General features: G+C 60.2%; 55 protein-coding genes (1 of these 55 running past the window's edge). 21 read left to right on the top strand and 34 right to left on the bottom strand.

What is annotated here, in order from left to right:
• The 3 genes in view from rph to hemW are tightly spaced (each overlapping or abutting the next) and all read left to right on the top strand, a layout consistent with a single transcriptional unit that may run on beyond the window.
• A protein-coding gene (gene rph, locus DSM107133_RS00275) for a ribonuclease PH (protein ID WP_114291845.1) crosses the window boundary here: on the top strand, positions 1-526 show its 3' portion. Its footprint begins 188 nt before the window's first position; only the last 526 of its 714 coding nucleotides appear in the window; its start codon lies beyond the left edge, outside the window; its stop codon occupies positions 524-526.
• Positions 523-1,134 carry an RdgB/HAM1 family non-canonical purine NTP pyrophosphatase gene (rdgB, locus tag DSM107133_RS00270; RefSeq protein WP_114291844.1) on the top strand — a complete coding sequence of 204 codons (612 nt, stop codon included), beginning with the start codon at positions 523-525 and terminating at the stop codon, positions 1,132-1,134. The genes rph and rdgB overlap by 4 nt, the downstream gene beginning before the upstream one ends.
• Entirely contained in the window at positions 1,127-2,272 is a 1,146-nt protein-coding gene (gene hemW / locus DSM107133_RS00265; protein ID WP_114291843.1) for a radical SAM family heme chaperone HemW, read from the top strand. Before rdgB ends, hemW begins: the two co-directional genes overlap by 8 nt.
• On the opposite strand, the gene DSM107133_RS00260 is transcribed toward hemW, so the two are convergent.
• The 7 genes from DSM107133_RS00260 to DSM107133_RS00230 form a co-directional block, all read right to left on the bottom strand.
• The gene (locus DSM107133_RS00260; protein ID WP_114291842.1) at positions 2,269-3,162 is read right to left on the bottom strand and encodes a ParB/RepB/Spo0J family partition protein; all 894 of its coding nucleotides are present in this window, start codon (positions 3,160-3,162) and stop codon (positions 2,269-2,271) included. The two genes, hemW and DSM107133_RS00260, sit on opposite strands and share 4 nt — an antisense overlap.
• A gap of 1 nt (position 3,163) precedes the next feature.
• Complete coding sequence (locus tag DSM107133_RS00255) at positions 3,164-3,979, bottom strand: AAA family ATPase (protein WP_114291841.1); 816 nt, start codon at positions 3,977-3,979, stop codon at positions 3,164-3,166.
• Positions 3,972-4,589 (bottom strand): 16S rRNA (guanine(527)-N(7))-methyltransferase RsmG, encoded by a 618-nt coding sequence (rsmG, locus tag DSM107133_RS00250; protein WP_114291840.1) that lies wholly within the window; start codon positions 4,587-4,589, stop codon positions 3,972-3,974. Before rsmG ends, DSM107133_RS00255 begins: the two co-directional genes overlap by 8 nt.
• Complete coding sequence (gene mnmG / locus DSM107133_RS00245) at positions 4,586-6,445, bottom strand: tRNA uridine-5-carboxymethylaminomethyl(34) synthesis enzyme MnmG (RefSeq protein WP_114291862.1); 1,860 nt, start codon at positions 6,443-6,445, stop codon at positions 4,586-4,588. The genes rsmG and mnmG overlap by 4 nt, the downstream gene beginning before the upstream one ends.
• A 14-nt stretch (positions 6,446-6,459) precedes the next feature.
• The gene (gene mnmE / locus DSM107133_RS00240) at positions 6,460-7,740 is read right to left on the bottom strand and encodes a tRNA uridine-5-carboxymethylaminomethyl(34) synthesis GTPase MnmE (RefSeq protein WP_114291839.1); all 1,281 of its coding nucleotides are present in this window, start codon (positions 7,738-7,740) and stop codon (positions 6,460-6,462) included.
• Between the two features lie 18 nt (positions 7,741-7,758).
• Complete coding sequence (gene rho, locus DSM107133_RS00235) at positions 7,759-9,057, bottom strand: transcription termination factor Rho (RefSeq protein WP_114291838.1); 1,299 nt, start codon at positions 9,055-9,057, stop codon at positions 7,759-7,761.
• 121 nt (positions 9,058-9,178) lie between these two features.
• Entirely contained in the window at positions 9,179-9,628 is a 450-nt protein-coding gene (locus DSM107133_RS00230) for a CopD family protein (RefSeq protein ID WP_114291837.1), read from the bottom strand.
• Between the two features lie 401 nt (positions 9,629-10,029).
• On the opposite strand from DSM107133_RS00230, the gene DSM107133_RS00225 reads away from it, so the two are divergent.
• From DSM107133_RS00225 to dnaQ, 4 genes are read left to right on the top strand one after another with little or no spacing between them, the layout of a single operon-like run.
• The gene (locus DSM107133_RS00225) at positions 10,030-10,629 is read left to right on the top strand and encodes a nucleoside triphosphate pyrophosphatase (RefSeq protein ID WP_114291836.1); all 600 of its coding nucleotides are present in this window, start codon (positions 10,030-10,032) and stop codon (positions 10,627-10,629) included.
• The gene (locus DSM107133_RS00220; RefSeq protein WP_114291835.1) at positions 10,626-11,459 is read left to right on the top strand and encodes a shikimate dehydrogenase; all 834 of its coding nucleotides are present in this window, start codon (positions 10,626-10,628) and stop codon (positions 11,457-11,459) included. The genes DSM107133_RS00225 and DSM107133_RS00220 overlap by 4 nt, the downstream gene beginning before the upstream one ends.
• Positions 11,456-12,049 (top strand): dephospho-CoA kinase, encoded by a 594-nt coding sequence (coaE, locus tag DSM107133_RS00215; protein ID WP_114291834.1) that lies wholly within the window; start codon positions 11,456-11,458, stop codon positions 12,047-12,049. The genes DSM107133_RS00220 and coaE overlap by 4 nt, the downstream gene beginning before the upstream one ends.
• A complete protein-coding gene (gene dnaQ / locus DSM107133_RS00210) occupies positions 12,042-12,728 on the top strand; it encodes a DNA polymerase III subunit epsilon (RefSeq protein ID WP_114291833.1) in 687 nt (228 codons plus the stop codon). The genes coaE and dnaQ overlap by 8 nt, the downstream gene beginning before the upstream one ends.
• Before the next feature lie 31 nt (positions 12,729-12,759).
• On the opposite strand, the gene secB is transcribed toward dnaQ, so the two are convergent.
• Positions 12,760-13,251, bottom strand: coding sequence for a protein-export chaperone SecB (gene secB, locus DSM107133_RS00205; protein WP_114291832.1), 492 nt, complete (start codon positions 13,249-13,251; stop codon positions 12,760-12,762).
• 67 nt (positions 13,252-13,318) lie between these two features.
• Positions 13,319-13,798, bottom strand: coding sequence for an FxsA family protein (locus DSM107133_RS00200; RefSeq protein WP_114291831.1), 480 nt, complete (start codon positions 13,796-13,798; stop codon positions 13,319-13,321).
• Positions 13,799-13,905: 107 nt separating this feature from the next.
• Between DSM107133_RS00200 and DSM107133_RS00195 the strand changes: the two genes are divergently transcribed.
• Genes DSM107133_RS00195 through DSM107133_RS00185 form a run of 3 tightly spaced genes read left to right on the top strand, consistent with a single transcriptional unit; the run spans position 13,906 to position 16,180 of the window.
• The gene (locus tag DSM107133_RS00195) at positions 13,906-14,562 is read left to right on the top strand and encodes a Tim44/TimA family putative adaptor protein (protein ID WP_114291830.1); all 657 of its coding nucleotides are present in this window, start codon (positions 13,906-13,908) and stop codon (positions 14,560-14,562) included.
• 41 nt (positions 14,563-14,603) lie between these two features.
• The gene (locus tag DSM107133_RS00190; RefSeq protein WP_114291861.1) at positions 14,604-15,596 is read left to right on the top strand and encodes an MltA domain-containing protein; all 993 of its coding nucleotides are present in this window, start codon (positions 14,604-14,606) and stop codon (positions 15,594-15,596) included.
• Positions 15,593-16,180, top strand: coding sequence for a Smr/MutS family protein (locus DSM107133_RS00185; RefSeq protein WP_114291829.1), 588 nt, complete (start codon positions 15,593-15,595; stop codon positions 16,178-16,180). Before DSM107133_RS00190 ends, DSM107133_RS00185 begins: the two co-directional genes overlap by 4 nt.
• A 10-nt stretch (positions 16,181-16,190) precedes the next feature.
• Here DSM107133_RS00185 and DSM107133_RS00180 read toward each other — a convergent pair whose 3' ends face one another.
• The 5 genes from DSM107133_RS00180 to hslV form a co-directional block, all read right to left on the bottom strand.
• Complete coding sequence (locus DSM107133_RS00180) at positions 16,191-17,435, bottom strand: MFS transporter (RefSeq protein ID WP_240310360.1); 1,245 nt, start codon at positions 17,433-17,435, stop codon at positions 16,191-16,193.
• A complete protein-coding gene (locus DSM107133_RS00175) occupies positions 17,432-18,523 on the bottom strand; it encodes an alpha/beta fold hydrolase (RefSeq protein WP_114291828.1) in 1,092 nt (363 codons plus the stop codon). Before DSM107133_RS00175 ends, DSM107133_RS00180 begins: the two co-directional genes overlap by 4 nt.
• Before the next feature lie 67 nt (positions 18,524-18,590).
• Entirely contained in the window at positions 18,591-19,895 is a 1,305-nt protein-coding gene (gene hslU, locus DSM107133_RS00170) for an ATP-dependent protease ATPase subunit HslU (RefSeq protein ID WP_028955562.1), read from the bottom strand.
• A 13-nt stretch (positions 19,896-19,908) separates the two neighbouring features.
• The gene (locus DSM107133_RS00165; RefSeq protein ID WP_114291827.1) at positions 19,909-20,979 is read right to left on the bottom strand and encodes a hypothetical protein; all 1,071 of its coding nucleotides are present in this window, start codon (positions 20,977-20,979) and stop codon (positions 19,909-19,911) included.
• Positions 20,966-21,556: an ATP-dependent protease subunit HslV gene (hslV, locus tag DSM107133_RS00160; RefSeq protein WP_114291826.1), complete on the bottom strand. Its 591-nt coding sequence runs from the start codon at positions 21,554-21,556 to the stop codon at positions 20,966-20,968. The genes DSM107133_RS00165 and hslV overlap by 14 nt, the downstream gene beginning before the upstream one ends.
• Before the next feature lie 100 nt (positions 21,557-21,656).
• Here hslV and DSM107133_RS00155 point away from each other — a divergent pair, with 100 nt between their 5' ends.
• On the top strand, positions 21,657-22,565 hold the full coding sequence (locus DSM107133_RS00155; RefSeq protein WP_114291825.1) for a hypothetical protein: 909 nt from the start codon (positions 21,657-21,659) through the stop codon (positions 22,563-22,565).
• A gap of 52 nt (positions 22,566-22,617) precedes the next feature.
• Here DSM107133_RS00155 and trxA read toward each other — a convergent pair whose 3' ends face one another.
• The 8 genes from trxA to DSM107133_RS00115 all read right to left on the bottom strand — a co-directional run bounded on the left by trxA (position 22,618) and on the right by DSM107133_RS00115 (position 34,507).
• Positions 22,618-22,938 (bottom strand): thioredoxin, encoded by a 321-nt coding sequence (gene trxA / locus DSM107133_RS00150; protein ID WP_114291824.1) that lies wholly within the window; start codon positions 22,936-22,938, stop codon positions 22,618-22,620.
• Positions 22,939-22,974: 36 nt separating this feature from the next.
• A complete protein-coding gene (gene addA / locus DSM107133_RS00145; RefSeq protein ID WP_114291823.1) occupies positions 22,975-26,364 on the bottom strand; it encodes a double-strand break repair helicase AddA in 3,390 nt (1,129 codons plus the stop codon).
• Complete coding sequence (gene addB / locus DSM107133_RS00140) at positions 26,361-29,318, bottom strand: double-strand break repair protein AddB (RefSeq protein WP_114291822.1); 2,958 nt, start codon at positions 29,316-29,318, stop codon at positions 26,361-26,363. The genes addA and addB overlap by 4 nt, the downstream gene beginning before the upstream one ends.
• Positions 29,311-29,994 (bottom strand): nucleotidyltransferase family protein, encoded by a 684-nt coding sequence (locus tag DSM107133_RS00135; RefSeq protein ID WP_114291821.1) that lies wholly within the window; start codon positions 29,992-29,994, stop codon positions 29,311-29,313. Before DSM107133_RS00135 ends, addB begins: the two co-directional genes overlap by 8 nt.
• Positions 29,976-30,989: a phosphotransferase gene (locus tag DSM107133_RS00130; protein WP_114291820.1), complete on the bottom strand. Its 1,014-nt coding sequence runs from the start codon at positions 30,987-30,989 to the stop codon at positions 29,976-29,978. Before DSM107133_RS00130 ends, DSM107133_RS00135 begins: the two co-directional genes overlap by 19 nt.
• The gene (gene tsaE, locus DSM107133_RS00125; RefSeq protein ID WP_114291819.1) at positions 30,986-31,459 is read right to left on the bottom strand and encodes a tRNA (adenosine(37)-N6)-threonylcarbamoyltransferase complex ATPase subunit type 1 TsaE; all 474 of its coding nucleotides are present in this window, start codon (positions 31,457-31,459) and stop codon (positions 30,986-30,988) included. Before tsaE ends, DSM107133_RS00130 begins: the two co-directional genes overlap by 4 nt.
• A gap of 35 nt (positions 31,460-31,494) precedes the next feature.
• Positions 31,495-33,045, bottom strand: coding sequence for a PAS-domain containing protein (locus tag DSM107133_RS00120; protein ID WP_114291818.1), 1,551 nt, complete (start codon positions 33,043-33,045; stop codon positions 31,495-31,497).
• A 76-nt stretch (positions 33,046-33,121) separates the two neighbouring features.
• Complete coding sequence (locus DSM107133_RS00115) at positions 33,122-34,507, bottom strand: sensor histidine kinase RegB (protein WP_114291859.1); 1,386 nt, start codon at positions 34,505-34,507, stop codon at positions 33,122-33,124.
• A 95-nt stretch (positions 34,508-34,602) separates the two neighbouring features.
• Between DSM107133_RS00115 and DSM107133_RS00110 the strand changes: the two genes are divergently transcribed.
• The gene (locus tag DSM107133_RS00110; protein ID WP_114291817.1) at positions 34,603-35,220 is read left to right on the top strand and encodes an SCO family protein; all 618 of its coding nucleotides are present in this window, start codon (positions 34,603-34,605) and stop codon (positions 35,218-35,220) included.
• A 69-nt stretch (positions 35,221-35,289) separates the two neighbouring features.
• Entirely contained in the window at positions 35,290-35,844 is a 555-nt protein-coding gene (locus tag DSM107133_RS00105; RefSeq protein WP_114291816.1) for an ActR/PrrA/RegA family redox response regulator transcription factor, read from the top strand.
• Here DSM107133_RS00105 and DSM107133_RS00100 read toward each other — a convergent pair whose 3' ends face one another.
• Both DSM107133_RS00100 and DSM107133_RS00095 read right to left on the bottom strand, forming a co-directional pair.
• A complete protein-coding gene (locus DSM107133_RS00100) occupies positions 35,845-36,333 on the bottom strand; it encodes a GNAT family N-acetyltransferase (protein WP_114291815.1) in 489 nt (162 codons plus the stop codon).
• Positions 36,330-36,938 carry an HD family hydrolase gene (locus tag DSM107133_RS00095; protein WP_114291814.1) on the bottom strand — a complete coding sequence of 203 codons (609 nt, stop codon included), beginning with the start codon at positions 36,936-36,938 and terminating at the stop codon, positions 36,330-36,332. The genes DSM107133_RS00100 and DSM107133_RS00095 overlap by 4 nt, the downstream gene beginning before the upstream one ends.
• A 66-nt stretch (positions 36,939-37,004) precedes the next feature.
• Between DSM107133_RS00095 and DSM107133_RS00090 the strand changes: the two genes are divergently transcribed.
• Both DSM107133_RS00090 and ahcY read left to right on the top strand, forming a co-directional pair.
• Positions 37,005-37,295: an S-adenosyl-L-homocysteine hydrolase gene (locus tag DSM107133_RS00090; protein ID WP_114291813.1), complete on the top strand. Its 291-nt coding sequence runs from the start codon at positions 37,005-37,007 to the stop codon at positions 37,293-37,295.
• 173 nt (positions 37,296-37,468) lie between these two features.
• Entirely contained in the window at positions 37,469-38,860 is a 1,392-nt protein-coding gene (gene ahcY, locus DSM107133_RS00085) for an adenosylhomocysteinase (protein ID WP_028955546.1), read from the top strand.
• 84 nt (positions 38,861-38,944) lie between these two features.
• On the opposite strand, the gene DSM107133_RS00080 is transcribed toward ahcY, so the two are convergent.
• The 4 genes from DSM107133_RS00080 to DSM107133_RS00065 form a co-directional block, all read right to left on the bottom strand.
• Positions 38,945-39,163 carry a hypothetical protein gene (locus DSM107133_RS00080; RefSeq protein ID WP_114291812.1) on the bottom strand — a complete coding sequence of 73 codons (219 nt, stop codon included), beginning with the start codon at positions 39,161-39,163 and terminating at the stop codon, positions 38,945-38,947.
• A 193-nt stretch (positions 39,164-39,356) separates the two neighbouring features.
• Positions 39,357-40,841: a heme biosynthesis HemY N-terminal domain-containing protein gene (locus tag DSM107133_RS00075; protein WP_114291811.1), complete on the bottom strand. Its 1,485-nt coding sequence runs from the start codon at positions 40,839-40,841 to the stop codon at positions 39,357-39,359.
• Positions 40,842-40,851: 10 nt separating this feature from the next.
• Positions 40,852-42,144, bottom strand: coding sequence for a hypothetical protein (locus DSM107133_RS00070; RefSeq protein WP_114291810.1), 1,293 nt, complete (start codon positions 42,142-42,144; stop codon positions 40,852-40,854).
• 71 nt (positions 42,145-42,215) lie between these two features.
• Positions 42,216-42,920: a uroporphyrinogen-III synthase gene (locus tag DSM107133_RS00065; RefSeq protein WP_114291809.1), complete on the bottom strand. Its 705-nt coding sequence runs from the start codon at positions 42,918-42,920 to the stop codon at positions 42,216-42,218.
• Between the two features lie 72 nt (positions 42,921-42,992).
• Here DSM107133_RS00065 and tsaD point away from each other — a divergent pair, with 72 nt between their 5' ends.
• Genes tsaD through DSM107133_RS00040 form a run of 5 tightly spaced genes read left to right on the top strand, consistent with a single transcriptional unit; the run spans position 42,993 to position 46,162 of the window.
• The gene (tsaD, locus tag DSM107133_RS00060; protein ID WP_114291808.1) at positions 42,993-44,063 is read left to right on the top strand and encodes a tRNA (adenosine(37)-N6)-threonylcarbamoyltransferase complex transferase subunit TsaD; all 1,071 of its coding nucleotides are present in this window, start codon (positions 42,993-42,995) and stop codon (positions 44,061-44,063) included.
• The gene (locus DSM107133_RS00055; RefSeq protein ID WP_114291807.1) at positions 44,060-45,022 is read left to right on the top strand and encodes an NAD(P)H-dependent glycerol-3-phosphate dehydrogenase; all 963 of its coding nucleotides are present in this window, start codon (positions 44,060-44,062) and stop codon (positions 45,020-45,022) included. Before tsaD ends, DSM107133_RS00055 begins: the two co-directional genes overlap by 4 nt.
• Before the next feature lies 1 nt (position 45,023).
• Positions 45,024-45,296: a YciI family protein gene (locus DSM107133_RS00050; RefSeq protein ID WP_114291806.1), complete on the top strand. Its 273-nt coding sequence runs from the start codon at positions 45,024-45,026 to the stop codon at positions 45,294-45,296.
• Positions 45,296-45,715, top strand: coding sequence for an EVE domain-containing protein (locus DSM107133_RS00045; protein WP_114291805.1), 420 nt, complete (start codon positions 45,296-45,298; stop codon positions 45,713-45,715). Before DSM107133_RS00050 ends, DSM107133_RS00045 begins: the two co-directional genes overlap by 1 nt.
• 48 nt (positions 45,716-45,763) lie before the next feature.
• A complete protein-coding gene (locus DSM107133_RS00040) occupies positions 45,764-46,162 on the top strand; it encodes a DUF1761 domain-containing protein (RefSeq protein WP_114291804.1) in 399 nt (132 codons plus the stop codon).
• A gap of 51 nt (positions 46,163-46,213) precedes the next feature.
• Here DSM107133_RS00040 and DSM107133_RS00035 read toward each other — a convergent pair whose 3' ends face one another.
• On the bottom strand, positions 46,214-46,555 hold the full coding sequence (locus DSM107133_RS00035; protein WP_114291803.1) for a DUF2853 family protein: 342 nt from the start codon (positions 46,553-46,555) through the stop codon (positions 46,214-46,216).
• Between the two features lie 221 nt (positions 46,556-46,776).
• On the opposite strand from DSM107133_RS00035, the gene mprF reads away from it, so the two are divergent.
• Positions 46,777-49,386 (top strand): bifunctional lysylphosphatidylglycerol flippase/synthetase MprF, encoded by a 2,610-nt coding sequence (gene mprF, locus DSM107133_RS00030; protein ID WP_114291802.1) that lies wholly within the window; start codon positions 46,777-46,779, stop codon positions 49,384-49,386.
• A 27-nt stretch (positions 49,387-49,413) separates the two neighbouring features.
• Here mprF and gyrB read toward each other — a convergent pair whose 3' ends face one another.
• The 5 genes from gyrB to dnaA all read right to left on the bottom strand — a co-directional run bounded on the left by gyrB (position 49,414) and on the right by dnaA (position 56,333).
• Positions 49,414-51,831: a DNA topoisomerase (ATP-hydrolyzing) subunit B gene (gyrB, locus tag DSM107133_RS00025; RefSeq protein WP_114291801.1), complete on the bottom strand. Its 2,418-nt coding sequence runs from the start codon at positions 51,829-51,831 to the stop codon at positions 49,414-49,416.
• Positions 51,832-51,909: 78 nt separating this feature from the next.
• Positions 51,910-52,530 (bottom strand): LysE family translocator, encoded by a 621-nt coding sequence (locus DSM107133_RS00020; protein ID WP_114291800.1) that lies wholly within the window; start codon positions 52,528-52,530, stop codon positions 51,910-51,912.
• Positions 52,527-53,630 carry a DNA replication/repair protein RecF gene (recF, locus tag DSM107133_RS00015; RefSeq protein ID WP_114291799.1) on the bottom strand — a complete coding sequence of 368 codons (1,104 nt, stop codon included), beginning with the start codon at positions 53,628-53,630 and terminating at the stop codon, positions 52,527-52,529. The genes DSM107133_RS00020 and recF overlap by 4 nt, the downstream gene beginning before the upstream one ends.
• 52 nt (positions 53,631-53,682) lie before the next feature.
• Positions 53,683-54,801 carry a DNA polymerase III subunit beta gene (gene dnaN / locus DSM107133_RS00010; protein WP_114291798.1) on the bottom strand — a complete coding sequence of 373 codons (1,119 nt, stop codon included), beginning with the start codon at positions 54,799-54,801 and terminating at the stop codon, positions 53,683-53,685.
• A gap of 179 nt (positions 54,802-54,980) precedes the next feature.
• The gene (gene dnaA / locus DSM107133_RS00005) at positions 54,981-56,333 is read right to left on the bottom strand and encodes a chromosomal replication initiator protein DnaA (protein WP_114291797.1); all 1,353 of its coding nucleotides are present in this window, start codon (positions 56,331-56,333) and stop codon (positions 54,981-54,983) included.

The raw sequence follows: 56,333 nt of genomic DNA, 5'->3' as shown, positions 1-56,333 counted from the left end.
CGGCATGTTGCCCCGCGCCACCAACACCCGCATGCGCCGCGAGGCTGCGATGGGCAAACAGGGTGGCCGCACCGTTGAAATCCAGCGTCTGATCGGCCGCTCGCTGCGCGCGGGCGTAGACCGCTCTGCCTTGGGCGAACGCCAGATCACCATTGACTGTGACGTACTGCAAGCCGATGGCGGTACCCGCTGTGCGTCGATCACCGGCGGTTGGGTCGCGCTGAAACTGGCGGTGAACAAGCTGATGAAAGCGGGTGATATCGTCTCTGACCCCTTGGTAGACCCTGTTGCGGCCGTCAGCTGCGGGATTTACGCGGGCCAGCCGGTTTTGGATCTGGACTATCCTGAAGACAGCGAAGCCGGTGTCGACGGCAACTTTATCCTGACAGGCACCGGGCGTTTGATCGAAATCCAGATGAGCGCCGAGGGCCAAACCTTTTCGCGCGATCAGATGAACCAGCTGATGGATCTGGCAGAGAAAGGCGTGTCCGAACTGGTCGCCGCACAAAAGGCAGCCACGGCATGACACGCAAATTCACCGGTGACCGGTTGTTGGTGGCGACGCATAACGCGGGCAAGCTGGAAGAAATGACAGCCTTGTTCCAGCCATTCGGCGTGCAGGTCATCGGTGCCGCCGAGATGAAGCTGGACGAACCGGAAGAAACCGAAACCACCTTTGTCGGAAACGCCCGGATCAAGGCGCACGCCGCGGCGCAGGCCACCGGCCTGCCTGCTTTGTCGGATGATTCCGGTATTCAGGTCGACGCATTGGACGGCGCCCCGGGCGTTTACACCGCGGATTGGGCCGAAACCCCCGATGGTCGCGACTTCCTGATGGCCATGACCAAAACCCGTAACCTGCTGGAGGAACGCAACGCGCCCGAACCGCGCACCGCGCGGTTTTGCTCGACGCTGGTGATGGCTTGGCCGGACGGCCATGACGAGGTCTTCGAGGGCACAGTTGAGGGCACATTGGTCTGGCCCATTCGCGGTGAACATGGTCACGGATATGACCCGATGTTCCAACCGGTTGGTCACGACGTCACCTTTGCAGAAATGACCGCCGACGCAAAGAACGAGATCAGCCATCGCGCCAATGCGTTCAAAAAATTGATCGACGGCTGCTTTGACTGAAGACTGGCAAAACGGCGGCTTTGGAATTTATATCCACTGGCCGTTTTGCGCAGCCAAATGCCCCTATTGCGACTTTAACAGCCATGTAGCCCGCACCATCGACCACGCCGCGTGGCGCGATGCCTATCTGGAAGAAATCCGCAAAGCCGCCGATCAAACACCCGGACGCATCGTGCATACCGTGTTTTTTGGCGGCGGCACCCCCAGCCTGATGGAGCCCTGGGTCGTCGCCGACATCATCGACGCCATTCGCAAACACTGGCCTACCGCAAACGACATGGAAATCACGCTGGAAGCCAACCCCGGTTCGGTCGAGGCGCAGCGGTTTGCCAATTTCCGGGCGGGGGGCGTGAACCGGATTTCGATGGGCATTCAGGCATTGAACGACGAAGACTTGCGGCGCCTGGGTCGTATCCATTCCGCTGACGAAGCCCGCGCCGCCTTTGACATCGCGCGCAAGACTTTTGATCGGGTCAGTTTTGATCTGATCTATGGACGGCAAAAGCAGACACTGAACGAATGGGAAGCCGAGCTGAAGCAGGCTCTGAACATGGCGATCGACCATTTGTCTTTATATCAGTTGACCATCGAACAAGGCACGGCTTTCGGCGACCGCTACAATGCGGGCAAACTCGCCGGACTACCGGACGAAGACCGCGCTGCCGATATGTTCACCCTGACCCGCGATATTTGTGCCGACTTTGGCATGCCTGCCTATGAGGTCAGCAATCATGCCCGCGACGGTGCGCAATCGCGTCACAATCTGATCTATTGGCGTTATGGTGATTATGTCGGCATCGGTCCCGGCGCGCACGGCCGCATCACCACCGACGGTCAACGCTTTGCCACCGAAGCCCCCAGCAATCCAAAACGCTGGCTGGAAAAGCTGCGGCAATTGCCAAACGTCGCCCTGACCGGTGAAGATCAGGCCAACGAATTTCTTTTGATGGGCCTGCGCCTGACCGATGGCGTGGATTTGGCGCGTTTTGAGGCACTTTCCGGGCGCTCTGTGGCCCCTGATACCCTGAAAAACCTCTCAGAGCTTGGTTTGCTCAATCAGAGAGGCCGAAATATTTCCGTTACAGAACAAGGTGTTAGCGTTTTGAACGGTGTTTTACGCGAATTGCTGGCAGATTAGCTTCCGCTTAGCAGCCGACACAATTCGTCCAAGTCATCCAGCGTTTTGTATGAAATCGAAAGCTGGCCGGACTCGGCGCCCGGTTTGTGTGACAGTTGAACCGGCATTCCCAACGCAGCCGACAAGTCACCTTCAAGCGCTTTGGTGTCCGCATCCTTTGCCGGATTTGATTTTTTGGTTTTGTCCTTGGGGGCAGCGTCATCGCCCCGTCCTTGCGTGGATTTAACCAGCGCTTCGGTCGCGCGAACGCTCAATCCCTCGGCAATCACTTTCAACGCCAAAGTCGAAGGATCATCAGCTGTAATCAAAGCGCGCGCGTGACCTGACGACAAATCACCCTTGCGCACCATTTCAACAACATCATCTGGCAACTGTAGCAAACGCAAAAGGTTGGCAATGTGGCTGCGGCTTTTCCCCAAGGCCTCGGCCATTTTTTCCTGCGTATGGCCAAACTTGTCCATCAACTGACGATAACCTGCCGCCTCTTCGATGGCGTTCAGATCCGCCCGCTGGATGTTCTCGATAATGGCGACTTCCAAAACTTCGGTGTCGTCAAAGTCGCGCACAATCACCGGAAGCTCATGCAGCTTGGCCATCTGCGCAGCGCGCCAGCGGCGTTCGCCCGCGACAATTTCGAAACCGCCGTCCTTTTCGCGCACAATCAACGGCTGAATCACACCCTTTTCCGCAATCGACGCGGCCAGGTCATCCAGATCATCCTGGGTAAAACGTTTGCGCGGCTGGTCCGGATTGGGCTTTACTTGCTCAATCGGAACTGTACGAACCCCCGACGCAACACTCTCTTGTGTCACCTGCTCGGCCTCGTTCACATCTGCCATCAACGCCGAAAGCCCACGGCCCAGACCACGTTTTTTATCCTTGGGTACCATATCAGGCCTCTACTTTCGTTTGTGCATTGTTGTGTAGGAATTCCTTAGCCAGCTGGCGATATGCCTTCGCACCGCGCGATGCAGGATCGTAGTTCAAAACCGGCATGGCAAACGACGGCGCTTCGGAAACTCTGACATTGCGGGGAATCACCGTCTTGAAGACGAGATCGCCCAAATTGTCGCGCGCATCCTGTTCGACCTGCAAACTCAGGTTATTCCGCTGGTCGTACATTGTCAGAACGACCCCCTCGATCCGCAAATCCTTGTTCCCGGACTGCCGAACTTCGCGAATTGTCAGCATCAATTGCGACAATCCTTCGAGGGCAAAAAATTCTGACTGCAACGGCACAAGCACCGAATGCGATGCTATCATTGCGTTTACGGTCAACAGGTTCAACGACGGTGGACAGTCAATTAGGACATAATCAAAGGCAAAAGCGTCCATCTGAATCTGACGCAAGGCGTCATGCAAAAGGAAACTGCGCTTCTCATTTGAAATCAACTCAAGATCCGCGGAACTCAGATCAACTGTTGCCGGAATAATCGACAGGTTTTCGAATGCGGTAGCCAGAATCGTTGCTTCCAGATCAACATCTTCCAGCAGCAATTCATATGTCGTCAAAACCCGGTCATCAACTTCAATCCCCAGCCCGGTTGATGCGTTCCCTTGCGGATCAAGGTCGACAAGCAACACCTTCCGGCCCAGTTCAGCCAGAGCAGCAGCCAAATTGATCGAGGTGGTCGTTTTGCCAACCCCACCCTTCTGGTTGGCGATCGCCACGATTTTGGGTCCTATGGGACGTGTTGGGTCAACCACGCTTCAACTCCTTGACCTGCAAAACAGCCGCTTGAGCGTCCGTATGACTTGTGTGCGCTTTATAGTCGAATGTCCACGTTTTCTGCGCTTCTTCAAGTTCTGTCTGCCAAATTTCACCCTTGGGAAACAACGCTTGCCCGCCTGGTGTCATGTGTTGTGCCACGAACTCGAATAAATCCGTCAAGCGCGACAAAGCCCGCGCGGAAATGATGTCAGCGCCTAAGGAATCAAGCGATTCCACCCTTTTGGCCACCACAGTCGCATTCAGATCCAATTCCCGCAAAGCCGTGCGCAGAAAGGTCGCCTTACGCTGATCGCTCTCAACCAATGTAAAGCGTGTTTCAGCGTTGGTATTTTTGGCAAATATTGCGCAAATAATTGCCGGGAATCCGCCCCCGCTGCCAAAGTCTGCCCAATGTGCCGCCTTCGGTGCAATCTGCCAAACTTGAGCTGAATCCCAAATGTGCCTGTTCCACAGCTCTGGCGCGCTGGAGCGCGAAACCAAATTGATCTTGGCATTCCACCTTAGAAACAGTGCATGAAACTTCTCGAGGTCTTCCAATGTTTCACGTGAAACAATCTCATCAAGCCAATCCGGTACTATTGTCATGCTGATCTTTTCTGATGCTGGCGAAGCTTGGCCAACAACAACGCAAGAGCCGCCGGGGTCATCCCTTCTACGCGTGCTGCCTGGGCCAGATTACCCGGTTGAATCTTTTCCAGCTTTGCCGCCAACTCGTTGGAAAGGCCGCTAATCCCGGCATATTTGAAGTCCGCTGGAATTTTCTGAGCCTCATCCTTTTGAAGGCGATCAATGTCTTTCTGTTGGCGATCAACATAGTTCGCATACAACGCATCGCGCGACAATTGCGTTTGAATGGGTCCCTCAATAACACCAAGATCAGCCTGCAAACGCACAACGTCATCAAAACCAACGTCAGGAAAGGACAACAGCTGGTACGGCGTTCTGCGCACGCCGTCCTCTTTCACTGCGATTCCTGCGCTGTTGATCTGCTTCGGCGTATATGAATCTCGTTGCAAAGCCTGATATCCGGCCTCAAGAGCATTCCGTTTGATTTCAAACTGCTCGCGACGGCGCGCGGAAACAACACCCAGGTCTATCGCCAGCGGAGTCAAACGTTGGTCAGCGTTGTCAGCACGCAAGGAAAGGCGAAACTCGGCACGCGAAGTAAACATACGATAGGGTTCGGTCACACCTCGGGTTGTAAGATCATCGATCATGACACCAATATAGCTGTTTGCGCGACCGAAGTGCACCGGATCGCGCCCCTGCGCCAGACATGCTGCGTTAAGCCCGGCCACCAAACCCTGCGCCGCCGCCTCTTCGTAGCCTGTTGTGCCGTTGATCTGCCCTGCCAGGAAAAGATGTGTGGTTGCGCGCAGTTGCAACGTCGCATCAAGCGCGCGCGGATCGACATAGTCATATTCGATCGCGTAGCCAGGCTGCAATATATCGGCCTGTTCCAGTCCAAGTATGGAATGGATATATGCTTCTTGCACATCGACAGGCAATGAGGTCGAAATCCCGTTAGGGTAAACCGTGTTCCCGCTCAGACTTTCTGGCTCCAGAAACACCTGATGAGATGTTTTGTCGGCAAAGCGGACAACTTTATCTTCGATAGAAGGGCAATAGCGTGGCCCCTTTCCGTCGATATGACCGCCGTACATCGCAGACCGCGACAGATTCCTGGTAATGATGTCATGAGTTTGCTCATTCGTATGGGTAATCCCGCAGGACACCTGACGCGCGGACAATCTTGTTGTTTCGAACGAGAAAAATGCGGGGTCTTCGTCACCCTGTTGTTCTTCCAGAATGTCCCAGTTGATCGTGCGTGTATCCAGACGTGGCGGTGTACCTGTTTTCAATCGGCCCAACGGAAGTCCAAAAGCGTCGATCCTCTCTGCCAAACGGACAGATGCTTTGTCACCCATTCGGCCGCCAGATCGTCTTTCGTCGCCAATATGGATGATACCGCGCAAAAATGTGCCCGTCGTCAAGACTACCACGGTGGACTCTACAAGTGTGCCGTCTGCCAGTTCCACCCCGGTGACACGCTGACCGGACATTTTGAGATCGACAACCTCGCCTTCAACAATGGTCAAATTCGTCTGCAACATTGTAGCGGCCAGCATTTCGCGTTGATAGATCTCCCGATCCGCTTGCGCACGCGGGCCCTGAACAGCCGGGCCCTTGCGCCGATTGAGCAAGCGAAACTGGATACCCGCTTTGTCCGCAACCTTGCCCATAACGCCATCCATAGCGTCGATTTCACGCACAAGATGCCCCTTGCCCAAGCCACCAATCGCGGGATTGCAGGACATTACGCCAATTCCAGACAGGTTCATGGTCACGAGCGCCGTATTGGCACCCATGCGTGCAGCCGCATGGGCAGCTTCCGCGCCCGCGTGACCGCCACCAATAACCACAACGTCAAAATGTTTCACGTGAAACACTCCTGTCATTTGCCCAAACAAAAACTGGAAAAGATCTCATCCAGTAGATTCTCTACGTCGATACGTCCAACAAGAAACTCAAGACTTCGAATCGCTGTGCGAAGTTCCTCTGCTGCAAAATCATATACCTCTGGTCCCTGATTGACGAGGCGCGACGCATGCTCCAATGCCGCGACGGCGGATTGCAGCGAGGTGCGGTGACGCACGCGCGACGTCAGGCCGGCCTGTGCGACCATTCCGGAAAAGACTGCCTTCACATCCTGAACAAGAACAGTCAAACCCGCGCCGGTGATACCGGAAACACCTGTCCCATCGCTGCGCAAATCCGCTTTTGGCGCCACGACAATATCGTGCGGTGAGGGCGTAAGAGGCAATTCGGTTACATCATCCGTCAGGAACACGCGCAGGTCCGCTTTACTGGCACGTGCAATCGCCCGTTCAATCCCGATTGCTTCCACATGATCGTCGCTTTCGCGCAGGCCTGCGGTATCAAGGAACGTGACCGGCAATCCATCCAGATCCATCCGCACTTCGATAACATCGCGGGTGGTGCCCGCATATTCTGACGTAATCGCTGCATCACGTCCAGCTAACGCATTGAGAAGAGTTGATTTTCCGGCATTCGGCAGCCCAACAATCGCCACCTCGAACCCGACGCGCACACGTTCACCTATATAAGATCGAGACACCTCGTCAGAAACCTGCGCAATCACATCTGCCAACAGTCCGGTAACCTCGGGCGCAACATCGACAGGCACATCCTCGTCCGCGAAATCAATTGTCACCTCAAGCAATGACGCCGCATGTATCAATCGCGCGCGCCACTCTTCGACCACATTGCTTAACGCCCCTTCGACCGTTTGCATGGCCTGGGCGCGCTGGAATTCGGTTTCGGCATCTATCAGATCGGCCAGACCTTCGACTTGCGCCAGATCCATCTTGCCGTTTTCCAAAGCCCGGCGGGTGAATTCACCCGGTTCGGCCAGACGCACACCATCGAAATCACCCAAGGCGGTCAGCACCCTTTGAATGATCGCAATGCTGCCGTGCAGATGCAATTCGATCACATCCTCGCCGGTGAAACTGTGTGGCGCAGCAAAAGTCAGCACCAGCGCACGATCCAACAGCTCGCCGCCGGATCGCAGAGCGCGAACAGCAAAGCTTCCCGCATCGGGAAGGCTCTCGCACAACAAGCGGCCGACGTTATGCGCTGACGGTCCCGACACGCGCACAACGGCCACGCCTGCGCGGCCCTGCGCCGTCGCAAGGGCGAAAATCGTATCCATCGGTCACGCCCCCAAGGGTCAGGTGTTCATGGAATCGAAGAAATCCGAATTTGTCTTGGTCTGCTTCAACTTCGAAATCAGGAATTCGATGGCGTCGGTGGTGCCCATCGGATTCAGAATGCGGCGCAGGACAAAGGTTTTGGCCAGATCGATTTTGTCGACCAACAGCTCTTCTTTCCGGGTGCCGGATTTCAGGATGTCGATGGCCGGGAACACGCGTTTGTCCGCGATCTTGCGATCCAGCACAATTTCCGAGTTACCGGTGCCTTTGAACTCTTCAAAAATCACCTCGTCCATGCGGCTGCCGGTGTCGATCAGCGCAGTCGCGATGATGGTCAGGCTGCCGCCCTCTTCGATGTTCCGTGCAGCACCGAAGAAACGCTTCGGGCGTTGCAGGGCATTTGCATCCACACCACCGGTCAGAACCTTGCCCGACGACGGCACGACGGTGTTGAACGCGCGGCCCAGACGGGTGATCGAATCCAGCAGGATCACCACGTCGCGTTTGTGCTCGACCAGACGCTTGGCCTTTTCGATGACCATTTCCGACACGGCGACGTGGCGCGTTGCGGGTTCGTCAAAGGTCGAGCTGATAACCTCGCCCTTGACCGAACGCTGCATGTCGGTGACCTCTTCAGGCCGCTCGTCGATCAGCAGAACAATCAGGTAGCATTCAGGGTGGTTGCGTTCGATGCTGTTGGCGATGTTTTGCAACAGAACCGTTTTACCGGTGCGCGGCGGCGCCACGATCAGCGACCGCTGGCCTTTGCCGATGGGCGACACCAGGTCGATGATCCGCGCCGACCGGTCCTTGGTCGCGGGTTCGTCGGTTTCCATGGTCAGGCGCTCGTCGGGGTACAGCGGCGTCAGGTTGTCAAAGGCGATCTTGTGACGGGCCTTTTCGGGATCTTCGAAGTTGATGTTCGCCACATCTGTCAACGCGAAATAGCGTTCATCATTGTCCGGCGCGCGAATACCGCCGTCGATGGTGTCGCCGGTGCGCAGCGAATATTTGCGGATCATCTCGGGCGACACATAGATGTCGTCGGGACCGGACAGATAGTTAGCCTCGGGCGAGCGCAGGAAACCGAAACCGTCTTGCAGCACTTCCAGCACGCCGTCGCCGGAGACATCCCAGCCTTCATCGGCGCGTTCGCGCAGGATCTGGAACATCATTTCGCCCTTGCGCATGGTCGAGGCGTTCTCGATCTCAAGCTCTTCGGCCATCGCCAGCAGATCTTTGGGGCTGTTGGCCTTCAACTCGGCCAACGTCAGGCATTCAACTGTTTCAGTTGCTTCGATTGTTTCAGTTGTCATGCAAACACGTCGCAGCCGGCGCAAACCTGGCTGTCCCAAATCAAAAATATATCGCTAGATGCGGTCCCCGAACGGGGTGCTTACGCTCAGATAGGCAAAAGCGGTGCCGGAGTCAATAAAATCAGAACTTCACGACCACAGACAGTACAATAACGATCATCAGCAGCGTTGGCAGCTCGTTCATCATGCGATAGGTGCGGCCGGTTTTCAGCCCCTCGCCCGCGACAAAGTTCTTGCGTTGGCGTGCCAGCCACATGTGAAACCCTGTCATTGCCAGAACCGACAGCCCTTTGGTCCACGGCCAGACCATATCCCAGCCGACGATCCCCGGTGTCATCACCAGCAGCAGGCCAAAGAGCCAGGTCGAGATCATTGCGGGGTTCATGATCACCCGCAGCAATTTTTCTTCCATCATCAGGAACAGGTCATGGCTGGGCCCGCTCAGGCCGGCTGTTTCGACGTGATGCACGAACAGACGCGGCAGATAGAACAACCCAGCCATCCACGCGATCACTGACATGATGTGCAACGCTTTGATGTAGGGATACCAGTTGCTCAGAATGTCGATCATGGGGCCCCCTGCTCTTGGTCTCTTACTAATAATAAATAGAAGAGAAAAGAAAGGTTGATGATTAAGTAGGGGCTTTGAAATCTGTGGATTAATGGTTCGTACACCGGGTTATGCACAGTGGGAAAACTTTACCCTGAATTTGCCACCAAAGCAGAATGGAAAAATAATCATTTAATTTCAAATGATTAAACCTGATAATTTCACTACGGTGTGTGGATAACTTTGTGGAGACTGTAACAATAACATCTTCGCCAACAGGTGCTGTCTTATCCTTGTGCATGGGGGTACAACGGCGGTGAAGCCGGGCAAAAAGCCGGCGAAATTCGGGATTGAACCCGCTGCGCAGAATTCCCACAAAAGGACCAACGCGCTGCACATGGTTTTCGCACAAGGTTATCCACATGCCACAGTCCATCATCCTTGCCTCTGGGTCGTCCATTCGGGCGGAAATGCTGACACAGGCAGGTGTCGCCTTTGAGGTCATGAAACCACGCGTTGATGAAGAAAGTGTTAAGGCGGGAATGCTGGCCGAACAGGCCAGGCCGCGCGACATTGCGGATACTCTGGCCGAGATCAAAGCACGCAAGATCAGCGACAAGATGCCGGGTACATTTGTGTTGGGCTGCGATCAGGTGCTGGACCACCGTGGCACGTTGCTGTCGAAACCGGAAACGCCCGAACAGGCCGTGGCACAGTTGACCACCCTGCGCGGCGATACACACAGCTTGTTGTCGGCTGCGGTGATCTGTGAGAACGGCGAACCGATTTGGCGCCACATCGGACAGGTGCGCGTGCGTATGCGCGAAGCGTCGGATGCCTATGTACATGACTATGTTGACCGCAACTGGGACAGCATCCGCCACAGCGTCGGCGGCTATAAGATAGAAGAAGAAGGGGTGCGGTTGATGGCCAGCATCGAAGGGGATTACTTTAGCGTGCTGGGTATGCCACTTTTACAGCTTCTGGCCTTTCTCACAGTCCGAGGAGTTCTTCAGGCGTGACTGATACGAAAATTCCACTGGCAGGCGTGATCGGCGCGCCTGTTGCCCATTCCAAATCACCACAGTTGCAGCACCACTGGCTGAAAACTTTGGGGCTGAAGGGGTATTACATCCCCTTGCATGTCGAGCCGGAAAATCTGGAACAGGTTTTGCGCACCCTTCCCGGCATGGGCTTTGTCGGGGTAAACATCACCATTCCCCACAAAGAAGCCGTGATGCAGATTGCCGATCTGGTGACCGATCGCGCAACGCTGATTGGCGCGGCGAACACGATTATCTTTCGCAAAGACGGTAAGATTCAGGCCGACAATACAGACGGTTACGGGTTTCTGGAAAACCTGAAGTCCGGCGCGCCGGGTTGGGTGCCGCAATCTGGCCCGGCCGCTGTTCTGGGGGCGGGCGGTGCTGCGCGCGCGGTTGTGGCGTCGCTGCTGGACGCAGGGGTGCCTGAAATCATGCTGACCAACCGCACCCGTGTGCGGGCGGAACGGCTGGCGTCCGACTTTGGCAGCCGGGTGCAGGTTTATGACTGGGTGCAGGCCGGTAATATGCTGGACGATGCGGTGTTGACGGTGAACACCACTTCGCTTGGCATGATCGGAAAATCGGAACTGCGGGTTCCGCTGGACGGGTTGCGGCGCGGCACGGTGGTGACTGATCTGGTTTATACACCGCTCAAGACCAGGCTGCTGGTCACTGCTGAAGAGCAGGGCTGTGTGGTGGTGGATGGTTTGGGCATGCTCTTGCATCAGGCTGTGCCGGGCTTCGAACGCTGGTTCGGACAGCGTCCGGTTGTCGACAGCGCAGCGCGCGCGGCGGCCTTGCGATGAGCTTTCGTTTGGGGCTGACCGGGTCGATTGGCATGGGCAAATCGACCACCGCGAAATTGTTCGCCGAGGCAGGCTGTGACGTTTGGGATGCCGATGCCGCCGTGCACCGGATCTATGCCAAAGGCGGCAGCGCGGTTGAGCCGATGCGCGCGCTGGAACCGCGCGCGGTGATCGACAATGCCGTGTCGCGTCCGTCACTGCGTGCGTTGATCGCCGAGGATCCGGGATTGCTGGTGCGGATCGAGAAAATCGTGCATCCGCTGGTGGGAAAAGACCGGCAGGAATTCATCGACGCGGCGCAATCCGACATATTGGTGTTCGACATCCCCCTGCTGTTTGAAACCGGCGGGAACAAGGCGATGGATGCCGTTGTATGTGTCTCTGTTCCAGCTGAAATACAGCAAAAACGGGTTCTGGACCGTGGCACTATGACCTTGTCCCAGTTCGAGCAGATCAAGGCAAAACAAATGCCCAACGATGACAAGGTCGCGCGGGCCGACTATGTCGTCATCACCGATACGATGGATCACGCCCGCGCGCAGGTGCAGGCCATCGTGCAGACAATCAAGGCAGGTTTACAAGATGCGTGAGATCGTTCTGGACACTGAAACCACCGGCTTTGATCCGTTCAGCGGAGATCGCATCGTCGAGATCGGCGCGGTCGAGCTGATGGGACATATGGCAACAGGCAAGACCTATCACCAATACATCAACCCCGAACGCTCGATGCCCGACGAGGCATTTCAGGTGCACGGGTTGGGGGATGATTTCCTGCGTGACAAGCCCAAGTTTGCGGCCGTCGGTCAGGCATTCCTGGACTTTATCGGCGATGCCAAGCTGGTGATCCACAACGCGGCCTTTGACATGAAGTTTTTGAACGCCGAGCTGCAATGGATGAACCTGCCCCAAATCCCCTATGACCGCGCCATCGACACGCTGGAAATCGCGCGCAAACGCTTTCCCGGCTCGCCCGCGTCGCTTGATGCGCTGTGTCGCCGTTTTGGCATCAACAACGATGCGCGAACCCTGCACGGCGCCTTGCTGGACAGTGAAATTCTGGCCGAGGTTTATCTGGAGCTGATCGGCGGGCGGCAACCTGATTTCGGGCTGTCCGCAAGCGGTTCGCAAAAAACGCAAACCGATGTGCCCGACTGGACACCCAAGCCGCGCCCCGCCGCGCTGCCGTCTCGGATTACAGAGGAAGAAGCACGGGCGCACGCTACATTTGTCGAGAAAATGGGTGACGCAGCTTTATGGGCGAAACGCTGAAGGCCGCAATCGGCCCTCAGCGTTTATCAGATCAAGCGTCGGCTTTGGGCGGGTTTTCCGCCTGACGACGCGCGATTTCATTGCGATACATGGCAATAAAATCAATGTTTTCCAGGTTCAGCGGCGGGAAACCACCGTCGCGGGTGATGTCGCTGACCACGCGGCGCAGGAATGGGAAAATCATGCGCGGGCATTCGATCAGAAGAAACGGATGCATCTGGTCTTCGGGCACGTTTTCGATGTGGAAAATACCGACATAGTCGATTTCCAGAACGAACAGCGTGGCGTCACCGTCTTTGGCTTTGGATGTGACGTTCAGCTTGATGGCAGATTCATACTGGTTCTCTGCGGTACGCTTTTTGGCATCAAGGTTGACTTGAACCTGCACGTCGGGTTGCACATCCTGTGGTGCGCCTTTTTGCGCCATGATGTTTTCAAACGAGATATCCCGAATGAATTGGCCCAATATGCGCATCTGCGGTTGCGCCGGTTGCTGCGGTGCCTGACCGTCTGTTTCAGCCATTGAATTCTCCTGTTGAATAACTTTTTCCCGCAATAGCAGGTTGCCGGTCGGTGCTCAATGCCATGCCTTACGGCTTGGTCCAGCCCGATGGCCCCTTGGGTTCTTGCCGGTCGGGGGTAACGTCCTGATAATCGGCATCAATCACATCGGGGCGCTGGGCTTGGCGCTGCGCATGTTGCGGGCCGGTGGCAAACCCCGAAACGGTGATCCGGCTACGCATGGCCTGAAACATCCACGACCGCACTTGCGGGATCATCAGCGAAAAGCCCACGGCGTCGGTAAAGAACCCCGGTGTCAGCAACAATGCGCCTGCAAACAGGATCATCGCCCCATGCACCAGCGGTTCGGTCGGGTCATTCAGCTCGTTCACCGAGGTGCGCAGTTTTTCAAGAGTACGCATACCTTGTTGACGCAGCAGATAGGTGCCCAGAATGGCGGTGGCGATGACAATAAACAGGGTCCAGCCCAGCCCGATGACACCACCGATCTGAATAAAAAGCGTAATCTCGATCAATGGCACGGCGAGAAATGCCAAAAACAACCACATACAAACGATCCTTTCCTGTGGGCGCGGTGGACTTGGTGCGCCTCAGCACCTACATAATGCTCAACAACGCGGGTTACCACTTTTCCGCCTGAAAGAGGTTATTTTCAATGCAAACGCCCCTAATCCAATTGTTGGTTCTGGCTGGCATCGCCATTTTTCTGATTCTGCGTCTGAAAAGTGTCCTGGGCACCCGTGACGGCTTTGAAAAGCCGCCGGTGAGCAAACAGGCGACAGATGCGACGCGCCCGGAATTCGCCGTGATCGAAGGTGGTCCCGATCTGGACATCACCGATCACGTTCCCGAAGACAGTGACGACGCCAAAGCGCTGGCCGGTATGAAACGGGTCGAACCGTCGTTCAACGTGTCGGATTTCCTCGGCGGCGCGCGCGGTGCCTATGAAATGATCGTTCTGGGCTATGAAAAGGGCGAGCTGGCGCAGATCCAGCCGTTCCTGTCCGAAGAGATCTATGAAAGCTTTGTCGACGGCGTGGCCGCGCGCGAAGATCAGGGGCTGACCATCGATGTCAACTTTATCGGCATCAGCGAGGTCAAGCTGACCGAAGCCACCTTTGACTCTGCAACAAACGAGGCTGAATTGACCATACGTTTCGTCGCCGAACTGACCTCTGCCGTGCGTGACAAGGGCGGCGATATCGTTGAGGGCAGCACAACCGAAATCAAACGCCAGAAAGACACATGGTCTTTTGCGCGGACCATGGGTTCGGATGATCCAAATTGGCTGCTGGTTTCCACAGACGCGTGATCTGGCGGTGGGTTGTCGCCAGCATCCTTACGGGGGCGGCGATGACACAACCGGTTCAGTCAGAAACACGGGTGCAGGTCGTTGGTTTTGACCAGCTGCAAGGCTGGGCGACCGATGACCACGCCACGGCTTTGGCCGTATTCAAAAACACCTGTCAGGATTTGAAAGACCCGGACTGGCGCGCCCTGTGCGCCTTTGCCTCTCAAAATCCCGAGCCGCGCGCTTTCTTCGAACTGCTGTTCCGTCCCGTGCTGATCGAAGATGGCAATGATGGCTTGTTTACCGGCTATTTCGAACCGGAACTGGATGGATCGCGCCATCAAACGCCGCGCTTTCGCTTTCCTGTCTATTCCATGCCACCCGAAGCCCGCGTGAACCGTCCATGGCTGACCAGACGCGACATTCTGGACGGCGACACAATGTCAGGGCGCGGGTTAGAGATCGCCTGGGTTGATGACCCGGTCGAGTTGTTCTTTCTGCAAATTCAGGGCTCTGGCCGTATCCGCCTGCCGGATGGTTCTTTTCTGCGGGTCGGCTACGAAGGCTCGAATGGCCGTGATTACAGTTCCATCGGGGCCGAACTGGTGCGACGCGGCACCTATAACGCCCATCAGGTCAGCGCAGATGTGATCAAGAACTGGGTGCGCCGCAATCCCGATGACGGGCGCGAACTGTTGTACCACAATGATTCATATGTGTTTTTCCGTGAAGTCAGCGAAGTGCCTGCCGACCGTGGCCCGCTGGGTGCGATGAACAGGTCGATTACCACGATGCGGTCGATCGCGGTTGATCCGTCCTTTGTGCCGTTGGGTGCGCCGGTGTGGATTGAAAAGGATGGTGCGCTTCCACTGCGCCGCCTGATGATCGCGCAAGATACCGGATCGGCGATCAAGGGCGCGCAGCGCGCCGATGTGTTCTTTGGTACCGGTGACAAGGCAGGGCGCGCGGCAGGCAAGCTGCGTGATCCGGGACGGATGTATGTGCTGCTGCCCATCCAGCGCGCCTATGCCATGCTGCCTGAAAGCGCGATATGACACGGCGACGGTTGAAACCCGACGAGCTTGAGTTGTGGCGCAAGGTCACCGAAAAAGCCGAGCGACTGGACACAGGTGCCGCGATGAAGCAGGCGCTTGAGGTCACGCGAGTCGATCCGCCGCAGCCGCGTGTTGCGCCAAGGTTTGAAACGGTGCCCAAACCTGCATTCAACAGCCAACCCGTCATCACCCGCGATGTGTTGCGCCCGGTGGCCGAACGTCTGTCGCAGGCACAGGTGCGGATGGACCGCAAAGCCTTTGACCAGATGAAGCGGGGCAAGCTGAAGCCAGAGGGGCGCATCGACCTGCATGGTATGACGCTGGATCACGCGCATCCGGCGCTGACACGGTTCATTCTGTCTTCGCAGGCATCGGGCAAACGGCTGGTTCTGGTAATCACCGGCAAGGGCAAGGCCCGCGACGAGGGTGGGCCGATCCCTGTGCGCTTTGGCGTATTGCGCCATCAGGTGCCGCAATGGCTGTCCATGGCCCCCCTGGCACAGGCGGTTTTGCAGATTACCCCGGCCAACATACGCCACGGGGGCACGGGGGCCTATTACGTTTACCTGCGCAAGCGGCGCTAGGGTCTGGACCCTAGGGCACCTCGGCACGGGTGCGGGCGATGCCCAGCCCGACCATTACGGACGTAAAGATGAAATAGGCGGCGATCCCCAGATATTGCACATTCAGGGTTACGCCCGCGTCGATCATTATGCCCGTGATGCCCGGACCTAAGGCAGACCCCAGCACCATAACCGCCGCTGCCATCGCCTTGATAGATCCGATATAGCGCGTGCCGTAGAATTCGGCCCAAAAGGCGTTTGGCAGGGTCGAATTCGCCCCCGTTGTCATCGACAGAAACAAGAACCCGGCAACCAGTGGCACAATCCCCTGCCCCAGCCCGAACAGCGTGAATGCCACCACCATCGGCAGCTGGTAAAACGGCAGCAGCCGCGCGGTGCCAAAGCGGTCTAGCGCCCAGCCGGACACGATCATAAAGCCGATGGAACACACCGTATAAATCGGGAACAACGCCACCAGTGACAGATGCGTGATGCCTTTGACCTGGGCAAAATGTACCTGATGGAAGAAGAACGCAGTGCTAAAAGCCGACGGTCCCAGCAATGCGGGCACCATGAACCAGAACAACGGATGGCGCAGCGCCTGCGCCCGCGTCCAGTGCTGCCCGCACATACCAAAGCTAGCGTTTTCCCCGGCCATTGATTGCGGCGTGCGTTCGGTGCGCAGCAGCGTCAGCAGAACCGGCACACCAATCAACGCAACCAGCGACGCGCCGACCCACAACAGCCGCCAGTCCATCACTGTCATCAGCGCCACGAACGACAAGGGCAACAGCGCCTCGCCCACGGAAAAGCCCAGACTTGCGAGTGCCAGCGCGCGGCCGCGCGTGGCCACGAACCAGCGTGCCATTGCCACGACAGCGATATGGCTCGTCATGCCCTGCCCTGTCAGCCGCAGCGCAAAGATGACCACGGGCAAGGCCCAGACAAAAGGGTTGGCCGCCATCATCAGACAGGCCACCGCCAGCAGCGTAAGCACAGCCGCCCCCAGATGCCCGGCACGGAACCTGTCGGTCAGTCCGCCGGCCCAGATCATCACCGCCGCCGATGCCGTGGTACCCAGCGAATAGATCCCGCCCCATGCGCCATGGCTCAGGTCAAATGCGCCCTGAATTTTTGCTGCAAAGATCGAGATAAAGAACGTCTGCCCGAAGGATGACAACAGCGTCAGCAACGCCCCCGCGCCCAGCCATCGTGCGTTGCCGGATATGAATGCGGTCAACGGCTGCGATCCCGTCAAAGGGTTGATACGCATCATCTGTCAGGCGCGTGCACGGTCAACTCGGATGCTTTCCCATAGATGCGACGTGTGCCGGGCAGAGCAAAGCCCAGGTCACTGCCGCCGCCTACGAAACCTTTGTCCAGCCGGTCGAGATTGCTTAGAAGTGCGCCCAGCGCAGGTGATCCGGCCGGGACAAAATGATCGCCGCTTTGTTTGTCATCAAAGGCGGAAACGTCGATTACCTGAACTGGCAGATCGTCAACATCCGCGGCAGAGTTTACATTGCCCAGCTGCACGGCTTCTCCGCGCAGGCGTGCCGACAGTTTCAACACGATGTCGCGCTTTGATACGAAGATCAGGAACGGTTCAGGCAGCTTCTTGAATGCGCGGGCCTGCGCGCGGAAGACATCGACGTTCAGGTCGGGGGACATCAGGACCACACCGGCGATGTGCTGCGAGGTCCACCCCGGGCGCGCGATTTCGATCTGGCGCAGGGTTTCCATCAACAACGCCCCGCCCATTGAATGGGCCACCACAATGATCCGTTCGGTGCCCGAAGCCTGTATGTTATACAGCAGCTCTTGCAGTCCGTCGCGGGCAAACAGGGCGCTGTCGGCATCATATTGATATCCCAGCGGATTGCCGCGGCTGGGCCAGGCATAGGACACGAAAGAGCCGGGCAATTTCAGATCGTTGGCCATCTGCGCCACCCGAAACACCGCGTCGGCAAAGCTGTTGTTATAGCCGTGTACAAACACGGTCACGTCACGTTCTGTGGCTTCCTCTTTTTTGATTTCAAGGTTGAGGGCATCACGAAACCCGTCGGGCCGGGCAAAGTCGCGGCGCTGGGCGATCACGAAATCGCGGCCGGGCTTAGGGTTTTCCTCTCCGTCCGAAATGCGGCCGAATTTGTGGTCGGGCGGGATTGATACTTTGAGTTGCATCAGCTTGAGCTTCGAAGACCGCTGGACACTGAAGGTGCCGGGAGGTGTTTCCCTGCGGGTGGTGCCGACGAAAACGGACTTGATGGTGCCGACATTGATAGCATCCGGCAGCACGGGCGACGCCACGCGGTCTGCACAGGCAGACAGCAGCATCGCAAAAATGATCAGAAAACGCAGCACCCGATGCCCACCCTTCGGGCCAACCTAAGCTGAAACCCGAAAGGTGAAAAGGCGTGCGATTGCAGCCTTACAAAACGTAACGGCTGATGTCGGGCGAGGCCATGAGCTCGCCCAGGTTCTTGTCCACGAATTCAGCGTTCACGACCACCTGCTCGCCGGCACGGTCGGGGGCCGTGAACGACAATTCCTCGAACACACGCTCCAGTACGGTGTACAGCCGACGCGCACCGATGTTTTCGACCGACGCGTTCACCTCGGCGGCGATCTTGGCCAGCGCCTTGATGCCGTCCTCGGTAAAGCTGACGGTCAGGTCCTCGGTGCCCATCAGCGCGGTGTACTGGCGTGTCAACGCGTTGTCGGTTTCGGTCAGAATGCGGACAAAGTCGTTTTCGGTCAGCGCGCGCAACTCCACGCGGATCGGCAGACGGCCCTGCAATTCCGGCAACAGGTCTGACGGTTTCGACACATGGAACGCACCCGAAGCGATAAACAGGATATGGTCGGTTTTCACCGGCCCGTGTTTGGTGCTGACGGTGGTGCCCTCGATCAACGGCAACAGGTCGCGCTGCACGCCTTCGCGGCTGACGTCGGCGCCGCGCGCGTCCGAGCGGGCGCAAACCTTGTCGATCTCGTCCAGGAACACGATGCCGCTGTTTTCCACCGAGGCGACAGCCGCCTTGTTCACGGTCTCGTCGTCCAGCAGCTTGTCGGCCTCTTCACCGATCAGCACATCATAACTTTGCGCGACGGTCAGCTTTTTGCGCACGGTGCGCCCGCCCATGGCCTTGCCGAAAATATCACCCAGATTGATCATGCTGGCCCCGCCGGGCTGGCCGGGAATGTCCATGCCGCCAAAGGGGTTCGACGTGTCGGCCACCTCAAGCTCGATCACGGTGTCGTCCAGCTCGCCCGATTTCAGCTTTTTGCGGAACATCTCGCGGGTGCCGTCGCGGGCGTCGGTGCCGGCGATGGCGTCGATCACACGTTCCTCGGCGGCGGCGCGGGCCTTGGCCTTGACGTCGTCGCGCATGTGTTCGCGGGTCATGACGATGGCGGAATCGACCAGATCGCGGATGATCTGCTCCACGTCGCGGCCGACATAGCCGACTTCGGTGAACTTGGTCGCCTCGACCTTGAGAAACGGCGCGCGGGCCAGTTTCGCCAGACGGCGGCTGATCTCGGTCTTGCCGACGCCGGTGGGCCCGATCATCAGGATGTTCTTTGGATAGACTTCATCGCGCAGATCGTCCGCCAGCTGCTTGCGCCGCCAGCGGTTGCGCAGGGCAACAGCCACGGCGCGCTTGGCGTCGTTCTGGCCGATGATGAACCGGTCGAGTTCAGAGACGATTTCGCGGGGGGTAAGATCGGTCATAAGAGTTCCCGTATCAGTGTGAGGGCGGCAGCCGGTCAAGCGGCAGAACCTTGGATATAGGTGAAAGAAGCGCGGCGCGGATCGGTGTCCAGAACGCGCCAAGGGTGACAAGAAAGACGCCCAGAACCAGAATGGTCGTCGCGGCGCCGTCACCGCCAAACACGGTACTGGCCAGTGTGACGCTATAGGCGATTGCGGCGATCAGGAACGACCGCCGGTCGATCACGATGGCGACAAAGGCGAACAGCAACAGAACCGCCAGCAACATCAGGTAGGCAACGCCGGTGCCGCTTTCCAGCAGGCTCAGCGCGATTGTGTTGACCAGCGCCGGGGCGGCCACCACATGCAGCCAGAACCCCTGGGCCGACCGGCGGGTGACGCGGTGCGGGTCGCTCATGTCAAACATCATCGCCACGGCGAACACCGCCAGCCCCACCAAAAGCGTGATCCAGGCAAAGGGGCCGCTGGCCGACAGCAAGAAGAAATCGCTGACATTTGCAGGGGTTCCCATTCGGATTGCCCCCATCATCAGCGACTGTGCAAAGACACCCAGCGCAATCAGCGCCATGGCAAAGGGCACGCGGAAGCGCAGCCAGTACAGCGCAATGGCGGCCGTGGTCAGGCAGACGGGCAGCAACAGGCTGGAATAATCCGCCTGCGCTATCATGAACGGTTCGGCCAGCTGTGCGCTGAGGCCCGCGATGGCGTTCATCGCCCACAGGATCGACAGCGCAATTGCCGGGGCCACCATGCGGCGGCGGCGTACGAAATACTCCGACATGCCCCACAGGACCAGCGCGCCGACGACGGCCGCCAGCACGATCTTGCCCTGGAAACCGCCCAGCGACGTCGCAACCGAAAGCCCGGTTACAGCGCCCCAGCCCGCCGACAGGATGATCAGGCCGATGACGATGAAGATCTCGTTAAAGCCTTTGAACAGCTCGAACGGTTCATCGCCCGCAGGCAGGCTTTCGCGCGCGCCCCGCCGGCTTTGCGCCAGCGCCAGCAGCGAAGCGGCCTGTGCCTCGGTCAGCAGACCCGCGCCAACGGCGGCACGCAGGTCGTTGCGGTCAAATTCCGTCATGGGATGGCTTTGCGTCGCCGCTGGCTGTGATGGTTTCGACCGTCAGGTTGCCATTGGTGTAAACGCAAATGTCTGATGCAATCGCCATCGCGGCACGCGCCACGGCTTCGGCGTCGCGGTCGCTGTCCATCATGCCGCGCGCGGCGGCCAGCGCATAGTTGCCGCCCGATCCGATGGCGGCCACGTCATGTTCGGGTTCCAGCACGTCGCCGGCGCCGGTAATCACATACATTTCCGACCCGTCCGACACGATCAGCATCGCTTCCAGCTTTTGCAGGTATTTGTCGGTGCGCCAGTCCTTGGCCAGCTCGACGCTGGCACGCGCCAGCTGGCCGGGTGTCGCCTCCAGCTTTGCCTCAAGCCGTTCCAGCAGGGCAAAGGCATCGGCGGTTGATCCGGCAAAGCCTGCCACCACGTCAAACCCGCCGGGCGACAGGCGGCGCACCTTGCGCGCAGTGCCCTTGATGACCGTCTGGCCCAGCGACACCTGGCCATCGCCTGCGATCACCACCTTGCCGCCCTTCTTGACGCCTATGATCGTGGTCCCGTGCCAGCCGGGAAAGTCGGATTTTTCCATTGTCGCTCTCCTGTGTCTTGAGGGCCTATATGGCGGCGGGGGCATCCGCACACAAGGGTCGGACCTTGTCGCAAGCCCGTGAGGCGGCTAGCTATTGCGCATGAGCACCCCGAACACGGTCCGGTTTTACCTAGAGGCAGGCCTGCGCGACAGCGCGGCCAAGGGCGCGCATAATTTCATCGGCAAGATCGCGGCGGTGCTGGACGATGCAGGGCTGAAACCCGCCTATCTTGAGGGCACACGGGCCGCGCGGCTGGCCGGTGCGGCGCTGGGCGGGCCGACGCTGACCCATATGAAGCCGCCCGTGGGGGCGCAGGGGCTGACGTTCCGGCGCGTCTATCACTATCCGTTCTGGCAGATCGACCAGACCGACCAGCGGTGGGATTGGGACGTGGCAAGGGCCGGTTTTCCCGCAGACGATATCGAGCCCAAAGAGGCGCAGCGGTTCCATGGTTTCTGGAAGAAACGGCTGTTCGGGGATGTCGCCGCCAGTGAGGGCGGTTTCGTCTACATCCCGCTTCAGGGGCGGCTGAGCGAACACCGGTCGTTCCAAACCTGCACGCCGCTGGACATGATCCACCGCACCCGTACCGCATGGCCCGACAAACGCATCATCTCCACGCTGCACCCCAAAGAGGTCTATTCCGACGCCGAGATTGCAGCCCTTGAGGCCATTGCCGACCGCGACCCGCTGCTGGACGTGCGCATGGGCGACATGGAGCGCCTGCTGCCGGCCTGCGATTGCGTGGTCACACAGAATTCATCCGCCGCCTTCAACGGCTATTTCTTCGGCAAGCCGGCGATCCTGTTTGCTAAGATCGACTTTCATCACATCGCCCTGCGCGGCGACGATCCCGACAGTTTCGCGCGTATCGCGGACCACCGCCCCGACTACGCGAAATACATCTGGTGGTTCTGGCAGGACCAGTCGATCAACGCGGGCCACCCTTCGGCCCAAGCGAAAATCGCCGCGCGTCTGGCGCGGTTCGGCTGGCCCATTCCGAAATAAAAAAGGGCACCCCAACAGGGCGCCCCTTGTCGTTCACTGGCGGTGCGTGGACTTAGATCGAATCGTTGATCCAGTTTTGCAGCGCCGCCTTGGGCTTGGCGCCGGCCATGTTCGAAACGACTTCACCGTTTTTGAATATGAACAGGGCAGGAATACCGCGCACACCCATCTGGGCGGGGGAATTCGGATTTTCGTCAACGTTCACTTTGACGATCTTCACTTTGCCTTCCATCTCGGCGGACAGTTCCTCCAGCGACGGGCCGATCTGCTTACACGGGCCGCACCATTCTGCCCAGAAATCCACCACAACGGGGATGTCCGAGTTTTTGACTTCGGCGTCAAAGGTAGCGTCTGTAACTGCAACGGTGGCCATAGGTGTCTCCTGCCAGCATGATTGTGGACTGTGAACCTATGTAGCGCCCGACGGATCGTCAAGGTATTCCGCCCGCCGCAAGGCCGCTATGACCAGAGGTTCGGGCAACGGCATGAAACTTTGGTCGGTGGTCCACAGGATCGCCACGTCGATGCGCTTGCCCGCAAACACCTGTGACAGGGCCTGCGCATAGGCACCCATCTGCAACAAAAGCCCATCGGGACAGGTTTCGGGGCGGTCCGGCACGATGCGGTTGGTCTTGTAATCTATCGCAAGGATGTGATCGTCGTGGATGATCAGCCGGTCAATGATGCCATGCAGCCGCGCGGCGCCAAAGGCAGCAGTAACAGGCACCTCGGCCAACGCCTGATCGTGGAACAGATGCGCCAGATGTGGCGCTTGCAGGACCGCGCGGGCGTCTTGCACCGCCATATCCCACATCGCGTCAGGCATTTCGGCGAAATTGCCGCGACACGCGTCGATGATCGTGGGCCAATGGGCGGCATCACGCCCCGCCATACGCTCCAGCAACAGATGCACCGCCGAGCCGAAGGACATCGCCGTATCCTCATCCGCGCCCAGATCCCCGGGCAGCGCCTTGGCCCCGCCAAGGTCAGAGGGCGACAGCGTTTTGGGCGGTTCGGGCGGGCGCTGGGCGGGTGTGTGGAACATCGGATCAACCTCGGCCCTGAGTGCGGCGGGCGCTGATTGTTCGACCAGCGGCGGCGCGGTCCAGTCGCCGTGGCTGAACCGTTTGATCGTGCCCTGATCTGTCAGCGTATCGACCGCACCCATCTGGTCCAGCGCGGTTTGCGCGATCTCGTACCAGCTGTCGCCATTCTTGCCGGGATCGCTGGCGCCTGCGATGATCAACCACTTTTCTGCCCGTGTCAGAGCCACATAAAGCAGCCGCAAGCGTTCCTCGGCGATGTCCAGTTTCATCTGGTCCATGGCGTCGGCCACCATCTGCGGCATCTCGGTTGCCTTGGGCCGCCACACTGGATGGCCGCTCACGTCAAACACCTCGTCCTGAATGCGGATGTCGCGTTTGCCGGTGTCGGGCAGGATCACGATCGGCGCTTCCAACCCCTTGGAGCCGTGGACCGTCATCACGCGGATCTGGTCCGATGCACTGTCGATCTGGCGTTTGATTTCCAACTGGTCGGTGCGCATCCACACCAGAAATCCGGTCAAGCTGGGCACATCTGTCCGCTCATAAGCCAGCGCCTGCGACAGCAGTGCGTCGATGCCGTCCTCGGCCTCGACCCCCAGCCGCCCCAGCAGTTTGCGCCGCCCGTCGTGGCGGGTCAGCACACGTTCGATCAGATCATAGGGGCGCAGGAAATCCACGTTGTCGCGCAGGTCGCGCAGAACGGCGTAGGTTTCGGGATAGACCTCTGCTTGATCCCGCAGCGCGGGCCACAGATGGGATTGCGTGCGCCCATGCGCCAGGGAGAACAACTGTTGCTCGGTCCAGCCGAACAGCGGCGACCGCAGCACCGTGGCCAGCGACAGGCTGTCCTCGGGGGTGGCCAGAAACGACAGCAACGCCGCCAGATCCTTGACCGCCAGTTCGCCGCCCACCTTCAGCCGGTCGGCCCCCGCAATCGGCAGGTCCAGCGCCTTGCAGGCGCGGATGATCTCGGAAAACAGGGTGGACCGTCGCTGCACGAGGATCAGGAAATCCCCCGCCCGCACCCGCCGTCGCACATAGGTGCCGGGGGTGGCGCCATCGTCGGGGATCGTCTCGGTTTCCATCAGATGCTTGATATGCGCGGCCACATCGCGCGCCAGCAGCAGATCGTGGTGCGTGGGGCTCAGCCGGTCGACCGGATCGTACCAGACGTTTTCCTGCTCTTTCTCGGCCTTTTCGCGGAACGGCCACAGGTCCACACGCCCCGGCAGGTCGGATTTGAATGCGATATGCTGCGCCTGTTTGGCAAAACCGGGCTGGGCGTCTTCGGAGAAACACGTATCGACCAGCCGCAGAACCGCAGGCGACGAACGAAACGAGAAGTCCAGCGTGCGTTCCTGAAACAACTGCCCTGCCCCCTCGATGCGTTGCTGGAACTCGGCCTGCATCCGGTGGAATTCGCGCGGATCGGCCCCCTGAAAGGAATAGATCGACTGTTTGGTATCCCCCACCACGAACACCGTGCGCAGCACATCCGTGCGCGCGCCGTCACCGCTGGCGAATTCCTCGGTCAGCTTGCGCACCACGTCCCATTGCGCGGGACTGGTGTCCTGCGCCTCGTCCACCAGAATGTGGTCAATGCCGCCGTCGATCCGGTACAGCACCCATGCCGCGACCTTTTTGTCATAAAGCAGGCTGCGCGCCTTGTTGATCAGATCGTCAAAGTCCAGCCAGCCGCGCAATTGCTTGGCCTGTTCGTAATGCGCCAGAAACGGGGCGGCAAACTGGTGCAGGCTGTGCGTCTTGCGCGCCGCACCAAAGCCCAGCCGCAGCGCCCGCGTGTCCTCGACCCGGCGCATCAGGTCCTCCAGCGCGGGCATCATGTCGGCAACCTTGGCCTGTGTCGGTTTGGTGGGGAAACTGCCCAGCTTGGCGGTGAACGGCTCCTTGGCACCTGCACCCGTCAGGAACACGTCTTCCATGACGGCCAATGCCGACAGGTCCATCCGGTCGATCTGTTGCAGCTTTTGCCCCGCCTTGGCGTCATTGCCGCCCTTGGCCAGCAGATGCGGGACCAGCGCGGCCAGCATCTCCGCCTCGTTGCCCATCAGAACACGCGCAGCGACGGTATCAGCGGTCAGGTCGGGCGGCAGGTCGAACAGGGTCAGACAGCCCGCCCAGTCCAGCGCGGGGGCAAAGCCCGCCTGTTGCCCGACAATCTGGCGGGTCAGCTTGTCGAAATCCTCGCCGGTGAATTGCGCGGCCAGCGCGCGCACGATGGCGGCCTCGGACCCCAGCGCCATACGGTCGACGATCTCGGCGCGCAGCATGTCGGCGGCGCGGTCCTCGATCTCGGTGAACTGCGGGCTGACCTGCGCCTCAAGCGGAAAGCGGCGCAGCAGGGCCGCGCAGAAGGAATGGATGGTCTGGATCTTCAGCCCGCCGGGCGTTTCGATGGCACTGGCAAACAGCGTGCGCGCGCGGCGCAGGGCCTCGGGTGCTGTGGCGTGGCTTGCACCCAGGTCGACCAGCGATTGCGCCAGTTCCGCGTCGGGCAGCATCGCCCAGGCCCCCAGCCGCTTGAACAGCCGGTTCTGCATCTCGGATGCCGCAGCCTTGGTGTAGGTCAGGCACAGGATGTGCTGCGGCTCGACCCCGTCCAGCAACAGCCGCGCCACGCGGTCGGTCAGCACCCGCGTCTTGCCCGACCCCGCATTGGCCGACAGCCAGGTCGATGCATCGGGGCGCGCCGCCTCAAGCTGGCGGCGGGTGGCTTCGTCCAACGCGGTCATGTCACATCCTCGGGCGTGGGCTTGGTGCCGGTGTCCCATTCGCCGTAGCGGGCCAGCTGGTCATAGTCTTCTTCGTTCAGTTCCGAACGCGGGGCACGACGGGCGGTGAACCCCTTTTCCGGGTCCAGATAGGCACCCAGCAAGGCGCGCAGATCCTCCAGCGTTTTCTCGGGCGGCTCGTCCAGCAAGGGCGCTGCAACCTCTTCGGGGGTTGAGCCAAGGCCGATGTAGATCGCGCCGGCGACCGGGCGCATACCAACGGATTTGAACCCGCCCTCTTCGAGGATCGCGGCCTCGATCAGCAACTGTTTGTCGAAATGCTGTTGCACGGCCGGCTTGGGGGCCGATCCGGTCTTGTAGTCATAGAGGATCGCGGAGCCGTCCCCCGTTTCGTCGATCCGGTCGGCGCGGCAGGCGATGGTCATGCCGATGTCGTCCAGCAGCAGAGTGCCCTGCGCGTCCTTTTCCAGCGCGAGCGGCGTCGCGGTTTTGCGCCGTTCCGCTTCTTGTGCGACAAACCAGTCGGCCACGCGGGCGATGCGCGCCTGCCACAGGGTGCGGAACGTGGGCCACGGCACCACATCGGCCAGCACTTCGTCAGCGGTCCGCACCAGGTGGGCTGCGGTCAGCGTCGATGGATCGGTCAGCGTCATCGGCAGGAACCGTTCCATGATCTCGTGAAGAACAATCCCGCGCAGCCGCGCATCGGCGTCCTGAACCAGCGGATTCAGCGGGCGCAGGCGCAGGCAATGCTTGGCATAGACGGCATAGGGATCGCGGATCAGCCGCTGGATGTCGGTAACGTACAGCGTGCGGGGTCGCGCCGCGACGGGCGGGCGTGGTGACGGGCGCGGCGCAGGGTCCACGAGAGTCGCCTCTTCCAATGCTCGCGCCTTGGCCAGCCAGACGTCGCCGCGGGCCTGCGCGGCTTTCAACGCATCGGGTCCGCCCTGCGACGGCAGACCCAGCAGCAGGTTCTGCATCCGGTTGATCCAGCGCGACGGAATCGTTTCGGCGTCGTCCGACCGCACCGCGCGCGTGATCCAGACTTCTGGGGCGGCGACGGCCTGTTGGAAATCATGGGCGGCCAGCCCGATGCGCCGTTCGGGCAGAAGCAGCCCGGCCTTGTGACGCATGACGCGGTTTAGCCAGGGATCGGGTGCGGGGGCTTCGGGCCATGTGCCGTCGTTCATGCCGCCCAGAATGACCAGATCGGCGCCCTGAACCCGTGCCTCGAGCGTGCCCCAGATCATCACACCGGCAAAGGGTGCATCGCGGTCGCGCACTTCGCCGCCTGCCAGCAGCGCGCCGATCAGGTCAGCATAATCCGCCGCCGACATGGCACCACCCAGCGCGGCCTCGTCCGCCAGCGCATCCATGATCCGCCGCGCCTCGGCGCCTGCTTTTTTCTCCCACAGACCGCCGCTTCCCGCGCCTTCCTCTCCACCGGCCAGCGCCTCGGTCAGGTCGCGGTGCAGGGTGACCCAGTCGGACAATGCGTGATCCTCGGCGGTGTCCCTGTCGCAGACCGTCGCGGCCAGCCATTCGGCCCATGCGGTGATGCGCGCACGCTCGTCCCCGTCCCCTACCGCACGGCTTGCGGTGGCGATCAGAGTGTCGGGCGTCGGATAGGGCAAGCCGTCCTTGCGGATCTGCAGCTCCAGCCGCTGCGTGTTCAGCTGGTGCTGGTTGCGCGTGGGCGTGCTGTGCACCAGCGGGTGCTTCAGCAAGGTCAGCAGCGCCTCGGCGTCCAATGTGTCGCGCAGCAGCGATGCGGTGTGCCGCAACAGCCGCCCCGGAGGCGACAGGTGCAGCGGCACGCCCGCGCTGTCGTCGGGCAGGATGTCCCAACGGTCCAGCGCCGCAGTCACCTGCCGCCCCAGCATCCGGTCGGGGGTGATCAGCGCCGCCGTCTTGCCCTGCTCGACGGCCATACGCAGCCGCATGGCAATCGCCAGCGCCTCGGCGCGCGGGGTTTCGGCGTTGACCATCGTGACCCCGTCCAGTGCACGGTCCAGCCCGTCCAGTTTTGGCCCTTCGATCAGCCAGGCATCGGTGACAGGCGCAGGGCGCAGCGCCAGCGACACCAGCTTGTTGCGCACCGGATCGGGCGGCGGGGTCTGCGTCCATGCGGCGACTTGGTTGGCGTGCATGTCCAGCGCTCGCGCAATGCTTTGAAAGCGGTACTGCGGATGATCCTCGGCCAGCAGCCCGTCGGACAGGTTCGACCACACCTCGGGCGGCATGTCGAAATCAAAGCCGGGCAACACCACAGCCCCCTGCGGCAGCCGCGCCACGGCCTGCATCAACATCTGAACCGTGCCGCGCGATCCGGTCGAGCCTGCAACAATCACCGGATGCTGCGGCGGTTCGCGCTCCCATTGGTCGATCAGTGCAGTCACAACCGCACGGTGCCGCGCCTGCCCGTCCATCTGATCGGTGCGCGGCCCCAGATAGGTTTCGGCGATCTTGATAAAGGTCTTGGCCCGTTCCCAATGGCCCGACTGGTCGGACACATCCAGCCCGGTGACCTTGTCAATCGGAACACCCTCGCCCTGCATTTCGTCCAGCAACGCGGCCAGACTGTCCGACAGATCGAACAACGACGCGCGGGGGGCCAGTTCGGTCTGACGATCCAGCAAGCCCGACACCAGCTGGATCAGCTCCAGCCGCCTGCGCAGCGCAGGCACGGCGGGCGGTGGCACGGGGCCGGTCAGCAGCCCGTCCAGCCCCGTCACCAGATGCACGCGTGGCAGAAGGCCGGCGGGACCGGCATCAAACAGCGTGCGCAGGCGGCGCTGCATCCGCGTGGTGTTCACGATCAGATCGACACGTGCGATGGCCGCAGGATCGGTTTCGGGCAATCGGTCGCGCAGCCCGTCAATCAACGCTGCGGGGAAATCCACGCCGGGTGGCAGGCCGAACAGGCGCGGGGTGTCAGTGGGCTCAAACATCGGCGGCCAACATGGCTTCGGCCAATGCGATCCCTTCGGGGTGGCCCACGTCGCACCAACGGCCCGTGTGGGTGATCCCGAACAGACGGTTGTCTCGCAGCATCATGTCCCACAGAACGTTCAGTGAAAAACTGTCTTGCGTGATCCCGGCCAGCATGTCGGTTTTGATAATCTGCACCCCGCCATAGACAGCGCCCTGCCCCCGTTGCAACCGCCCGTCAGGACCAATGGCAAAGTCGCCCTGCCCGCTATAGCCGACTGCTTGGGCCACCGGCACACACATCAACAGCGCGTCCATGCGCGCAGGCTCCCATGCCGCACACAGCGCTTGCAGCGGGTTCGATCCGGTCCATATCGCGTCGGGGTTTACGGTAAACACCGGCCCGTCGCCCAGCAACGGCAGCGCATTTCGCAACCCGCCGCCGGTTTCCAGAATAGCGCCCGTCTCGGTCACGGTCTGCACGCCGGTGCCGGCCAGATGGGTCTCCAGTATCTCAGGCAGATAATGCAGGTTTGCAACGATCCGGTCGGGCGTGATGGCCTGCACCATGTCCAGCGCATGGTCGATCAGTGGCCGGCCGGCCACGGGCACCATCGGCTTGGGGCGGTCCTGGGTCAGGTGGCGCATCCGCGTCCCGAACCCCGCCGCAAAAATCATCACTGCGGGGTCGCGCATTGGGCTTTGATCCGGTTCAGGGTTGTGGCGTCGGGTGCAGGCAGCCCGGTTAGCAGACCGGCCAGCGGGGCCACGTCGGGGTGTTTCAGGTTGGTCTGGATATGGCCCCAGACGCGGGGGATCAGGTCGACGTAATGCGCCTTGCCGTCGCGGATGCACAGGCGGGCAAAAACGCCCAGAATACGCAGGTTGCGTTGCAGGCCCAGCAGCGCATAGGCGCGGGCAAATTCGGTCGCGTCCTGCGGGCTGGCGGCGATATAGCGCGCGATCATCTGTGTTTCGATTTCAGCGGGAACATCGCGCCGCGCGTCTTGCAGGACCGACACCAGATCATAGGCTGGGTGCCCCGCCATTGCGTCCTGAAAATCCAGCAGTCCGACGCGGGCGATGCCGTCGCGGCCGGGCAGCCAAAGCAGGTTTTCGGCGTGATAGTCGCGCTGGATCAGAACGGGCGGCACAGCGTCCAGTGGCGCAAGCGCTGCGCGAAAGGCCGTGCTGAACCGCGCCTTTTCCTGTGCATCTACGGCACCCGTTGCACCCGTTTGATACCAGTCAAAGGCCAGCGCGGCCAATGGTGTCATCGTATCGGAATCATAAGCCCCCAGCGCGGGCGGTATGGCGCTGTGCAGCGCGATCAGCACATCTGTGGCAGCTTGATACAGGGGCAATTCCAGCGCGGGATCGCGTTTTACCACGCGGGCAAACAGATCGTCGCCCAGATCTTCCAGCAGCAGAAACCCGTGGGTGTCATCGCGCGCCAGAATGGTCGGAGCGCTGAGGTTTTGGGCGCGTAGAAAGTTTGCGATATGCACGAAGGGGCGTACATCCTCGCCTTTGTCGGGGGGGGCGTCCATCAAGATTGTGGTCTCGCCATTCGGTCGGCTTAGCCGGTCATAGCGACGGTTTGAGGCGTCCCCTGCGACGGTTGTGCGGATGGCGTCCTGCCATCCGGCATCGGCAATGAACTGCGCCATTCGGGTTGCGCGGTCGCTCATGAGTCTAGCCCTGCAAGTCGGTCACGCCACTTTGGATCGCTCCACTGGGCGTGCAATATGCGTGCGTTGGTGTCCGCTGTATTCGCCAGTGTCAAATGCAACGCTGTTTTGGGGGCGAGCGTGCCCAAACGGTCGGGCCATTCGATCAAACAGATCGCATCCTCAAAGGCGTCGATCAGGCCCAGCTCCTCGATTTCGAAGGTCGAGGTCAGACGGTACAGATCGCTGTGCCAAAGCGTACCGTTTTGGGTGTCATAGGTTTGAACCAGCGTAAATGTGGGGGATGGCACATCTTCGTCCACAAGCAGGATCGCGCGGATCAGGGCGCGTGCCAGATGGGTTTTTCCGGCACCCACCGGCCCGTCCAACAATATGACGTCGCCCGGCAACAGGCGCAGGCCCAACGTCGCCGCGAATGTGGCGGTTTCGTTGGAGTTTGCAAAGAGGGTTTCAAAGTGGTCTGCCGCCATGGCAGCAACCTACCGTGCGCGTCGGCAGCCGCAAGCTAAATGGCATTTCGGGTCTGGCCTAAAACGGCAATTTTCAGATGTTTCGAGCGATTTGAAACGTCGCCCCGTAGCAGGTCGAATTGAATCATTGTCGCGCCGCCGGCAACCGGGGTGACAGTGCACAGGATTTTCTTCCCATCTGTTGCCAGAACTTCGACGCTCCATTCAGAACGCGGACCTGAGGATCTGACGAAATCACTGATCGCAGCCCATGCCGCGTTCGGCTGGCATTTATCCCGCCACGCCTTCACCGAATCTCCGATGGTGATATCAGAAAAACTGTGCTCGGGATCAAACCCCCACATGTCGGAATAGGATCGGTTGCACAGGGTCAGAACCCCCGCAGGAGAGAACAGCGCCAGCCCCTCGGACAGGGCGTCCATCATCGACTGGCTCATATCCAGTTCGGCGCGGAAGTTACGGGTCACCGAGACTTCGGCGCTGATGTCTTCGATCAGAAAGGCGACGGCGTGGTCGGGATGGGGTTTACCGTTAACGCGATAAGTCTGACCGGATTCCAAAGTCCATATTTCGTGGTAACGCCCATCTGCTGCCGCGCGGATCAGGTCGGCAATGTCCTGTCGCCAAGTGCGATAGTTCTTGGGTTCTGGCATCATTCTGTTTTCGCGCAAGCGGTCGAAAAAGGACAGCAAGTCGGGCTGCGCGCTTAGAAACTCTGCGGGCAGACGTGTCAGTTCTACAAGTGCGGGATTGAACAGGGCCAGTTGCCCCTTGCGGTCGAAAATCGCCAGACCGATGGGCAGCTGCGCAAAGGTTTTGGCAAGTGTCTGTACAAAATTGCGCTGGGCGACTTCAGCGTCAATGACAGCGTCTATGTTGATGGCATGTGCAACAGTCACCCCGTCGATGTCCTGCTGCGAAGCGTCGAACCAGTGGGTCTTGCCGTCAGGTTGCGTGGTCACCGCCGCACGGCGGTGGATCGGTGCCGGCGAAGACCCCAGAACATCGTCAAACAACGCAGGAAGCGTATCTTCGCCGTAATCAACACTACGGGCCAATTGGTCGTAGGCTTCGTTTTTCCAAAGAATGTGCCCCTGTCCATCCTTTTGCCACATCGGATAGGGCGCCGAGGTGCTGGAACGTTCAAGTGTGTCAATCTTGGCTTGCAGCAGCTGCATTCGTTCGTTGTGGCCGATGCTGTACTCGACCGCTGCGGACAAGCTGAGTTCGACAACGGCCCCGCGTTTTTCCATCGTCAGCAAGCCGTTATCGCCGCGCATCAAGGCCTGAATGTAATGCACCCCATCTGGCAACAGCGCGGGATCGGGTGGAAGATCCTTGAACCGGTGACGCAGCTGGTCATACATCAGGCTCCAGGTCAGCGTTTCAAGTTCGCAATCCAGCGCAACAAGGGCCGAGGGGCTGGCGTGGGTTGCAAGATCACGGTCAAATAAAATACTGATATCATTGAATAAATGAATTTTAGGCTTGCTACCACGGACACCCAGCCAGAAAATTGCCCCCAGCACGGCAACCGCAGAAACAAGTGCGGTCGCTGCGATAATGATGATGTCGATCAGTGGCATGGGGGCCCCGGGGTCTGTACAAGCAGAGGCAACCAAAACAAAAATAGGTTAACAGAGCATTAACTATCGCAGGCAATCACAGCGAAAACCGTTGGTTAGGTCCCAATTCTGCGGCGCTGGATTCGATTTCGCGCCGGACCCAGACCACCTCGACAATAGCGCCCAGCCGGGCCTGACGCGGGTGGCGTGGCGACGTGTAAGGGTCTGACCCGTTTTCAAAATTCAGCTCCGCTCCCGATCGTTCAAGCAGAGTTTTGGCAATAAACAAACCCAACCCCATGCCGTCATATGCGGGGCGTGCTTGCTTGTCGCCAACCGACCGGCGCCGGGTCACAAAGGGATCGCCAATCCGGCCAAGCATCTGTGGCGGATATCCGGGTCCGTCATCCATGATCCTCAGTGAAATGGTGGTCTGGGTCCAATGTGCCTCGACCCAGACATTTGCCACGGCGAAGTCCACAGCGTTCTGTATCAGGTTGCGCAGGCCGTGGATGATCTCGGGTTTGCGCAGAATCGACGGTTGGTCAATTTCATCGCCCGAGTCGGGATCATGGGTATAGTGGATATGCTTGCCGCGATGGCTGTGCGGTTCGGCGGCCTCGGAAATCACCGCCATCAGCGGCGCCTGCCGCAGGTGCAGATCGTCTTTGCCGGCGCGGCCCATGTCCCGCAGGATATCACGGCAGCGGTCGGCCTGATCCCGGATCAGTTCGGCATCTTCGCGCAATTCGGGATCGTCCAGTTCTTCGATCAATTCGGCGCTGGTCAGTTTGATGGTGGCCAGTGGCGTGCCCAGTTCATGCGCTGCGGCGGCCACGACGCCGCCCAGATCGGTAAGCTTCTGCTCGCGCGCCAGTGCCATCTGCGTGGCAGAAAGCGCATCAGACATCGAATCCATTTCCGAAGTGACGCGCCGTGAATAGACCCCGATGAACACAATGGCGATCACCAGAGCTGTCCATTCGCCGAACACAAAAATATCGGGGATGCGCAGAATAAGCCCATGATCGGTGCGCAGCGGGAAATGATATTGCGACAGCAACGTGACCAGAATGATGGCAGTGCCGCCTGTCATGATGGCCGACCGTGTGGTCAGGACAGCCGCAGAAATCGTCACCGGCCCTAGCATCAACAGCGCAAAGGGGTTGTGCAGCCCGCCCGTCAAAAACAACAGGAACGCCAGCTGCAACAGGTCGAACATCACCATCATCAGGTTCTCGACCTCGGTCAGGCGCTTGTTTTCGGGAAAGACAAAAATCGCGATCAGGTTGCCGATCACCGACACGCCGATTGCCAGATAGCAAAGTCCCAGCTCCAGTTGCAGCCCGTACAGCCGCTGGGCGACTGTGATGGCTGTTAACTGCCCGATAATGGCCACCCAGCGCAGCAAGATCAGCGTGCGCAGGCGTATCCAGCTGGACCGCTGGGCGCGGGTCATCAGGTCAAGATCGGGCTGGGCCATTATGTCACGATGCTGTTCATTGAAATTCGCATTAGGGCTGCATACCAGTGTTCCACGCAGCGCCATTCGGCGCAATCCTTTGCCGGAGGCCCTCCATGACCCGACTTGTTGCCATTCTTGCCGCTATTGCTGCCATCGCTGTTGTAACCGGAACATTTCTGTTTACGCGCATGAACAGCGACGACGCGTTCGCTCAATGTCGCGGCAGTGCTGTTGCCGGTGGCACAGGTCAGATCGGCGGCCCGTTCGAGCTGGTGAATGGCAAGGGGCAGACCGTGACCGACAAGGATGTGATTACCGAACCCACGCTGGTCTATTTCGGCTATACGTTCTGCCCCGATGTCTGTCCCTTTGATGTGGCGCGCAATTCCGATGCGCTGGATGTGCTGGCGGATCGGGGCATTTCGGCCTCGGGCGCGTTTATCTCCATCGACCCGCAACGGGACACACCCGAAGTTGTGGGCGAATATGCCGAAGCCATGCATGAAAAAATGATCGGCCTGACCGGTTCACCCGAACAGGTCAAAGCGGCAAGTCAGGCCTACAAGACCTATTACAAGGCCCATCCGTCGGAAGATGAACTGTACCTGGTGGATCACTCGACTTTTACCTATCTCGTGCTGCCCGAACAGGGCGTTGTCGATTTCTTCCGGCGCGAAGTCACCCCGGATCAGATGGCAGACCGGGTACAGTGCTTTGTTGAACATTCATAGGTGAGGTTTGACGCGGGGTGCGCCGCACTTCATAGTCGCGGACAGTGAATTTCATGCAGGAGAAACGGCATGGCCGAGGTTAGCCCCGAGGATATCGGTGAAGACAAGTCGCTGCTGCTGGTAGACGACGACGAGCCGTTTCTGCGCCGTCTGGCCAAGGCGATGGAAAAACGTGGTTTCGAGATTGAAACCGCAGATTCCGTGGCCGCAGGGCGCGCCATCGCCACGGCCCGTCCGCCTGCCTATGCGGTCGTTGATCTGCGGCTTGAGGATGGCAATGGTCTGGACATCGTCGAGGTGCTGCGCGAACGCCGCCCGGAGGCACGGGTTGTGGTGCTGACGGGTTATGGTGCGATTGCCACTGCCGTCGCCGCCGTCAAAATCGGGGCCACCGACTATCTGTCGAAGCCGGCGGATGCCACCGACATCACCAACGCGTTGCTGGCGCGGGGCGATGATCTGCCCCCGCCCCCGGAAAACCCGATGAGCGCGGACCGCGTGCGCTGGGAACATATCCAGCGGGTGTACGAGCTGTGCGACCGCAACGTCAGCGAAACCGCGCGGCGGTTGAACATGCACCGCCGGACCTTGCAGCGCATTCTGGCGAAACGGTCGCCGCGCTGATTATTTCAGATCAAACCGTTTGCTGATCTTGTTGACCACCTGACCGCTGTCCAGCGTCACACCCTCGTCAAAAGCCCAGTCGCGAAAGCCCCGGCTTTGGTAATAGGTCAGCCCGCCCTCGTTGTCGGCGCGGATGGTGGCGTTGATCCAGTCATAGCCCAGCCGCGCGGCGGCCTTGCGCGTCGCATCAAACAGAGCGGACCCGATGCCCAGTCCCGTGCGTCCGATCTGCACGAAGCTGGCGATGTCGCAGGCTTCGGGCGGCAGTTTTGCGTTGGGCGCAATCCATTGAAATCCCACAACCGCTTCGGTTTCATCCACCGCCACCTGCCACACCGCACGGTCACCTTGCGCCGCCATCCGTTCCTTGATGTCTGCGGCCGTCACGGTGCGGGTCAAGGCCGTTGTGCCGCCCTTTTCAATAATGGCGTTCAGTAGATCTGCCATGGATGACGCATCCAGCGTCGTGGCTTGGCGAACATGAATCATGGTAAACTCCTCAGCAATTCCGCATGGCGTGCGGTGAAATCTGCGCGGGTCTCGACGGGTGGGCGCAGGATGATTGAAAGGCCATCTATCAGGTCGGGGTCCGGCTTCCCGAAAATCTTGTCAGCTTCGGCGTTCGAGAATCCGGCAATCTCGGTCGCTTCCATCCACGCGCTGACGGTGTCGGCCCGCTTGATCTGTTTCTTGACCGCTACGGGCACTTTGGCTGGCAGACCAAAACGCAGATGCACGGCCGCCTCCAACCGTTCATCCAGAACGCCGTAACTTGGCCCGATGGCCGCCTTTACCGGCGAGATCATGTCGCCGATCACATATTCGGGCGCGTCGTGCAAAAGCGCCGCAAGTCGCCACTTTGCAGGGGCATTCGGTGCGATGCGGCCAAAGATGGTTTCCACCAGCAACGAGTGTTCCGCCACCGAATAGGCAAAGTCGCCCCGCGTCTGCCCGTTCCACCGCGCAACAAAGGCCAGACCGTGAGCAATATCCTCGATCTCGATGTCCACGGGGGTCGGGTCCAGCAGGTCCAGACGCCGTCCCGACAGCATCCTTTGCCAGGCTCTGGGGGCTGATTTCGATGCGCGTGCCATGTAACCTCTTGCAAAAGAACGGAACCATTTTCGCCTTAACGTGTTCTATCCCTGAAGGAGCACATCATGAAACCCGTTTTGACCATCGCCGCACTGATTTTCTCTGCCTCGACTGCAATGGCGGCAGGCACATGTATGTCCAGCGCTGAAATGGAAGCTTCGCTGGTGGATTGGTACGGGGAAACACCTGTTGCCGGTCAGGAAGCCAAGGACACCCAGCTGTGGGCGTCCGAGCGGAACGGGACATGGTCGCTGGTTCAGTATCTGCCCGATGGCAACAGCTGTGTTCTGGAAACCGGAGAAGACTGGAACGGCGGTCAGGATGCTGACGAATTGGTGGCCATGCTGACCGAATAATACCGTATTCCGTCAGGCACTTCCGACCGGCCCGGCCCCTGCCCGGCCGGTTTTGTCGTGTCTGGGCCTGTGGCGTCGTCGTCTGTGCGTTACTTGAATGGGGTTATCCATTGTTTAGAAAGAGTCAGACTGATATGCGCTGACCAAATTTCACAACACCCACGAGGGCCCTCATGGCAAACGACTATATCGTCAAGGACATCGCGCTGGCCGAATATGGCCGCAAGGAACTGGACATCGCCGAAACCGAAATGCCGGGGCTGATGGCCCTGCGCGAGGAATATGGCGAAAGCAAACCATTGAAAGGGTCGCGCATTGTCGGGTCCCTGCACATGACGATCCAGACCGCTGTTCTGATCGAAACGCTGGTCGCGCTGGGCGCGGACGTGCGTTGGGCATCGTGCAACATCTTCTCGACCCAGGACCACGCGGCCGCAGCCATCGCAGCCAGCGGCGTGCCTGTCTTTGCGATCAAGGGCCAGTCGCTGGTCGAGCATTGGGATTATCTGGACAAGTCGTTCATGTTCGAAGACGGCCCCAACCTGATCCTGGACGATGGCGGCGACGCCACGCTGTACATCCTGCTGGGCGCGCGCGTTGAACAGGGTGAGGACGAGCTGATCGCCATTCCGAAATCGGAAGAGGAAGAGGCGATTTTCGCCCAGATCAAGAAACGCATGGCCGCCAGCCCCGGCTGGTTCACCAAGATGCGCACGCAGATCGTGGGCGTTTCCGAAGAAACCACCACGGGTGTGCACCGTCTGTACGACTTGAAAAAACAGGGTCAACTGCCCTTCCCCGCGATCAACGTGAACGACTCGGTCACCAAGTCGAAGTTCGACAACAAATACGGCTGCAAGGAATCGCTGGTTGACGGCATCCGCCGCGCCACCGACACCATGATGGCCGGCAAGGTTGCGGTCGTCATGGGTTACGGCGACGTTGGCAAAGGTTCGGCCGCATCGCTGCGCGGTGCCGGTGCCCGCGTGAAAGTCACCGAGGTTGATCCGATCTGCGCCCTGCAAGCGGCGATGGACGGTTTCGAGGTTGTGCTGCTCGAAGACGTTGTGGCCGACGCCGACATCTTTATCACCACTACAGGCAACAAGGACGTGATCCGCATCGAGCACATGCGCGAGATGAAGGACATGGCTATCGTTGGCAACATCGGCCACTTTGACAATGAAATTCAGGTTGCTGCCCTGAAGAACCACAAGTGGACCAACATCAAGGAACAGGTGGACATGATCGAGATGCCCAACGGGCACCGTCTGATCCTGCTGTCCGAGGGCCGCCTGTTGAACCTCGGCAACGCCACCGGTCACCCGTCGTTCGTGATGTCCGCCAGCTTTACCAATCAGGTTCTGGCGCAGATCGAACTGTGGACCCGTGGCGACAACTACGAAAACGATGTCTACATCCTGCCCAAGCATCTGGATGAAAAAGTCGCCCGTCTGCATCTGGCAAAAATTGGCGTCAAGCTGACCGAACTGAACGCCGAGCAGGCCGCCTATATCGGTGTCACGCCCGAAGGTCCGTTCAAGCCGGAACACTACCGTTACTGATCGGCGCTGATGGTCCGAAATTTGCAAAAAGCCGCTCCGAAAGGGGCGGCTTTTTGTGCATCCGGTTTCTTCGAAAGTGCTCTGTCAGGTGACAGTCATCAGAACAGTCAGAACAGATCCAATGACCACCAGCGAAACCAGACCTGCAAAACCCAGAATCAGCATTTTGGGAGAGGTCAGCGCGCCGGATTGATCGCTTGCGTCGATCCGCTCCGGTGCCTTGGGATGCCCAGCAAACGCAGGTTGTCCGTGTTTCGCTTCAAGCCGTTTAAGACGCTCCTGAAAACTGATCGAAGATGTCATTTTGTTCGTCCGCTGCAAGTGTCAAAGATGGCATTGGCCAATGTTCAACACAAATGTGACGGCAGACTGCGACAGGATTAGGGCAGGAATGGTCTGATTTTGCGGATGTCAGAGCGCTTTCGAAAAAACCAGAACCACGTATCGTTGTCATAAAAGGCCGCAGAGTTCGATTTCTGCGGCCTTCATAGCGCCCCTAGTTGCGCGATGGTTCCTCGCTCAGGTCCTCGGTCGTGTCGGGGGCGTCCGTGTCCAGCAATTCGGCATCCTCGATCATCGTCAGATCGGGTTCCGGTTGTGGCTCGGGGTTGCCGACAATCATTGGCAACATGCCGATGCTGCCGGGCATCGCAACTTCGGCCATCGGCGGTTTGATCCATGCGAGCGTGTCAAAGCTTTGGCAGTTTTCGCAAACGGGCTGCCAGTTGGCGTGAATGTGCAGGCAGTTTTCGCAAACCCACTGCGGCCCGCGCGGCACGGTCAGGGCGCGGGTCAGCCAGCCCTTGACCACATTGTCGGGCGCCCCTTCACCACGTTCGATGGCGGCCAGCAGCGTTGCGACACGCGCGGTGGGATCGGTTTCAAACAGATCGCCCAGATCGCGCCGCGCCTGCGGGAAATCCTCGTTCGCGATGTGCAGTTCGGCCAGCAACATCCGCGTTTCCGAATGATCGCGGTGCAGCTTGGTCAGGGTCTGAAACCGTTTCATCCGCGCGGCGGCCGTTTCTTCGGGTTCGATCGCGGCAAAGGTCGCGGCCAGATCGGGATGCGGCATTGCCTCCCAGGCCTTCTTGATCACGCGGCTGGCGTATTTCTTGTTGCCCTGCTGGATATAGCTTTGCGCGGCCATAACCGCTGCGGGGATTAGATCGGGCGACAGCCGGTTCGCCTCAATCGCGGCTTCACGGGCTTCGATGGTCTGGTCGGCCTCGAACACCTGTTTCGCTTCGGACAGGGCCAGCACCGCGTCGCGGCGTTTGTGCACGTCGCGGGGCAGCGCTCCGGTTTTCAACTTGGTGTGCAGCGTGGTGCGCGCACCGGCCCAATCCGACGACTGGGCTTGCAGTTTCAGCAATACATCGCCGGTTTCCGTATGGCGCGGTTTCAACGCGAAGGCCTTTTTGGCCAGCTCCAGCGCCGTCGCTGTGTCACCTTCGGCCAGCTTCTGCTTCATGATCCCGCGCACACCGACAAAACGGGTCTGTTCGTTTTGCACCAGCTTGCGATAGGTCTGTTCCGCCTTGCGCCAGTCGCCTGACATCTCGGCCGCCTGTGCAGTCAGCAGGTCGGTCAGTTCCGGTCGCTTGAGGTACTTTTCGGCCTTGGCGGCTTTGGTCATTGCAAGTCGGCCCTCGCCCGAGGCCAGCGCCATCATACCCTCGGCCAGTGCGTTGAATCCCTTGGCCTGACGGTTGCGCGCGAAATAACGGGTTATCGCTGTCTCGTCGCCATTCAGAAAGTGCCAGACAGCAATCAGCGCGCCGATGATCTTGATCAGCAGCCAGACGGCCAGAACCAGCAGGGTCAGTGCCATGACCGATTCAAGTGGCCCCAGCGTGAATTCGGTGCCCGCGACGACCACCTGCACGCCCCCTTGGCTTTCCAGCAGATACCCCGCGCCCAACGCGATGGCGGCAACGGCGCAGACGAACAGTACGATTTTTACCAGTGACCAGATCATGCGGGTCCCCTCAGTTCGCGGCCAAACGCTGCATCAGCGTTTCGGCGGCATTCATGGCCTCAAGACGGGCGGTTGCGGCGTCCATCCAGGATTGCAGTTCGGCCTTGGCCGGATCGGGCAGGGTTTCGGCTTCTGCCAAAGCATCGCCAAGGTGCCCCTGACGTGTGGCCGCTTCGACCCGCGACAGAATCGCGTCGGGATCATTGCCCTCGCGTGGCTGTACCGACCTTGCGCCCAACTGACGTTTTAGAAAACCGCTAAACCCGCCGGCCGCGTCGGTTGCATTGGTGCGTGCCGCCGCGAGTGCCGCGCGGGCAGCATCGGGCAGGGTTTGTTGCAACTCGGACAAGGGCACAACGCCGGTTTCGGCAACGCTTTGCAATGCTGGCGGAATTTCAATGTCGCTGTTGGCGGCCACATCGGCCAGCGCGCTGTCAAAGGGTGCACCACTGTCCACGGCAGCAAGCACGCGCGTTACGGCGGCACGGGCCAACGTGTTGCCCGCAGCCGTTGCCGCCGTATTCTGCATCAACTGCGCGTCCTGCAACAGCTTGTCGATCTGCGCCTGTTGCTGGGCCATCTGGTCGGTCAGCGCTGTGACATCCGCGTTTCCAGTTGCATCTGCGGACGGCTGCGGCAGCCGCTCAAGACCCTCGACCCGGCTGGCCAGCTGTTCGACCGATGCGGCCAGGGCGTTCACCGCGTCAGAGCTGTCTTCGGGTGCGGCGGAAATCTGGCCACGCAGGTCTTCGATTTCGCCGCGCAACTGGCTGATGGTCTGCTCCATAGCCGCGAGGTCGGCAGTGGCTTGCGTATCTTCACCCGCGCTGCGCCAGCTTTGTGGCAGCATCGGGTCAAGTATCGGCGCCTTGCCCGCAACAAACCCAAGGCCGGCGGCCACGACACCGCCCAGCACCAGCGGCCAAAAGCGGCTGCCGCTCTGCTTGGGTTCGGCTGTCGGCACGATGGTCTGCGTGGGGGTCTGCGCAGGCGCGTCTGCGTCTGTTTCCGGTTCTGGCCGGTCGGTTGGTGTCTCTGTGTCGGAAATCTCTGGCGTGTCTGTCGCGTCGGGCTGCGGCGCGTCGGCAATCCCGGCCTCTGCACTTTCCGGTTCGGACAGAACAATCTCTTCATCCGGAGTGTCTTCGGCGGGCGCGTCTTCGGCTTTGGCGTCTTCTTCCGGCCCTTCCTCTTTTGGTGCCTCGGAAGACGGAGCGATTTCATCGTCTGGGTTCAGATCAACGGTGACCTTGTCTGTGTCTTCCGTTGGATCACCGCTCTTGGGAGACTTGGATTTCGCCACAATATTACCTTCCGATTCTCAGACGCGTCTGCACGCGCCGGTTCAAACTTAGCCGTCACCGTTGCAAGGCTTCAAGCCGATAGCACCCGCCTCAGCAGATTTTGCACCACCTCAACCATCGCTTCCCTGTCCGGCCTTTGTGCGATTTGCACGGCCAAATGGTTCAATGCAGCACAGTTTGCAGCGGTCGCCGTGCTGATTGCCCCCAGATACAGCGGGGCAGAGACCACCGCACATCGACTGAAATGTAGCGCGCTGCGTGGAGAAAAAAGAGGCACAATGACAGGATTCTCCCCACCCAGCCTGTTTTTTGCAATATCGCTCAGCGGTAACAGCCGCTGGTCATAAACCGCGACGCTGTCGGCATTCAGTGCGGCGGCGCGCAATTGGTCCGCCACATTGCCGCGTGTGTGCGTGCCTGAAAAATGCACCAGCCGCCCTTTGGGGTGCTGCGCGATCAGGGCGGCGATCAGGGTTGCGGCATCTTGTCCGGCTTGCTGCGCCCGCCAGCCGGCCTGACGCGCGGCCTGGGTTGTTGCATGGCCCAGACAATAAGCGCGCCGACCCAGCGCTTGCGGTCCATGGGCGACACCATGCGCCGAGGTGAAAATCGCCACGTCGCAAACGGGCATGTCTGTAGCCAGCGGGGCAATATCCATCAGCGGAGAGATGATCACCTCGCAGCATTGCGTGACCACATCGGGCAGGGCCGCGACAAAGGCGCGCGATCCGGCGTCGGGGCGGGTCATCAAAAGCGTGATCCGGTGCCGTGACATGCTGCGCTCTGGTTGTTTGAAGGATGTTCAGGTGTTACCTCGGAGCGGAACAATGCGCAACGGACACGCATCATGAACAACGATCTGACGGTGCTGGGCATCGAAAGCAGCTGCGACGACACGGCGGCGGCTGTGTTGCGGGGGCGGCAGGTGCTGTCGTCGGTGGTGCTGGGGCAAACCAGCCTGCACGCGGATTTCGGCGGGGTGGTGCCCGAGATCGCGGCGCGCGCCCATGCGGAGAAGCTGGATGGCGTGGTGCGGCAGGCATTGGCCGAAGCAGAGACTAACATAGAGGATATTGACGCAATCGCGGTGACGGCCGGGCCGGGTCTGATTGGTGGCGTGGTCTCTGGTGTGATGCTGGCCAAGGGGTTGGCGGCGGCGCTGGATGTTCCGATGTATGGTGTGAATCATCTTGCGGGCCACGCGCTGACACCGCGCCTGACGGACGCGGTGGCCTATCCTTACCTGATGCTGTTGGTGTCGGGCGGGCACTGCCAGTTTCTGCTGGTGTCGGGACCGGATGAATTTCGCCGTCTGGGCGGCACAATCGACGATGCGCCGGGCGAGGCGTTCGACAAGGTGGCCCGCCTGATCGGCCTGCCACAACCCGGCGGGCCGTCGATTGAACGCGCAGCGATGGGCGGCGATGCAAAACGCTTTGCCTTGCCGCGTCCGCTGCTGGATCGCGACGGCTGCGATATGTCGTTCTCTGGCCTGAAAACCGCAACACTGCGCACCCGTGACAAGGTGATTGCCCAAAAAGGTGGGCTGACCGAGCAGGATCAGGCCGACCTGTCCGCCGGATTTCAGTCTGCCGTGGCAGATGTTCTGGAAGAAAAGTGCCGACGTGCCTTGGTGGCCAGTGGTCCGGTCAAAGCGTTGTGTGTTGCCGGCGGAGTGGCCGCAAACCAGACCGTTCGGGCAGCGTTAGAGACTGTTTCAAGCGCAAACGGGATCCCGTTTGTCGCGCCGCCGCTGGCCTTGTGTACCGACAATGCGGCGATGATCGCCTATGCCGCCATCGAACAGATGCAAAACCGCGCACCCGATGGCATGGACTTGTCGCCGCGGCCCAGAATGCCGCTGGACACCACCAGTCAGGCGATGTTGGGCAGCGGCAAGAAAGGGGCCAAGGCATGAGTGTTTCGGTTCTTGGGGCAGGTGCCTTTGGCACTGCGCTGGCGATTTCGCTCGCGCAAAAGGGTCAGGTCACACTGTGGGCGCGCAACCCCGATCATGTGGCTGACATGCAGGCCAGCCGCACCAACTCGGCGCGGTTGCCGGATGTTGAATTTCCTCAAAACCTGTCTCTAACATGGGATATCAAGCAGGCTTTGGCCGCAGATGTGATCTTGCTTGCGGTCCCGATGCAGCGGTTGGCGGGGTTTCTGGCGGACCACATTCCCGCCAACAGCACCGCCAATCTGGTCGCCTGCTGCAAGGGCTTCGAGGTGTCGACGGGGCGCGGACCGGTCACGGTGATCCGTGACACCATTCCGAAGGCCACCGCCGCGATCCTGACCGGGCCCAGCTTTGCCGCCGATATTGCCCGTGGTCTGCCCACTGCCTTGACACTTGCCTGTGCGGATGACGGTGCCGGAAAGACACTACAACAGGCTCTAACAACGAAAAATATGCGGCTTTATCGCACCACGGACACCAAAGGGGCCGAGCTGGGCGGGGCGCTGAAGAACGTCATCGCCATCGCCTGTGGCGTCGCCATTGGTGCGGGACTGGGCCAAAGCGCGCGCGCCGCACTGATGACACGGGGATTTTCGGAAATGACACGCCTTGCACAGCATTTGGGCGCGGAAACTGCCACACTGGCCGGTCTGTCCGGCTTTGGCGACCTGGTGCTGACCTGTACGTCTGAACAGTCGCGCAACTACCGGCTGGGCCTGTCGCTGGGGGCCGGAAACAGCTTTGATGCGTCTACCACGGTCGAAGGTGCCGCCACAGCGCGTGCGATTGTACAGATGACGCAGGCCAGCGGTGTTGATATGCCTATCACGCAGACTGTCGCCCGCCTGCTGGATGGCGCGGCCGACGTTCCCACATCTATGGCGACCCTGTTGTCGCGCCCACTGAAGGAAGAATGACATGTTGATCGCTTTGATTGCCACAGACAAACCCGGTGCGCTGGATGTGCGCAAGGCCAATCGGGACAACCACCTGGCCTATATCGAGAAAACCGGTGTGGTTGCGCAGGCCGGCCCGCTTTTGGACGGCAATGGCGAGATGGCCGGATCGCTGGTGATCCTGTCCGTGGACAGCATGGCAGATGCGCAGCTTTGGGCCGACAACGATCCTTATGCGCAGGCCGGTCTGTTCGCCGACGTCAAGCTGATCGAATGGAAAAAGGTTATCGGTTGATGGCCTACTGGCTTTTCAAATCGGAGCCATCCACCTGGGGCTGGGACGACCAGCAGGCCAAGGGCGCTGCGGGCGAGGAATGGGACGGCGTGCGCAACTATCAGGCGCGCAATTTCATGCGCGAGATGAGGTTGGGCGATCTGGGGTTCTTTTATCACTCGCGAACCGAAAAGGCTGTGGTGGGCGTGGTCGAAGTGATTGCCGAAGCACACCCCGACAGCAGCACCGACGACGCCCGTTGGGAATGCGTGGACATTAAGGCGGTTAAATCCGTGAAAACGCCGGTAACGCTGGATATGATCAAGGCCGATGGCCGTCTGGACGACATGATGCTGGTGCGCAATTCGCGGCTGTCGGTACAGCCGGTCACGGATGAAGAATGGCAGATCGTCTGCGGGCTTGCCGGAATTGATCCCTGAGGGCTATGCTTTCTGCGAGATGACCGGCAGGGAACAAAGGAGTTCTGGATGGGTGTTCTTTCTGTAATTGTCGCGGGCGCTGCGGCGTGGATTTTTGGTGCGGTGTGGTACATGGCGCTTTCCAAACCGTGGATGGCCGCCGTTGGCATCAAAGCGGGGCCGGATGGCAAACCCGAGGGCAACGGCTCGGCCTTGCCGTTCATCCTGTCGGCCATTGCGATGGTCTTGGTCGCGGGCATGATGCGCCATATCTTCGCCCTGTCGGGCATTGATACGCTGGCCAAGGGGCTGGTGTCCGGTCTGGGTGTGGGACTGTTTTTCATCAGCCCGTGGATCATGATCAACAACGCCTATCCGGGGCGACCGTTCAAGTTGACGCTGATTGACGGCGGCTATGCCACCTTTGGTTGCGCCATCATCGGCGTCGTGTTGACCCTGTTCACCTGAATACAAAAGGCCCGCGTGATGCGGGCCTGAAACAGTCTCTGACAAGGGCAATCAGCCGTAAACGCTGTCTTTGCCAAAATGTTTGGTCAGCATGTAATAGACCACGGCGCGGTATTTGTTGCGCTCGGACTGGCCATAGGTGGCAAGCACGCTGTTGATCGCTTCCATCAGCTGCGGACCATCTGCCAGCCCCAGCTTTTTGATCAGGAAATTCTCTTTGACGGTTTCCAGCTCGGCTGGCTGTGTTGCAGCGACCGTAGAGGCATCGGCGTTGTAAATCGCCGGTCCACAGCCGATGGTGACCTTGGTCAACAGGTCCATATCCGGCGTCATACCGCATTTGTTTTTCAGATCATCCGCGTATTGCGCGATCAGGTCGTCACGTTTGCCCATATTCAATCTCCCACCTTGGACTTGGCCGCAAATTCCGGCCTTGGTGGGAATCCTACGGTCTATCGGTGCCGCTACAAAGGAAAAATTTTTACAATTTTCCCCCAAAGCGGGAGCGTGCCGACATCCCGCAATTACAAACTGCGCATTTAGGACCTGCGAACGGCTGTGTGTCCGGCTATATAGCGTGCAATCGACCCCGGATCAGAAAAGCAGATCGAGATATGAGCCAGGATAACAAAGGCACCGATATGACGGATCGCGAGACGGGCAGCCGCGCGCGCAGGCTGTTGCGCCAGCATGCTCCGCTGATCCTGACCGGCGTGCTGTTCATTGGCGGTGTTTATGCGCTGTATCATTTGCTGGCACCGCTCGACATGCGCGTGGTGCTGGCGCAACTGCGTGCAACACCGCCACATCTGATAGCCGGTGCGCTGGCGGCAACGGCGGTGGGGTATATCGCGCTGATCGGCTATGACTGGTCCGCGTTGCGCTATATCGGGAAAACCGCGCCTGCCAGTTCCATCGCGCTGGGCGGGTTTCTGGGGTATGCGCTGGGCAACACCATCGGGCTCAGCCTCGTGTCGGGTGGTGCCGTGCGCTATCGCATATATTCGGCTTTGGGGTTGGATGCCTATGATGTGGCTGCGATTTCCACCTTTGCGGCGATGTCTTTCGGGATCGGGTCGACACTGATCGGTCTGGGCGCGGTGGCGGTGCATCCCGCAGCGTTGCAGGTGCTGGTGAACATTGCCCCCGAAACGCTGCGGCTGATTGCCATCGGTTTGCTTGTGGTGTCGGTGATCGCGCTGGGCGTCATTTCGCAATGGGGCGGAACGTTCAGCTGGGGGGGGTTCAAGCTATCGGCGCCGCGGGGCAGGGACCTGCTGCGCCAACTGGCGATCACCGGCGTTGATATGGTCATGGCCGCGCTGGTTCTGCACCTGTTGCTGCCCACGGGTGCGCTGCCCTTTGCCAACATGCTGGCGGTCTTTGCCGTGGCGACGATGGTGGGCGTGGCCAGCCATGTGCCCGGCGGAATCGGGGTGTTTGAAAGCGTGGTCATCGCGGCCCTGCCCGCGACGGTTCCGGTGAACGATGCGGTGACCGCACTGTTGTTGTTCCGGCTGATCTATTTCCTGCTGCCCTTTGTTCTGGCGCTGCTGTTGTTGTCACTGACCGAGGTCTGGAGCGCCGCAGGTTCGCGGCTGCCGACCATTCCGGGACTTGCGCCGATGGTGTTGGCGGGCCGGTCGCTGATTCCCATGGCGACGGGGTTTCTGGTGCTGGCCTCGGGATTGTTCATGATGTTTGCGGGACTGATCCCCAACCCCACAGGCCGCGCCGAAGAGCTGGAAACCCTGCTGCCCCTGACCATGGTCGAAGGCGGGCCGCTGGTGTCTTCGATTATCGGGTCGTTGCTGGCGGTGCTGTCTGTGTCGGTGTTTCGCCGCTCCAGGCTGGCCTATTGGGCGGTTCTGGTGGCGTTGCTGGTCGGAGTTGTGGTTGCCGCACTCAAAACGCAGGATCTGGACCGGGTGATGGTTCTTGCGATGATGGCGTTGATCCTGTGGCCCTGCCGACGCGAATTCTACCGGCGTGCACGGCTGACGCAGGGGGTGCTGTCGGTGCGCTGGCTGGTGTTCACCCTGTCTACGCTGACTTCGCTGGGCCTGCTTTGGTATCTGGTTCATACAGACGACGCGGCGCGAGATTTGATGTGGTGGCAGGTTGCAGGCGATGGCCCGGCGGTGGCCGCATGGCGGGCGGCTCTGACCGCCGGTGTGATCCTGAGCGCGGCTTTGCTGTATTCCGGTTTTCGCGTGGCGCGGGTCAAGGCACCGCTGCCCGATGCCGCTGCATTCGAGGCCGCGCAGAGGATCATCAACACCTATGGCACCGGATCGGATGTAATCGCGCTGACCGGGGACAAGATGTTGATGTTTGGCCCCGCACAGCAATCCGTGCTGTCCTACGGGATCAAGGGCGGTTCGTGGATTGTCATGGGGGGACCGGTTGGCGCGCAAGAGGATGTCGAAGACCTGTCATGGGCGTTTCACGATGCGGCCCGCGCTGCCGGCGCGCGACCTGTGTTTTATGAAACTTCGGCCGCCTTTACCGAACAGGCCATCGACATGGGCCTGACCCTGCACAAAATGGGTGAGGAGGCCGTGGTGCCCTTGCCCGATTTCTCGCTGGAAGGCCCCGAACGCAAGAAGCTGCGCGCCAGCTGGAACCGCGCGCAACGCGACGGGCTGAGTGTGGAAATCGTTTCGCCCCCGCACGCGCCCGAACTGATCGCCACGCTGCAAAGCATATCTGACGACTGGATGGCCCAGCATGCCGCGCGCGAAAAACGGTTCTCGGTGGGGCGCTTTGATGAGGCCTGGCTGAACCGCACCCGCATTGCGCTGGTGCGTCTGAACGGCGAGATTTGCGCCTTTGGCAACCTGATGGAAGCCCCCCGCAGCAGCGCCGTTGACATGATGCGCCACCGTGCCGACGCGCCATCTGCCACGATGGAGTTTCTGTTTACCGAGCTGATGCTGCAACTGAAGGCTGAGGGTCGCGAAAGCTTCAGCCTTGGCATGGTGCCCTTTGCCGGCCTGTCCGGGCGACGGGGCGCAACCCTGTGGGCGCGGTTCGGCAGCCTGGTCTACAGCCACGGCGACCGCTTCTATAGCTTCGAGGGTTTGCGCAGGTTCAAATCCAAGTTCGATCCGGTCTGGCAGCCACGCTACTTCTGCTGCCGCTCGGCCCTGCCGCCCGTCGGCCCCCTGACCGACGCTGCCCGCCTGATCGCAGGCTCGGCGCGGGGGATTGTGGGGAAGTAGGGGCCAAATCGGCCCCTACAGGTTCAATCAGAAGTCCAGATTTTCCACATTCAGCGCGTTTTGCTGGATGAATTCGCGGCGCGGTTCGACCACGTCGCCCATCAGCTTGGTGAACAGGTTGTCTGCCTCGGCCATATCCTCGACGCGCACTTGCAGCAGGGTGCGTGCATCGGGGTCCAGCGTGGTTTCCCACAGCTGGTCGGGGTTCATTTCGCCCAGACCTTTGTAGCGTTGCAGCGACAGGCCCTTTTCACCTTCTGTCAGAATGGCATCCAGCAGGTTCATCGGCCCATAGATCATCTGGCTGCGGTCCTTGCGCACCAGCTGTGCGGGCAGGTTGTAGACATCCTGCAAATGCTGGGTGAACGTGCCGGTCTTGCGGGCTTCGCCACCGCGCAGGATGCGGCCATCCAGCGTGCGCACCTCTTCGACGCCGCGCAGAATGCGGGCCAGCCGCACGCCGTGGTCCTGCGTGATGCGCCCCTGCCAGCCTTTTTCGTATTCCAGCGCGATCAGGTTCAGCCGGTCGGCCACCTTGTCGGCCACACCTTGCAGGTCGCGTTCAACCGCGCCCTCGGCAAAGGCACCGGCAATCGCAGCCTGTTCCAGAATGTGACGCGGGTAATGCGTTGGAAAGGCTTCCAGAACGCGGCGCATCTGGCGGGCGTGGTCGACCACACGGGCCAGATCGGCGCCGCTGATTTCCTCGCCGTTGCCCTGTCGCAGCATGGCACCGTCAATGCCCTGATTGATCAGATAGTCTTCCATCGCGGCCTGATCTTTCAGGTACACTTCCGATTTGCCGCGCGACACTTTGTACAGCGGCGGTTGCGCGATATACAGATATCCGCGTTCGATCAGCTCGGGCATCTGGCGATAGAAGAACGTCAGCAACAGGGTACGAATGTGCGCCCCGTCCACGTCCGCATCGGTCATGATGACGATCTTGTGGTAGCGCAGCTTGTCGATGTTGAATTCGTCGCGGCCAATGCCGGTGCCCAGAGCCATCACAAGGTTGCCGATTTCCTGACTGCCCAGCATCCGGTCAAAGCGTGCGCGTTCCACGTTCAGGATTTTACCCTTTAGCGGCAAAATCGCCTGTGTCTGGCGGTCACGGCCTGTCTGGGCCGAACCTCCGGCGCTGTCACCCTCGACCAGGAAAACTTCGGTCTTGGACGGGTCTTTTTCCGAACAATCCTTAAGTTTGCCAGCCAAAAAGTTCACGTCCATCGCGCTTTTGCGCCGTGTCAGGTCACGCGCCTTGCGGGCGGCCTCGCGGGCGACGGCGGCTTCGATGATCTTGCCGACAATCACCTTGGCTTGCAGCGGGTTTTCTTCGAACCATTCGGCCAGTTTTTCGTTCACCAGACCCTCGACAGCGGGGCGCACTTCCGAGCTGACCAGCTTGTCCTTGGTTTGCGAGGAGAATTTCGGATCGGGCACCTTGACCGACAGCACACAGGTCAGACCTTCGCGTGCGTCGTCGCCGGTGAACGACACCTTTTCCTTTTTCGCAATCCCGCTGGACTGCGCATAGTTGTTGATCGTCCGCGTCAGTGCGCCACGAAAGCCCGCCATGTGGGTGCCGCCATCGCGCTGGGGGATGTTGTTGGTAAAGGGCAGGACGTTTTCGTGATAGCTGTCGTTCCACCACATCGCGACCTCGACACCGATGTCGTCGCGTTCGCCGCTGATAAAGATCGGCTCGGCCATGATCGAGGATTTCGACCGGTCGAGATATTTCACGAACTCGCGCACGCCGCCTTCGTAGAACAGTTCCGAGCGCAGGTGCTCTGCGGGCCGTTCGTCGGTCAGAATGATACGGACGCCCGAATTCAGGAACGCCAGTTCGCGCAGCCGCTTTTCCAGTGTGTCAAAATGGTATTCGAGGTTCGAAAAGGTGGTGGTTGATGCCAGGAACCGCACCTCGGTGCCGGTCTTGCCGTCCGAGGGGCCGACAACCTCAAGATGCTTGACCGTGTCGCCGCGCTCGAACCGCGCGATGTGCTCTTTGCCCTCGCGCCAGATGCGCAGCTCCAGCCAGTCGCTCAGCGCGTTTACAACAGAAACGCCCACGCCGTGCAAGCCGCCCGAAACCTTGTAGCTGTTGCTGTCGAATTTGCCGCCCGCGTGCAGCTGGGTCATGATGACCTCGGCGGCGGATACGCCTTCTTCTTCGTGGATGCCGACCGGAATGCCGCGCCCGTTGTCGCTGACCGAAACCGAGGAATCCTCGTGGATCGTGACGCTGACAGCATCGGCATGACCTGCCAGCGCCTCGTCAATGCCGTTGTCCACGACCTCGTAGACCATGTGGTGCAGACCCGACCCGTCGTCGGTGTCACCGATGTACATGCCAGGCCGTTTGCGGACAGCATCCAAGCCTTTGAGAACCTTGATGGAATCCGCGCCATACTCTTGTGGCGCCTGCTCGTTTTCGGACATGCCGTTTCACCCTATATTTTTTGTTATTTTATAGGGTTTTTGTACGGGGATGTCACGCGATCGAGACAAGTTTCTGGGTCACACAAAGGGGAGTACAAGGCCCACGAGAATCAGCAGCACACCGGCCCCGATATTGATCCGCCGCAGCGCCCCCGAAGTCGTGACAAAGCTGCGCACACGTCCCACAAATGCAGCCATCGTCAGGTTGCCAACAAGCGGTATCAAAACCGAAGCGCCGATGATCAGCGCGACGTCGATCCAGGTTATTGCACGCAGATCGAAAAAGCCGGGCAGCACGCCCATATAGAACAACACCGCCTTGGGGTTGCCCAGAATGGCAAGGATTCCGGCCAGAAATCCGGCCATCATGCCGGGGCGGGTCAGGCGGTTGTCTGCGCTGATGGCGGCGCCTGCGTGGCGGATCAGCATCGCGCCCATCACGATGAACACACCGCAGGCCACCCAGCGCAACACCAGCATGAAGGTGTCGAACACGGACAGGATCCACGCAATCCCCAGCACCGCGACCAGCGGCCAGACGATGTCGCCAATCGCCACGCCCAGTGCCAGCGGCCAGGCCGCGCGAAAGCCGCCCGACAAACCGCGCGCCATCAACGCCAGCCAGACCGGCCCCGGCGTCAGGAACAGGATCAGCAAAGCGCCGCAATACAGCAACAGATCAGACCAGTTCAGCGTCATGTCACGGCCTCTACTTTTGAAGCGCCCTCTGCCTCGGTCACATGCAAATACTGCGCCCGTGCGCCCAATGCGTCGAACAGGTTGCGGTCGGTGCCTGTCATCCAGGCCTGTGCGCCCAGGGCAACAATTTCGTCGTACAGCGCCGCGCGCCTGTCCGCGTCCAGATGGGCCGCAACCTCGTCCAGCAGCAACAGCGGCGGCGCGCCAAAGCTTTGGGCCAGCGCCCGTGCATTGGCAAGGATCAGCGACACCAACAGCGCCTTTTGCTCTCCGGTGGAACAGTCGCGGGCGGGCACATCCTTGGCCGCATAGGTGCCGATCAGATCGGCGCGGTGCGGCCCGATCAGCGTGCGCCCTGCAGCCAGATCGCGTTTGCGCCCCTCGGCCAGCGCCGTGCGCAGATCATCCTCGGAGGGGGGCAGGGGCGCATCCGCATGTACCAGCTCAAGGTCGGCGGTGGGAAAGGCCGTCTGCGCATCCTGCTGGGCGCTGTGCAGCTGGGCCAGCGTGGTCAGCCGGTTGGCATGGATCGCCGCCCCAGCCTGCGCCATCTGTGCCTCAAGCGCGCCGTACCACGCCGGATCACGCACCATGTCTTTCAACAGCCGGTTGCGTTCGCGCATCGCCTTTTCATAGGCCAGTGACAGATCGGCATGGCCGGGTTCGAAACTCAGCGTCATCCGGTCCAGGAACCGCCGACGCCCTTCCGCGCCCTCGATCCACAGCCGGTCCATCGCGGGGATCAGCCACAGCACCCGTGCCACCCGTCCCAGCGCCACTTGCGCGGCTGCCTTACCGTCAATCCGCACCTGACGCGCGCCGCCGGCCTCGGAGACGATGTCGATCTCGTGCACCTGCCGCAGCGAGGTCAGCACGCCGCTGATCTTCCACCCCAGCGCCTCGGGCCTGCGGGTCATGTCCTCGGCGCTGGACCGGCGCAAACCGCGACCGGGCGAAAACAGCGACACCGCCTCAAGAATGTTGGTCTTGCCCGCGCCATTGGGGCCAAACAGCGCCACGGGGCGCGGATCCACAGCGATCCGCGCCATCCGGTGCGATCTGAAATGCGAAATCGTCAATGCAGAAAGGGACAGCTTCACAACTGTCCCTTTCTTTTGGCCTTAAATATCCCCGCCGGAGGCAAGAAAACTCTTAAACGCGCATCGGCATGACGACGTAGACCGCCGACATGTCATTGCCTTCACGCATCAAGGTCGGATCGCCCGACGAGTTGAACATGAACACGGCGTTTTCGCGGTCCACCTGACTGGCAATCTCCAGCAGGTATTTGGCGTTGAACCCGATTTCCAGCCGCTCGTCATTGTACGACACGGCCAGTTCTTCTTCGGCGGCACCGCTGTCGGGCGCGTTGACCGAAAGGATCAGCCGGTCTTCGTCCAGTTGCAGCTTGACCGCGCGCGAACGCTCGGACGACACGGTCGCCACACGGTCCACGGCGCGGGCAAAGTCGCTGGCGTCCACTTCCAGTTTGCGGGTATTGCCCTGTGGAATAACGCGGGTGTAGTCGGGGAAGGTCCCGTCGATCACCTTGGATGTCAGTGTGATCTCCGGCGTGGCAAAGCGCACCTTGGTTTCCGAGACCGAAACGGCAATTTTCATCTCGTCATCGTCCAGCAGCTTGCGCAGTTCGCCCACGGTCTTGCGGGGCACGATCACGCCCGGCATCTCGTCGGCCCCTGCGGGCAGGTCGGTGTCGATCCGTGCCAGGCGGTGACCGTCTGTGGCCACACAGCGCAGCACTTTGCCGTCTTCGCCGGTGGCGACGTGCATGTAGACACCGTTCAGGTAATACCGCGTCTCTTCGGTCGAAATGGCGAATTTGGATTTGTCGAACAGACGGCGCAGCTTGGCCGCGTCAATCGAGAAATTCGACGCATACTCAGACGAGGCCATGACCGGGAAGTCTTCCTTGGGCAGGGTCGCCAGCGAAAAGTTCGACCGGCCCGCTTCAACCGTCAGGCGGCCTGCGGCGGCATCGGCGGTCAGGGTGACCAGCGCGCCATCGGGCAGTTTGCGCACGATTTCATGCAAGGTGGTGGCCGACACGGTGGTGGCGCCAGCGCGCTCGACTTGTGCGGGGGCCTTGTCCACGACTTCGATATCCAGATCGGTGGCGCGGAACATCACGTCAGCGCCTTCGGCCTCGATCAGCACATTGGCAAGGATCGGAATGGTGTTGCGGCGTTCGACAACCGACTGGGCCTGGCTCACGGCTTTGAGCAACGCGGCCCGTTCAATACTGATTTTCATCTGTCCCTCTCCAATCGGACCACCGGGAGGGGCAAACTACCCTATACCGGCGTATTCTCAACCTTTTTGTTTGTTGTCGACCGGATTGACAGAAGGGTCAAGCGCGGCAGGTGAATTGCGCGCCCTACAAACGCAAACGGCACCCGAAAAGGGTGCCGTGTGGTACAGGTGACGCAGGTTTACGCTTCGAGCGCGCGGCGCAGCAGTTCCAGATCCTCGGCGATCTGACCATCCTGCACTTTCAGCTCTTCGATGCGGCGCACGCCGTGCATGACGGTGGTGTGGTCGCGCCCCCCGAACCGGCGCCCGATCTCGGGCAGCGACCGGCTGGTCAGATGTTTGGACAGGTACATGGCCACCTGACGCGGACGCGCATAGCTGCGCAGGCGTTTGGGGCCGATCATGTCCGACAGGCGGATGTTGTAATGCTCGGACACGCGGCGCTGGATCTCTTCGATGGTGATCTTGCGTTCGGACGCACGCAGCACGTCGGCCAGACAGTCCTGCGTCAGGTCCATGTCGATCTCGCGGCCCACGAGCGAGGCAAAGGCGAACAGACGGGTCAGCGCCCCTTCAAGCACACGCACGTTGGTCGAAATGCGGTGGGCCAGGAATTCCAGCACGCCGGGGGCGATGGACAGGTCGGGGTAGTTCTTGCTTTGCTGTTCGACCTTGCTTTGCAGGATGCCCAGCCGCAGTTCGTAATCTGTGGGGTGCAAATCGACGACCAGGCCACATTGCAGGCGCGATTTCACACGATCCTCAAGATCCTTGATCTCGCCGGGGGCACGGTCTGCCGAAATGATGATCTGGCGATTCTGGTCGACCAGCGCGTTGAAGGTGTGAAAGAATTCTTCCTGGGTCGAATCCTTGCCGGCGATGAATTGCACGTCATCCACCATCAGCACGTCGACGTTGCGGAAGATTTCCTTGAAATCCATCATCTTGCGGTCGCGCAGCGCCTGCACGAACCGGTACATGAACTGTTCGGCGGACAGATACAGCACGGACAGGTCGGGGCGCGTCTGTTGCAGTTCCCACGCGATGGCATGCATCAGGTGGGTTTTGCCCAGACCGACGCCACCATACAGAAACAGCGGGTTGAACGTGACGGGGCCACCTTCGGCCACGCGCTTGGCAGCGGCGTGGGCCAGTTCGTTGGGTTTGCCCACGACAAAACTGTCAAAGGTAAAGCGACGGTCCAGCGGCGCGGTGTTCAGGGCCGAAGACGGGGCGGGTCTGGGCGCGGCAGCAGGTTTGGCGGGCATCGAACGCGGCTTTTCCGACATATTGGCGGCAACGGTGAAATTCAGCCGGTTGATGCTGGAATTTTCATTGCGCAGCTCATGCAGAATCAGATCGGCAAAATTCTGGCTGACATAGTTGCCCATAAAGTTGGTGGGCACATTGAATGTGGCAATTCCGTCTTCCAACTGATGGAATTCCAGCGGTTCAATCCAGGTTGTAAAGTTGTTCTGTCCGACGGTTTTGAGCAGCCGTTGTCTCAGCTGTCCCCATTTTTCTTGTGTCAT

Source organism: Pseudosulfitobacter sp. DSM 107133 (assembly GCF_022788695.1).
GTDB lineage: Bacteria > Pseudomonadota > Alphaproteobacteria > Rhodobacterales > Rhodobacteraceae > Pseudosulfitobacter.
This window is presented reverse-complemented; position numbering and strand designations above follow the sequence as displayed.

Bases quoted from the DNA above. Each gene is read 5' to 3' on its own strand.
- DSM107133_RS00090 (WP_114291813.1), top strand. From the start codon at position 37,005: ATGAAACCCGTTTTGACCATCGCCGCACTGATTTTCTCTGCCTCGACT.
- mprF (WP_114291802.1), top strand. From the start codon at position 46,777: ATGAGCCAGGATAACAAAGGCACCGATATGACGGATCGCGAGACGGGC.
- DSM107133_RS00135 (WP_114291821.1), bottom strand. From the start codon at position 29,994: ATGCGCGACCCCGCAGTGATGATTTTTGCGGCGGGGTTCGGGACGCGG.
- DSM107133_RS00105 (WP_114291816.1), top strand. From the start codon at position 35,290: ATGGCCGAGGTTAGCCCCGAGGATATCGGTGAAGACAAGTCGCTGCTG.
- coaE (WP_114291834.1), top strand. From the start codon at position 11,456: ATGAGCTTTCGTTTGGGGCTGACCGGGTCGATTGGCATGGGCAAATCG.
- tsaE (WP_114291819.1), bottom strand. From the start codon at position 31,459: ATGGCGGCAGACCACTTTGAAACCCTCTTTGCAAACTCCAACGAAACC.
- gyrB (WP_114291801.1), bottom strand. From the start codon at position 51,831: ATGTCCGAAAACGAGCAGGCGCCACAAGAGTATGGCGCGGATTCCATC.
- DSM107133_RS00230 (WP_114291837.1), bottom strand. From the start codon at position 9,628: ATGATCGACATTCTGAGCAACTGGTATCCCTACATCAAAGCGTTGCAC.
- DSM107133_RS00050 (WP_114291806.1), top strand. From the start codon at position 45,024: ATGTTGATCGCTTTGATTGCCACAGACAAACCCGGTGCGCTGGATGTG.
- DSM107133_RS00130 (WP_114291820.1), bottom strand. From the start codon at position 30,989: ATGAGCGACCGCGCAACCCGAATGGCGCAGTTCATTGCCGATGCCGGA.
- DSM107133_RS00195 (WP_114291830.1), top strand. From the start codon at position 13,906: ATGCAAACGCCCCTAATCCAATTGTTGGTTCTGGCTGGCATCGCCATT.
- DSM107133_RS00100 (WP_114291815.1), bottom strand. From the start codon at position 36,333: ATGATTCATGTTCGCCAAGCCACGACGCTGGATGCGTCATCCATGGCA.
- dnaA (WP_114291797.1), bottom strand. From the start codon at position 56,333: ATGACACAAGAAAAATGGGGACAGCTGAGACAACGGCTGCTCAAAACC.
- DSM107133_RS00065 (WP_114291809.1), bottom strand. From the start codon at position 42,920: ATGTCACGGCACCGGATCACGCTTTTGATGACCCGCCCCGACGCCGGA.
- addA (WP_114291823.1), bottom strand. From the start codon at position 26,364: ATGACCGCGTTGGACGAAGCCACCCGCCGCCAGCTTGAGGCGGCGCGC.
- DSM107133_RS00075 (WP_114291811.1), bottom strand. From the start codon at position 40,841: ATGATCTGGTCACTGGTAAAAATCGTACTGTTCGTCTGCGCCGTTGCC.
- hslV (WP_114291826.1), bottom strand. From the start codon at position 21,556: ATGGAAAAATCCGACTTTCCCGGCTGGCACGGGACCACGATCATAGGC.
- DSM107133_RS00040 (WP_114291804.1), top strand. From the start codon at position 45,764: ATGGGTGTTCTTTCTGTAATTGTCGCGGGCGCTGCGGCGTGGATTTTT.
- mnmE (WP_114291839.1), bottom strand. From the start codon at position 7,740: ATGGATACGATTTTCGCCCTTGCGACGGCGCAGGGCCGCGCAGGCGTG.
- addB (WP_114291822.1), bottom strand. From the start codon at position 29,318: ATGTTTGAGCCCACTGACACCCCGCGCCTGTTCGGCCTGCCACCCGGC.
- secB (WP_114291832.1), bottom strand. From the start codon at position 13,251: ATGGCTGAAACAGACGGTCAGGCACCGCAGCAACCGGCGCAACCGCAG.
- DSM107133_RS00180 (WP_240310360.1), bottom strand. From the start codon at position 17,435: ATGATGCGTATCAACCCTTTGACGGGATCGCAGCCGTTGACCGCATTC.
- DSM107133_RS00225 (WP_114291836.1), top strand. From the start codon at position 10,030: ATGCCACAGTCCATCATCCTTGCCTCTGGGTCGTCCATTCGGGCGGAA.
- DSM107133_RS00095 (WP_114291814.1), bottom strand. From the start codon at position 36,938: ATGGCACGCGCATCGAAATCAGCCCCCAGAGCCTGGCAAAGGATGCTG.
- rdgB (WP_114291844.1), top strand. From the start codon at position 523: ATGACACGCAAATTCACCGGTGACCGGTTGTTGGTGGCGACGCATAAC.
- DSM107133_RS00115 (WP_114291859.1), bottom strand. From the start codon at position 34,507: ATGGCCCAGCCCGATCTTGACCTGATGACCCGCGCCCAGCGGTCCAGC.
- tsaD (WP_114291808.1), top strand. From the start codon at position 42,993: ATGAACAACGATCTGACGGTGCTGGGCATCGAAAGCAGCTGCGACGAC.
- DSM107133_RS00190 (WP_114291861.1), top strand. From the start codon at position 14,604: ATGACACAACCGGTTCAGTCAGAAACACGGGTGCAGGTCGTTGGTTTT.
- trxA (WP_114291824.1), bottom strand. From the start codon at position 22,938: ATGGCCACCGTTGCAGTTACAGACGCTACCTTTGACGCCGAAGTCAAA.
- DSM107133_RS00155 (WP_114291825.1), top strand. From the start codon at position 21,657: ATGAGCACCCCGAACACGGTCCGGTTTTACCTAGAGGCAGGCCTGCGC.
- hslU (WP_028955562.1), bottom strand. From the start codon at position 19,895: ATGACCGATCTTACCCCCCGCGAAATCGTCTCTGAACTCGACCGGTTC.
- DSM107133_RS00260 (WP_114291842.1), bottom strand. From the start codon at position 3,162: ATGGTACCCAAGGATAAAAAACGTGGTCTGGGCCGTGGGCTTTCGGCG.
- rsmG (WP_114291840.1), bottom strand. From the start codon at position 4,589: ATGACAATAGTACCGGATTGGCTTGATGAGATTGTTTCACGTGAAACA.
- DSM107133_RS00185 (WP_114291829.1), top strand. From the start codon at position 15,593: ATGACACGGCGACGGTTGAAACCCGACGAGCTTGAGTTGTGGCGCAAG.
- DSM107133_RS00110 (WP_114291817.1), top strand. From the start codon at position 34,603: ATGACCCGACTTGTTGCCATTCTTGCCGCTATTGCTGCCATCGCTGTT.
- DSM107133_RS00200 (WP_114291831.1), bottom strand. From the start codon at position 13,798: ATGTGGTTGTTTTTGGCATTTCTCGCCGTGCCATTGATCGAGATTACG.
- dnaN (WP_114291798.1), bottom strand. From the start codon at position 54,801: ATGAAAATCAGTATTGAACGGGCCGCGTTGCTCAAAGCCGTGAGCCAG.
- DSM107133_RS00080 (WP_114291812.1), bottom strand. From the start codon at position 39,163: ATGACATCTTCGATCAGTTTTCAGGAGCGTCTTAAACGGCTTGAAGCG.
- ahcY (WP_028955546.1), top strand. From the start codon at position 37,469: ATGGCAAACGACTATATCGTCAAGGACATCGCGCTGGCCGAATATGGC.
- rho (WP_114291838.1), bottom strand. From the start codon at position 9,057: ATGACAACTGAAACAATCGAAGCAACTGAAACAGTTGAATGCCTGACG.
- DSM107133_RS00165 (WP_114291827.1), bottom strand. From the start codon at position 20,979: ATGACGGAATTTGACCGCAACGACCTGCGTGCCGCCGTTGGCGCGGGT.
- DSM107133_RS00055 (WP_114291807.1), top strand. From the start codon at position 44,060: ATGAGTGTTTCGGTTCTTGGGGCAGGTGCCTTTGGCACTGCGCTGGCG.
- DSM107133_RS00045 (WP_114291805.1), top strand. From the start codon at position 45,296: ATGGCCTACTGGCTTTTCAAATCGGAGCCATCCACCTGGGGCTGGGAC.
- dnaQ (WP_114291833.1), top strand. From the start codon at position 12,042: ATGCGTGAGATCGTTCTGGACACTGAAACCACCGGCTTTGATCCGTTC.
- DSM107133_RS00020 (WP_114291800.1), bottom strand. From the start codon at position 52,530: ATGACGCTGAACTGGTCTGATCTGTTGCTGTATTGCGGCGCTTTGCTG.
- DSM107133_RS00120 (WP_114291818.1), bottom strand. From the start codon at position 33,045: ATGCCACTGATCGACATCATCATTATCGCAGCGACCGCACTTGTTTCT.
- DSM107133_RS00035 (WP_114291803.1), bottom strand. From the start codon at position 46,555: ATGGGCAAACGTGACGACCTGATCGCGCAATACGCGGATGATCTGAAA.